This window comes from Streptomyces sp. DF42, assembly GCF_058267695.1.
The window spans coordinates 510,225-567,115 of sequence record NZ_CM177859.1 but is presented as its reverse complement, the minus strand read 5'-3'; the positions used below and the strand labels follow the sequence as shown (position 1 = coordinate 567,115).

Annotated in this window: 46 protein-coding genes and 12 pseudogenes (2 of these 58 cut by a window edge); 34 read left to right on the top strand and 24 right to left on the bottom strand. The window is 71.4% G+C overall.

The genetic code is table 11. The features are described from left to right. Positions 1-3: the final stretch of a hypothetical protein gene (locus ACYUED_RS02720; protein WP_491290711.1), read on the top strand. Its footprint begins 873 nt before the window's first position; the window shows 3 of its 876 coding nt (coding positions 874-876); the start codon falls outside the window, past its left edge; it ends in the stop codon at positions 1-3. Positions 4-107: 104 nt separating this feature from the next. Continuing rightward, a complete protein-coding gene (locus ACYUED_RS02715; protein WP_266676650.1) occupies positions 108-476 on the top strand; it encodes a hypothetical protein in 369 nt (122 codons plus the stop codon). On the opposite strand, the pseudogene ACYUED_RS02710 reads toward ACYUED_RS02715, so the two are convergent. Continuing rightward, positions 418-1,676 (bottom strand): annotated as a pseudogene (locus ACYUED_RS02710) (M20 family metallopeptidase). The gene ACYUED_RS02715 and the pseudogene ACYUED_RS02710 sit on opposite strands and share 59 nt — an antisense overlap. 116 nt (positions 1,677-1,792) lie before the next feature. Here ACYUED_RS02710 and ACYUED_RS02705 point away from each other — a divergent pair. Both ACYUED_RS02705 and ACYUED_RS02700 read left to right on the top strand, forming a co-directional pair. Continuing rightward, positions 1,793-3,808, top strand: a complete 2,016-nt coding sequence (locus ACYUED_RS02705) for an NADPH-dependent 2,4-dienoyl-CoA reductase (protein WP_491290710.1) — start codon at positions 1,793-1,795, stop codon at positions 3,806-3,808. Between the two features lie 325 nt (positions 3,809-4,133). Then, the gene (locus tag ACYUED_RS02700) at positions 4,134-4,685 is read left to right on the top strand and encodes a PadR family transcriptional regulator (protein WP_491290709.1); all 552 of its coding nucleotides are present in this window, start codon (positions 4,134-4,136) and stop codon (positions 4,683-4,685) included. A gap of 12 nt (positions 4,686-4,697) precedes the next feature. On the opposite strand, the gene ACYUED_RS02695 is transcribed toward ACYUED_RS02700, so the two are convergent. Further along, positions 4,698-5,258 (bottom strand): hypothetical protein, encoded by a 561-nt coding sequence (locus ACYUED_RS02695; RefSeq protein ID WP_491290708.1) that lies wholly within the window; start codon positions 5,256-5,258, stop codon positions 4,698-4,700. Positions 5,259-5,426: 168 nt separating this feature from the next. Continuing rightward, a complete protein-coding gene (locus ACYUED_RS02690) occupies positions 5,427-6,458 on the bottom strand; it encodes a fibronectin type III domain-containing protein (RefSeq protein WP_491290707.1) in 1,032 nt (343 codons plus the stop codon). A gap of 417 nt (positions 6,459-6,875) precedes the next feature. Between ACYUED_RS02690 and ACYUED_RS02685 the strand changes: the two genes are divergently transcribed. Beyond that, positions 6,876-7,571: a glycoside hydrolase family 75 protein gene (locus ACYUED_RS02685; RefSeq protein ID WP_491290706.1), complete on the top strand. Its 696-nt coding sequence runs from the start codon at positions 6,876-6,878 to the stop codon at positions 7,569-7,571. Between the two features lie 120 nt (positions 7,572-7,691). Here the strand turns inward: ACYUED_RS02685 and ACYUED_RS02680 are convergent, their stop codons facing one another. From ACYUED_RS02680 to dhaK, 3 genes are read right to left on the bottom strand one after another with little or no spacing between them, the layout of a single operon-like run. Then, the gene (locus ACYUED_RS02680; protein WP_491290705.1) at positions 7,692-8,102 is read right to left on the bottom strand and encodes a PTS-dependent dihydroxyacetone kinase phosphotransferase subunit DhaM; all 411 of its coding nucleotides are present in this window, start codon (positions 8,100-8,102) and stop codon (positions 7,692-7,694) included. Further along, the gene (gene dhaL, locus ACYUED_RS02675) at positions 8,095-8,697 is read right to left on the bottom strand and encodes a dihydroxyacetone kinase subunit DhaL (RefSeq protein WP_491290704.1); all 603 of its coding nucleotides are present in this window, start codon (positions 8,695-8,697) and stop codon (positions 8,095-8,097) included. Before dhaL ends, ACYUED_RS02680 begins: the two co-directional genes overlap by 8 nt. A 48-nt stretch (positions 8,698-8,745) precedes the next feature. Further along, entirely contained in the window at positions 8,746-9,738 is a 993-nt protein-coding gene (dhaK, locus tag ACYUED_RS02670) for a dihydroxyacetone kinase subunit DhaK (protein ID WP_491290703.1), read from the bottom strand. 180 nt (positions 9,739-9,918) lie between these two features. On the opposite strand from dhaK, the gene ACYUED_RS02665 reads away from it, so the two are divergent. After that, positions 9,919-10,506: an Rv1733c family protein gene (locus ACYUED_RS02665; protein ID WP_491290702.1), complete on the top strand. Its 588-nt coding sequence runs from the start codon at positions 9,919-9,921 to the stop codon at positions 10,504-10,506. Between the two features lie 144 nt (positions 10,507-10,650). Here the strand turns inward: ACYUED_RS02665 and ACYUED_RS02660 are convergent, their stop codons facing one another. Further along, positions 10,651-11,016, bottom strand: coding sequence for a DUF6479 family protein (locus ACYUED_RS02660; protein ID WP_491290701.1), 366 nt, complete (start codon positions 11,014-11,016; stop codon positions 10,651-10,653). A 122-nt stretch (positions 11,017-11,138) separates the two neighbouring features. Between ACYUED_RS02660 and ACYUED_RS02655 the strand changes: the two genes are divergently transcribed. Together ACYUED_RS02655 and ACYUED_RS02650 are read left to right on the top strand one after the other, a co-directional pair. Continuing rightward, the gene (locus ACYUED_RS02655) at positions 11,139-11,510 is read left to right on the top strand and encodes a four-helix bundle copper-binding protein (RefSeq protein WP_491290700.1); all 372 of its coding nucleotides are present in this window, start codon (positions 11,139-11,141) and stop codon (positions 11,508-11,510) included. Positions 11,511-11,753: 243 nt separating this feature from the next. Then, positions 11,754-12,932: an acyl-CoA dehydrogenase family protein gene (locus ACYUED_RS02650; RefSeq protein WP_491290699.1), complete on the top strand. Its 1,179-nt coding sequence runs from the start codon at positions 11,754-11,756 to the stop codon at positions 12,930-12,932. A 123-nt stretch (positions 12,933-13,055) separates the two neighbouring features. Here ACYUED_RS02650 and ACYUED_RS02645 read toward each other — a convergent pair whose 3' ends face one another. Beyond that, on the bottom strand, positions 13,056-13,436 hold the full coding sequence (locus ACYUED_RS02645; RefSeq protein ID WP_491290698.1) for a hypothetical protein: 381 nt from the start codon (positions 13,434-13,436) through the stop codon (positions 13,056-13,058). A gap of 330 nt (positions 13,437-13,766) precedes the next feature. Between ACYUED_RS02645 and ACYUED_RS02640 the strand changes: the two genes are divergently transcribed. The 4 genes from ACYUED_RS02640 to ACYUED_RS02625 all read left to right on the top strand — a co-directional run bounded on the left by ACYUED_RS02640 (position 13,767) and on the right by ACYUED_RS02625 (position 17,439). Next, positions 13,767-14,993, top strand: coding sequence for a PP2C family protein-serine/threonine phosphatase (locus ACYUED_RS02640; RefSeq protein ID WP_491290697.1), 1,227 nt, complete (start codon positions 13,767-13,769; stop codon positions 14,991-14,993). Between the two features lie 412 nt (positions 14,994-15,405). Further along, positions 15,406-16,026, top strand: a complete 621-nt coding sequence (locus ACYUED_RS02635) for a diacylglycerol kinase family protein (RefSeq protein ID WP_491290696.1) — start codon at positions 15,406-15,408, stop codon at positions 16,024-16,026. Positions 16,027-16,063: 37 nt separating this feature from the next. Further along, positions 16,064-16,546, top strand: a complete 483-nt coding sequence (locus tag ACYUED_RS02630; RefSeq protein WP_491290695.1) for a potassium channel family protein — start codon at positions 16,064-16,066, stop codon at positions 16,544-16,546. Between the two features lie 359 nt (positions 16,547-16,905). Then, positions 16,906-17,439, top strand: coding sequence for a class II glutamine amidotransferase (locus ACYUED_RS02625; RefSeq protein WP_491290694.1), 534 nt, complete (start codon positions 16,906-16,908; stop codon positions 17,437-17,439). A gap of 39 nt (positions 17,440-17,478) precedes the next feature. On the opposite strand, the gene gad is transcribed toward ACYUED_RS02625, so the two are convergent. The 5 genes and pseudogenes from gad to ACYUED_RS02600 all read right to left on the bottom strand — a co-directional run. Next, positions 17,479-18,843, bottom strand: coding sequence for a glutamate decarboxylase (gad, locus tag ACYUED_RS02620; RefSeq protein WP_491290693.1), 1,365 nt, complete (start codon positions 18,841-18,843; stop codon positions 17,479-17,481). Between the two features lie 407 nt (positions 18,844-19,250). Continuing rightward, positions 19,251-19,451, bottom strand: a pseudogene (locus ACYUED_RS02615) (hypothetical protein); the annotation flags it as partial. Next, positions 19,451-20,664 (bottom strand): annotated as a pseudogene (locus ACYUED_RS02610) (FAD-dependent oxidoreductase); the annotation flags it as partial. The pseudogenes ACYUED_RS02615 and ACYUED_RS02610, both read right to left, overlap by 1 nt. Positions 20,665-20,671: 7 nt before the next feature. After that, a pseudogene (locus ACYUED_RS02605) lies at positions 20,672-21,065 on the bottom strand (fumarylacetoacetate hydrolase family protein); the annotation flags it as partial. Beyond that, positions 21,064-21,386, bottom strand: a pseudogene (locus ACYUED_RS02600) (VOC family protein); the annotation flags it as partial. The pseudogenes ACYUED_RS02605 and ACYUED_RS02600, both read right to left, overlap by 2 nt. Before the next feature lie 136 nt (positions 21,387-21,522). Between ACYUED_RS02600 and ACYUED_RS02595 the strand changes: the two are divergent. The 8 genes and pseudogenes from ACYUED_RS02595 to ACYUED_RS02560 all read left to right on the top strand — a co-directional run bounded on the left by ACYUED_RS02595 (position 21,523) and on the right by ACYUED_RS02560 (position 28,610). After that, positions 21,523-22,156, top strand: a pseudogene (locus ACYUED_RS02595) (TetR/AcrR family transcriptional regulator). A 30-nt stretch (positions 22,157-22,186) separates the two neighbouring features. Then, positions 22,187-22,353, top strand: a pseudogene (locus ACYUED_RS02590) (TetR/AcrR family transcriptional regulator); the annotation flags it as partial. 336 nt (positions 22,354-22,689) lie between these two features. After that, a complete protein-coding gene (locus ACYUED_RS02585; protein WP_491294807.1) occupies positions 22,690-23,487 on the top strand; it encodes an oxygenase MpaB family protein in 798 nt (265 codons plus the stop codon). A gap of 62 nt (positions 23,488-23,549) precedes the next feature. Next, complete coding sequence (locus ACYUED_RS02580; protein ID WP_491290692.1) at positions 23,550-25,790, top strand: serine/threonine-protein kinase; 2,241 nt, start codon at positions 23,550-23,552, stop codon at positions 25,788-25,790. A gap of 25 nt (positions 25,791-25,815) precedes the next feature. Beyond that, a complete protein-coding gene (locus tag ACYUED_RS02575; protein ID WP_491290691.1) occupies positions 25,816-25,965 on the top strand; it encodes a hypothetical protein in 150 nt (49 codons plus the stop codon). Between the two features lie 71 nt (positions 25,966-26,036). After that, a complete protein-coding gene (locus ACYUED_RS02570; RefSeq protein ID WP_491290690.1) occupies positions 26,037-27,599 on the top strand; it encodes a phytoene desaturase family protein in 1,563 nt (520 codons plus the stop codon). A 5-nt stretch (positions 27,600-27,604) separates the two neighbouring features. Next, positions 27,605-28,338 (top strand): annotated as a pseudogene (locus tag ACYUED_RS02565) (class I SAM-dependent methyltransferase). Further along, entirely contained in the window at positions 28,221-28,610 is a 390-nt protein-coding gene (locus ACYUED_RS02560) for a hypothetical protein (RefSeq protein ID WP_491294859.1), read from the top strand. Before ACYUED_RS02565 ends, ACYUED_RS02560 begins: the two are co-directional and overlap by 118 nt. Positions 28,611-28,655: 45 nt before the next feature. Here the strand turns inward: ACYUED_RS02560 and ACYUED_RS02555 are convergent, their stop codons facing one another. Further along, positions 28,656-29,117 (bottom strand): hypothetical protein, encoded by a 462-nt coding sequence (locus ACYUED_RS02555; protein WP_491290689.1) that lies wholly within the window; start codon positions 29,115-29,117, stop codon positions 28,656-28,658. A gap of 261 nt (positions 29,118-29,378) precedes the next feature. Between ACYUED_RS02555 and ACYUED_RS02550 the strand changes: the two are divergent. Next, positions 29,379-29,711: pseudogene (locus tag ACYUED_RS02550) on the top strand (MFS transporter); the annotation flags it as partial. A gap of 109 nt (positions 29,712-29,820) precedes the next feature. On the opposite strand, the pseudogene ACYUED_RS02545 reads toward ACYUED_RS02550, so the two are convergent. Beyond that, positions 29,821-30,189 (bottom strand): annotated as a pseudogene (locus ACYUED_RS02545) (Tn3 family transposase); the annotation flags it as partial. Here ACYUED_RS02545 and ACYUED_RS02540 point away from each other — a divergent pair. Then, positions 30,188-31,297, top strand: a complete 1,110-nt coding sequence (locus ACYUED_RS02540) for a nitronate monooxygenase (protein WP_491290688.1) — start codon at positions 30,188-30,190, stop codon at positions 31,295-31,297. The pseudogene ACYUED_RS02545 and the gene ACYUED_RS02540 sit on opposite strands and share 2 nt — an antisense overlap. Beyond that, positions 31,294-32,847 (top strand): acyl-CoA synthetase, encoded by a 1,554-nt coding sequence (locus ACYUED_RS02535; protein ID WP_491290687.1) that lies wholly within the window; start codon positions 31,294-31,296, stop codon positions 32,845-32,847. The genes ACYUED_RS02540 and ACYUED_RS02535 overlap by 4 nt, the downstream gene beginning before the upstream one ends. 15 nt (positions 32,848-32,862) lie before the next feature. On the opposite strand, the gene ACYUED_RS02530 is transcribed toward ACYUED_RS02535, so the two are convergent. After that, positions 32,863-33,372, bottom strand: coding sequence for a DUF2867 domain-containing protein (locus ACYUED_RS02530; RefSeq protein ID WP_491290686.1), 510 nt, complete (start codon positions 33,370-33,372; stop codon positions 32,863-32,865). An 84-nt stretch (positions 33,373-33,456) separates the two neighbouring features. Between ACYUED_RS02530 and ACYUED_RS02525 the strand changes: the two genes are divergently transcribed. Beyond that, positions 33,457-34,953: an acyl-CoA synthetase gene (locus ACYUED_RS02525; RefSeq protein ID WP_491290685.1), complete on the top strand. Its 1,497-nt coding sequence runs from the start codon at positions 33,457-33,459 to the stop codon at positions 34,951-34,953. Here ACYUED_RS02525 and paaK read toward each other — a convergent pair. Then, entirely contained in the window at positions 34,950-36,245 is a 1,296-nt protein-coding gene (gene paaK / locus ACYUED_RS02520) for a phenylacetate--CoA ligase PaaK (RefSeq protein ID WP_491290684.1), read from the bottom strand. The two genes, ACYUED_RS02525 and paaK, sit on opposite strands and share 4 nt — an antisense overlap. A 40-nt stretch (positions 36,246-36,285) precedes the next feature. After that, positions 36,286-36,627: pseudogene (locus ACYUED_RS02515) on the bottom strand (NADPH-dependent F420 reductase); the annotation flags it as partial. 77 nt (positions 36,628-36,704) lie between these two features. Between ACYUED_RS02515 and ACYUED_RS02510 the strand changes: the two are divergent. Then, complete coding sequence (locus ACYUED_RS02510; RefSeq protein ID WP_491290683.1) at positions 36,705-37,052, top strand: winged helix-turn-helix transcriptional regulator; 348 nt, start codon at positions 36,705-36,707, stop codon at positions 37,050-37,052. Here ACYUED_RS02510 and ACYUED_RS02505 read toward each other — a convergent pair. From ACYUED_RS02505 to ACYUED_RS02495, 3 genes are all read right to left on the bottom strand, one after another. Then, positions 37,046-37,486: an excalibur calcium-binding domain-containing protein gene (locus ACYUED_RS02505; protein ID WP_491290682.1), complete on the bottom strand. Its 441-nt coding sequence runs from the start codon at positions 37,484-37,486 to the stop codon at positions 37,046-37,048. The two genes, ACYUED_RS02510 and ACYUED_RS02505, sit on opposite strands and share 7 nt — an antisense overlap. Before the next feature lie 149 nt (positions 37,487-37,635). Beyond that, the gene (locus ACYUED_RS02500) at positions 37,636-39,549 is read right to left on the bottom strand and encodes an alkaline phosphatase family protein (protein WP_491290681.1); all 1,914 of its coding nucleotides are present in this window, start codon (positions 39,547-39,549) and stop codon (positions 37,636-37,638) included. A gap of 194 nt (positions 39,550-39,743) precedes the next feature. After that, positions 39,744-41,399 carry an acyl-CoA synthetase gene (locus tag ACYUED_RS02495; protein ID WP_491290680.1) on the bottom strand — a complete coding sequence of 552 codons (1,656 nt, stop codon included), beginning with the start codon at positions 41,397-41,399 and terminating at the stop codon, positions 39,744-39,746. 187 nt (positions 41,400-41,586) lie between these two features. Here ACYUED_RS02495 and ACYUED_RS02490 point away from each other — a divergent pair, with 187 nt between their 5' ends. From ACYUED_RS02490 to ACYUED_RS02455, 8 genes and pseudogenes are all read left to right on the top strand, one after another. Then, on the top strand, positions 41,587-42,387 hold the full coding sequence (locus ACYUED_RS02490; RefSeq protein ID WP_491290679.1) for a crotonase/enoyl-CoA hydratase family protein: 801 nt from the start codon (positions 41,587-41,589) through the stop codon (positions 42,385-42,387). A gap of 138 nt (positions 42,388-42,525) precedes the next feature. Continuing rightward, positions 42,526-43,485 (top strand): Zn-ribbon domain-containing OB-fold protein, encoded by a 960-nt coding sequence (locus ACYUED_RS02485; protein WP_491290678.1) that lies wholly within the window; start codon positions 42,526-42,528, stop codon positions 43,483-43,485. Continuing rightward, complete coding sequence (locus ACYUED_RS02480; protein WP_491290677.1) at positions 43,485-44,531, top strand: thiolase family protein; 1,047 nt, start codon at positions 43,485-43,487, stop codon at positions 44,529-44,531. Before ACYUED_RS02485 ends, ACYUED_RS02480 begins: the two co-directional genes overlap by 1 nt. Beyond that, the gene (locus tag ACYUED_RS02475) at positions 44,528-45,694 is read left to right on the top strand and encodes a thiolase family protein (protein ID WP_491290676.1); all 1,167 of its coding nucleotides are present in this window, start codon (positions 44,528-44,530) and stop codon (positions 45,692-45,694) included. The genes ACYUED_RS02480 and ACYUED_RS02475 overlap by 4 nt, the downstream gene beginning before the upstream one ends. 93 nt (positions 45,695-45,787) lie before the next feature. Then, positions 45,788-46,030 carry a DUF397 domain-containing protein gene (locus ACYUED_RS02470; protein ID WP_266531442.1) on the top strand — a complete coding sequence of 81 codons (243 nt, stop codon included), beginning with the start codon at positions 45,788-45,790 and terminating at the stop codon, positions 46,028-46,030. Positions 46,031-46,211: 181 nt separating this feature from the next. After that, positions 46,212-46,690, top strand: a pseudogene (locus tag ACYUED_RS02465) (universal stress protein). Between the two features lie 213 nt (positions 46,691-46,903). After that, positions 46,904-49,786, top strand: coding sequence for an ATP-binding protein (locus ACYUED_RS02460; protein ID WP_491290675.1), 2,883 nt, complete (start codon positions 46,904-46,906; stop codon positions 49,784-49,786). 116 nt (positions 49,787-49,902) lie between these two features. After that, the gene (locus tag ACYUED_RS02455; protein ID WP_491290674.1) at positions 49,903-50,400 is read left to right on the top strand and encodes a hypothetical protein; all 498 of its coding nucleotides are present in this window, start codon (positions 49,903-49,905) and stop codon (positions 50,398-50,400) included. A 6-nt stretch (positions 50,401-50,406) separates the two neighbouring features. On the opposite strand, the gene ACYUED_RS02450 is transcribed toward ACYUED_RS02455, so the two are convergent. Further along, complete coding sequence (locus ACYUED_RS02450) at positions 50,407-52,377, bottom strand: N-acetylmuramoyl-L-alanine amidase (protein ID WP_491290673.1); 1,971 nt, start codon at positions 52,375-52,377, stop codon at positions 50,407-50,409. Between the two features lie 285 nt (positions 52,378-52,662). Beyond that, positions 52,663-53,805, bottom strand: a complete 1,143-nt coding sequence (locus tag ACYUED_RS02445; RefSeq protein WP_491290672.1) for an aminoglycoside phosphotransferase family protein — start codon at positions 53,803-53,805, stop codon at positions 52,663-52,665. Positions 53,806-54,040: 235 nt separating this feature from the next. Between ACYUED_RS02445 and ACYUED_RS02440 the strand changes: the two genes are divergently transcribed. Then, positions 54,041-55,531: a DNA-binding protein NsdB gene (locus tag ACYUED_RS02440; protein ID WP_491290671.1), complete on the top strand. Its 1,491-nt coding sequence runs from the start codon at positions 54,041-54,043 to the stop codon at positions 55,529-55,531. A 56-nt stretch (positions 55,532-55,587) separates the two neighbouring features. On the opposite strand, the gene ACYUED_RS02435 is transcribed toward ACYUED_RS02440, so the two are convergent. Further along, positions 55,588-56,891, bottom strand: the 3' portion of a protein-coding gene (locus ACYUED_RS02435) for a PP2C family protein-serine/threonine phosphatase (protein WP_491290670.1). Its footprint extends 121 nt past the window's final position; only the last 1,304 of its 1,425 coding nucleotides appear in the window; its start codon lies beyond the right edge, outside the window; it ends in the stop codon at positions 55,588-55,590.

The following is a 56,891-nucleotide window of genomic DNA, read 5'->3' as shown; positions in this document are numbered from 1 at the left end:
TGAGCCTCTCGCTGGTCTGCCCCGGACAGTGGTGCTTTTCTGGGGATGTGGCGCGGTTCGCGGGGAACCCGCACGGCCGCGCCACCGCCACGAGAGGAGCGATCACGATGGACCGTGTGCGACCGCACGAGGAGCCCGTAGCGCTCGAGATCAGCGGATGCAGCAAGGAGGACGCCCGGATCGTCTTCGACACGCTGTGCGCGTGCTTCGAGTCCGACCGTGGCCCCGACGAGGTGCCGCAGCAGCTCCACGAGACCCGTCCGATGGTGTGGCTCGGCACCTTCGAGGTCACCGACGCCCACGAGTGCCCGGCTCCCGCCCGGCTCTCGTCCTCGGTCGAGGTCGACGCCCAGGGCGGCTACTGGGCGATCGAGCGCCTGCGGACCACGCTGGACCCCCTGTTCTCGGTGCGTGACCTCACCTCGGCCTCGGGCGACCAGGAGCGGGAACTGCACGTACGCCTGGAAAGCCGCTGACCGGGCGACCTGACCCGGAAACGGGCTCCGGCGGCAGGGCCCGGCCGGTCAGCAGGTCGAGCACCGCACGCCGGTAGACGGCGTGGACCGCGGGCAGGTCCGCGAGACGGGCGCGTTCGTCCGCGCCGTGCAGGCCTTCGTAGGGGACGCCGAATCCCGCCGTGGCCGGGATGCCCTCGCTCGCCAGCAGGTTGCCGATGTTCGACGGGCCCGCGGTCTTCGCCCGCACCGTGAGCCCCTCGGCGGCGGCAGCCTCCAGCAGCGCGGCGGCCGGCTGCTCGTCCTCGGCGAGACGGAAAGGCGGCCACACCGCCACCTCGGTGATGCCGGTCGGCCGGGGAGCGGGCAGCCGCCGGTCCAGCTCGGCCGCCGCGGCGCGGACCAGCTCCTCGGCCGCGCGGGCGTCGAAGTCAGGGGTGGTGCGGACGTCGACGCCCAGCTCGCACAGGTCGGGGACCACCGAGAAGCCCTCGCCGCCGTGGCAGTAGGTCACCGTCAACCTCGGTGGAAGCGGGAACTCCCCCTCGGCGTCCGGGAGTTCGGTCTCCTCCAGTAGCTGCACGAGCCGCGCCGCACGGGAGACCGCTCCGACCGTCGTACGCCTCGATCCCGAGTGGCCGGAGGCCGCGTGCACCGCGATCGTGGCCCGCCACAGCCCCCGCCCGCCGACCACCACCTCCTGCGGCCCGGGATAGCCGATCATCACCCCGGCCGGGCGTACGGCGTCCGGGTCCGCGAGGTAGGCCCGCGCACCCCCGAAGCCACCGGTGTGCTCGTCGACGTCCAGCAGGACCGCGAGCCCGCCGCGCAGGTCCGCGGCCCGGCCACGCAGCTCCGCCGCGATCCGGCAGAACATCGCCGCCGCCAGCTTGGAGTCGGCCGCTCCCCGCCCACGCAGCCACCCGTCCACCACGTCACCGCGGTCCGGCGGGAACGACCAGGCGCCTTCGTCGCCGTACGGGGCGGTGTCCACGCAGGCGTCGAGTGCCACCAGGGCCCCGGCCGGCCGCCCGCGACCTCCACCAGCAGTGCGACCGGCCGGCCGGCGCCGTCGTGGAGGCGTCGACGCGGCAGGTCACGTGCTCCGAGCCAGTCCTCCAGGACGCCGAGGACCGGCTCGTAGTCGTCGATCCCGGCCCGGCTCGGGCGGCGGATCAACTCCTGGGCGAGCGCGACCACCTCGGCGTCTTCGGGGCTCATGAGGCCACTGTGCCCCCGGGTGGCCCGAGTCACCCCCTCCCGCTTGTGCAACTAGTTGCAAAACATGGTCGGGGTCCTCTACAACAGAGGCACCACACCGTGCACGGAGGACCCCGATGAGCCGTTACCCGCACCTGCTGAACCCGCTCGACCTGGGCTTCACCACGCTGCCCAACCGGGTCCTCATGGGCTCCATGCACGTCGGTCTCGAGGAGGCCGAGCGCGGCTTCGAGCGCATGGCGGAGTTCTACGCCGCCCGGGCACGCGGGGGAGTGGGCCTCATCGTCACCGGCGGCATCGCGCCCAACGACGCCGGGCGGCCGTACGAGGGCGGTGCGAAGCTCACCACCGACGCGGAGGCCGAGCAGCACCGGCAGATCACCGACGCCGTGCACCGCGAGGGCGGCCGGATCGCGATGCAGATCCTGCACTTCGGCCGGTACGCCTACCACCAGGACCTCGTCGCCCCGAGCCCCCTCCAGGCCCCGATCAGCCCCTTCCCGCCCCGCGAGCTCACCGACGCCGAGGTCGAGCAGACGATCGACGACTACGCCCGCGCCGCCCGCCTGGCCCGGCAGGCCGGCTACGACGGCGTCGAGATCATGGGCTCCGAGGGCTACCTCATCAACGAGTTCATCGCCGCGCAGACCAACCAGCGCTCCGACCGCTGGGGCGGCTCGTACGAGAACCGCATGCGCTTCCCCGTCGAGATCGTCCGCCGCGTCCGTGAGGCCGTCGGCGAGGACTTCATCATCGTCTACCGCCTGTCCATGCTGGACCTGGTCCCGGGCGGCTCCACCCTCGACGAGGTGGTCACGCTGGCCAAGGCCGTCGAGGCGTCCGGCGCGACGATCATCAACACCGGCATCGGCTGGCACGAGGCCCGCATCCCCACCATCGCGACCTCCGTGCCGCGCGGCGCCTACACCTGGGTCACGAAGAAGCTCATGGGCGCGGTATCGGTCCCGCTCGTCACCACCAACCGCATCAACACCCCCGAACTGGCCGAGGAGTTGCTCGCCGGCGGGTACGCGGACATGGTCTCCATGGCCCGCCCGATGCTCGCCGACCCGGACTTCGTCGCCAAGGCCGCGGACGGGAAGCCGGAGGCCATCAACACCTGCATCGGCTGCAACCAGGCCTGCCTCGACCACACCTTCAGCGGCAAGATCACCTCCTGCCTGGTCAACCCGCGCGCCTGCCACGAGACCGAGTTGGTCCTCTCCCCGACCCGGCTGCGCAAGCGCGTCGCCGTGGTCGGCGCGGGACCGGCCGGACTGGCCTGCGCGGTGTCGGCGGCCGAGCGCGGCCACGAGGTCACCCTGTACGACGCCGCGAGCGAGATCGGCGGCCAGCTCAACGTCGCGCGCAGGGTTCCCGGCAAGCAGGAGTTCGACGAGACCGTCCGCTACTTCCGCCACCAGCTCGACGCGCACGGAGTGGACGTACGCCTCAACACGCCTGTGACAGCAGGGGACTTGGCGGACCACGACGAAGTCGTCGTCGCCACCGGCGTCACCCCGCGCACCCCGGACATCCCGGGCGTCGACCACCCGAGCGTCGTCGGCTACCTCGACGTCCTGCGCGACAACGTACCGGTCGGCGACCGCGTCGCCATTCTCGGCGCGGGCGGCATCGGCTTCGACGTCGCCGAGTTCCTCACCGACGGCGGGGACAAGGCGAGCGAGGACCCCGAGACGTACTTCCGCCAGTGGGGCGTCGACATGGACTACAGCGCGCCCGGCGGACTCGCCGCTCCCGAGCGTCCCGCGCCGCCGCGCACCGTGCACCTCCTGCAGCGCAAGCCCACCAAGGTCGGCGCGGGCCTCGGCAAGACCACCGGCTGGATCCACCGCACCGAGCTCAAGCACCGCGGTGTGACCATGGTCCCGGGCGTCCGCTACGACCGTATCGACGACGCCGGACTGCACGTCACCGTCGGCGAGGAGAGCACGATCCTGGCCGTCGACACGATCGTGCTGTGCACCGGACAGGAGCCGCGCCGCGGCCTGTACGAGGAGCTGGTCGCCGCGGGCCGCAGCGTGCACCTCATCGGCGGCGCCGACGTGGCCGCCGAACTGGACGCCAAACGGGCCATCAAGCAGGGCACGGAGATCGCGGCCGCCCTTTAGGGCCTGTTGCGAACCTGGCGTCTGCCGCGCGACGCCCGGCGCGCTCCCCACTGCCTCAAGGGCGTGGGAGGTGCCCCACTCGCCGCACCGCCCGAGAGCCCGAGTACGCCCAGTACGAGGGCTTCCGGACGGGGCTCCCCCAGCCTCCGGACGGGGCTCCCCCCAGCTTCCGGACGGGGCTCCCCCCAGCCTCCGGCCGGGGGGAGCCCCGGAGCACGCACCGACGGTGACACCAGCCGCTGCCGCGGCGGGCGCGCTGCCGCCCTTCGGGCGACGGCGCCACTTTCGCAACAGGCCCTCTGGCCGCCGTCCCTAGGATGACTCCATGTCCCTCCCGCACGCGATCCTCACCGCCCTGCTCGAAAGGCCGTCCTCGGGGCTGGAGCTGACCCGCAGGTTCGACAGGTCGATCGGTTACTTCTGGTCGGCGACGCACCAGCAGATCTATCGCGAGCTGGGCAAACTGGAGGCCGAGGGCCACATCCGGGCCCTGCCGTCCAGCCAGCCGGCCCAGGGGCAGAAGAAGAGCTACGAGGTCCTGCCGGCGGGCCGTGCCGAACTGGCCCGCTGGACCGCCGCGTCCCAGGACCCCAAGCCGCACCGCGATGTGATGCTGCTGCGGCTGCGCGCGGCGGCCGTGGTGGGCACGGACGGTCTGGAGACCGACCTGCGCCGTCATCTGGAGCTGCACCGGCTGCAGTTGGCCGAGTACCAGGAGATCGAGAAGCGCGACTTCCCGCCCGGCAAGGACGCCGCCCAGGACCGGCTGCGGCATCTCGTGCTGCGGGCGGGCATCGACCTGGAGACCTTCTGGACGCAGTGGCTCACGCACGCCCTGGAGGAGTTCACCGAACTCCCCGGTTCCGGGACGGCGTGAGCGCGGCCGCCCTCAGAGGCGGTTCGGCTTGGCGCGGCGGCGCAGGTACCAGCCCGTCGCGATGACGCCCGTGCCCACCAGGGCGGCACCCACTCCGAGCGTGACCGGGCCGTAGTCCTTGACGGCGCCTCCCAGCCCGCCCATCACGCCGAGCGAGGGCGAGGGCGAGGGCTTGGCCGTAGCGGAGATGGTGGGGGTGGAGGCGGGGGCGACGATGACCGACTGGGTGCCCGCGGTGCTGTTGTTGAACGAGCACATGACCACCACCGTGTAGGTGCCCGGGCTCACGTTCGACCAGGCCGCCGACTGCAGCGCGGTGGTCCCGGACAGGGACACCTGCCGTCCCTGGGCGAAGTTCGTCTGACTGCTGTTGAGCAGCGAGGCGGTGCCCCAGCTGCCACTGCTGGTGGTCCGGGAGCAGGTGCTGGTCGTCACCGAGACCGTGGTCCCGCTGGTGCTCACCGAGATCCCCGCCCCCTGCGCCGCGGCCGGCACGGCGGCGAGGGCGACGGGGAGCGCGGCGGCGGCTGCCGCGGTCAGGGCGGAGCGGAGGAGTAGCTGGGAGTTGCGCATTGGTCTGCCCTCCGACGGCACGGTTGGCGGTACATCCCTTGCGCCGCCGAGGGTCGGGAATCGCCCGTGCTGCCTCAGGGGCAGCCAACGTCCCCACGGCCCGCTCCGCATGCGGACGGCCCCCGGGCAGGTGACGGATTCCTTCGTCCGGCCCATGCGGGAGCGCCGTCACGGCCGGGAGCCGCCGCCCGCCCCGGTCGTCACGCTCCGCTGCGCCGAGTAGCCGCCCCAGCTGCCGTCGGGCAGCCTCGCCCTGATCCGCAGACGGTGCGTCACGCCGGCTTCCCGGCCGACGTAGAACGAGTACGACGCCCGGTCGCGCGGTGCGTCCCCGCCATAGACCAAGGAGGTGGCCGTCCGGCCGTCGAGGCGGACCTGGTATTCCGTGACCACGCCGTCCGTGCGCGGCGGGATCCAGCGGAGGTCGAGGTAGTACGCCCCGTCGGCGCGGTGGCTCGTCGCACCGAAGGCGGTGGGCGCCGTGTTCCGCCCGTCATCGGAACCGGGGGTGCTGAGGCGGACGGTGCGGCTGGGAGACGAGACGTTGTCGGCCGCGTCGCGGGCCCGCACGGTGAAGGCGTACCGGGTGCCCGGCCGCAGCCCCGTGACCACGGTCGCCGTCTGCGCCCCGCCGACGCTGTGGATCTTGGAGGTGCCCTGCTGGATGTCGTACGACAGCACGGCCCGGTCGTCGGTCGACGCGGACCAGGACAGCTCGACGGCCCTGCTTCCGACCACCCGGCCCCGCGCCCTCCCCGGACGGGTGGGCGCCGTGTCGTCCGCCGCCGCGGCCGCGGGAGTCGTCGCCCGCACCGGACGGCCCGGCGGTCCGAGCCGGCCCTCGGTGTTCCGCGCCCGCACGGTGAAGACGTACACGGTGGAAGGTCTGAGCCGGACGACGTCCACCATGTGCTCGGAGCCGGGCACCTCCTCGACCTTCGTGGTGCCGCGATACACCTCGTAGAGGCTGACGCGAGGGTTCGCTGACACGGCGTTCCACATCACGTGCACACTCGACGAGCTGCCCGCCGCCGCGGTCACGCCCGAGGGCGCGCCCGGCGCCCGGCCGTCATCGCCGCCCGCGCTCCCGTTCGCGCTGTCGCTTCCATCGCAGGCGCCGACCAAGGCCAGGGCCGCACAGAGGACGAGGGACCGGTACACGAGAACGGAGCGGTACACGAGAACGGTGTCGCGACGCACGGCTCTGCCTCCCGGACGGCACTGCGGCAATGGTCCGTACCAATATGGGCTCCTGGCGTGGCCGCATCAAGAGGGTGGTGTTCGGTGCCGCCCCGCAGGCGGCTGCCGTGGAGGCCGCCCGCGGGAGTTACGTATGCTGAAGCTCCTCGCGGCTGAACTCTCCTTGAGGGCTTGTGAGTTCATGCCGGTGGCGCGGGCCGCTGTCGTCGCTGTTCCCGCGCCGGACGCGGGTGGCCGGGCAGCCGGAGCCGATGCAGGCTCAGGCGCCCGGCCCCTGCCGGACATTCCGGGGCGCGCCACGCCGTGACCTGCCTGAAGCCGTGCGCCGTCCGGCCCGCCTACGGTGTCCGCATGATCGTTACGGCACCAGATCGGGCCGAATGCCCGTCAGTTTCCCCGAGGAGAGGGTCCCTCATCGTGCGTGTCCAGACGCTGACCCTGGCCGTGGCAGGAGCCGCGCTGCTTGCCCCGGCGATGCTGCCCGACGCCGAGCCCGGCGTCCGGGCGGAGCCGGTGTCCTGGCGCGAGGGCGACGTCCCGGCCGCCGACCTGCTGGCCAAGGTGCGTGACTGCACCCAGGTCTCCCACGGCCGGTTCCGCAGCGACGCCGGCAAACCGGCCACCATCCCGGTGTGCGGCACCCGGCGCGCCGTCTTCTGGAAGGCCGACATGGACATCGACTGCGACGGACAGTCCGGCCCGCGCTGCAACCGCCGCAGCGATCCGCAGTTCTCCCGCGCCACCGCCTACCAGCAGTCCGACGGACGCCACCTGAGCTCCGAACGCCTCCCGTACATCGTGGTGCCCGCCGCCAGCCGCATCTGGGACCACCGCGACTACGGCGTCCGCGGCGGTTCGGTCGTCGCCGTCGTCTACCGGGACCGGGTGCAGTACGCGGTGGTGGGCGACATCGGCCCGAGCAACGTCATCGGCGAGGCGTCCTACGCCACCGCCAAGGGCCTCGGTATCGCCCCGGGTCCGCGCAATGGTGGCACGCCCTCCGGCGTCACCTACATCGTCTTCAAGTACTCGCAGGCCAAGCCGATCGAGAGCCATGCCGCCGCCGTCACGGCGGGTCGGCGGCTGGCGAGGCAGTTCGTGCAGGACCAGTGAGCCCCCGGGCGGCCGTCGGACGGCCCGCCCGCCCGTCGCCGACCGGCGGAGGCCGGGCTCTTGGAGGCCTTGTGCTCGGCCCTGACCGCTGCGGCGGAAGGGCTCGGCGGGACCGTCTGCTCAGACCTTCCGGTAGGTGTACGCGTCCGCGGCCGCCGCCTCCACCGCCGCTAGGTCGGCGCCCGTGGCCGCCGTGACCACCGCGGCCACCGCTCCCTCCACGAAGGGGGCATCCACCAGCCGGGTGTTGACGGGGAGTTCGTCGCCCTCGGCGAGCAGTGCCTTCACCGTGAGTACGGCGCTGCCGAGGTCGGTGAGCACGGCGACCCCGGCGCCCCGGTCCACGGACGCGGCCGCGGCGGCGATCAGCTCCGAGCTCGTGCCGATGCCGCCGCCCTCGGTGCCGCCCGCCGGGGCGACGGGCACCGAAGTCCCGCCGCCCGCAAGCCCCTTCGCCAGCTCGGCCACCGACGCGGCCACCTCGGCGCTGTGCGAGACCAGCACGATCCCGACCTGCTTGTCGTCACTCACCGCCGGCCTCCGTGAGGGCTCCAATGAGCAGCGCCGACGAGGTGGCGCCGGGATCCTGGTGCCCGATGCTGCGTTCCCCGAGATAACTGGCCCGGCCCTTGCGGGCCTGCAGCGGCGTGGTCGCGAGCGCGCCCTGCTCGGCGGCGGCCGCGGCCGCCGCGAAGCCGCCGTCGCCGAGCGCGTCCACGGCCGGCACCAGCGCGTCGATCATGGTCTTGTCGCCCGGCGCGGCGCCGCCGAGTGCCATGACCGCGTCCACCCCGGCCCGCAGCGCCTCGGCGAACTGCGCATCGCTGACCTCACCGGCGTCCCCGAGCGCCTTGCCCGTACGGCGCAGCAGCGTGCCGTACAGAGGCCCCGACGCGCCGCCGACGGTCGAGATCAGCTGCCGTCCGGCGAGTGTCAGGACCGCGCCGGGCGTCGGGGGTGCCTCCTTCTCCAGCGTCGCGGTCACGGCCCGGAACCCGCGTTGCAGATTGCTGCCGTGGTCGGCGTCCCCGATGGGGGAGTCGAGGGCGGTGAGCCGTTCCGCCTCGCGGTCCACGGACGCGGCGGTCGCCGTCAGCCAGCGGCGGAAGAAGTCGGCGTCAAGCACTGGATCTCCTTGCGTGGTAGGTACGTTGACCGTTGACACCCGGCCTGCCTACATTCCCCAGCGCAGCCCCGGCGTCTTCACCGGTGCGTCCCACAGCCGCAGCAGTTCCTCGTCGATCTGGCACAGCGTGACCGAGGCGCCCGCCATGTCGAGCGAGGTGACGTAGTTGCCCACCAGGGTGCGGGCGACGGCGACGCCACGCTCGGTGAGCACGCGCTGCACCTCGGCGTTGAACCCGTACAGCTCCAGCAGGGGCGTCGCGCCCATGCCGTTGACCAGCACGAGGACGGGGTTGCGCGGGGGCATGTCCTCAAGGATCGCGTTCACCGCGAACTCGGCGATCTCACCCGAGGTCATCATCGCCCGCCGCTCCCGGCCGGGCTCGCCGTGGATGCCGATGCCCAGTTCCAGCTCACCGGACGGCAGGTCGAAGGTCGGACTGCCCTTGGCCGGGGTGGTGCAGGCGCTGAGCGCGACGCCGAAGCTGCGGGAGTTCTCGTTGACCTGGCGGCCGATCGCCTGCACCCGCTCCAGCGGCTGTCCCTCGTCCGCCGCGGCACCCGCGATCTTCTCCACGAACAGCGTCGCCCCGGTGCCCCGGCGTCCGGCCGTGTAGAGGCTGTCGGTGACCGCCACGTCATCGTTGACCAGCACCTTGGCGACCTGGATGCCCTCGTCCTCGGCGAGCTCGGCCGCCATGTCGAAGTTGAGCACGTCACCCGTGTAGTTCTTCACGATGAACAGCACGCCCGCCCCGCTGTCCACGGCCGCCGCGGCGCGGGCCATCTGATCGGGAACCGGCGATGTGAACACCTCGCCGGGGCAGGCACCCGACAGCATGCCGGGGCCCACGAATCCGCCGTGCAGCGGCTCGTGCCCCGAGCCGCCCCCCGAGATCAGGGCGACCTTCCCCGCCACGGGGGCGTCCCGCCGTACGATCACCCGGTTCTCCACGTCGACGATCAGCTCGGGATGGGCCGCCGCCATGCCCCGCAGCGCATCCACGACCACGGACTCCGGGACGTTGATCAACATCTTCATGGTTCCTCCTGGTGAGCCTGGCACCTTTGGGCAGTATCGACCTTGCGACCGCCGCGGTCACGTGGACCGGCAGGGCGTTTGTACGACTGCTCCCCACAGGTCGACCCTCCCATTCGGGATCGTGGAGTGAGACCTTTTAGGTGTGTCCGTCCTCATTGCGCCCGTGAGGAGGTGTGGCCGATGCGAAAGGTCAGACGGGTGAGGGTCCTGGGGTGGCGCTGGCGGAGCAATCCGCTGCGGCGGCGCAGCGACCTGCTGGAGGCGTGGATCGTGCTGGCCGCCTGGGCCGTCGCGACGCTGGGGGCGGTCGCCGCCGGTGTCGTCGGCGCCCAGGCCGCACAGCGCACGGTGGAGCGGGACCGGGCGGAACGCCGGCCCGTGACGGCGGTACTGATCAAGACCGTGCCCGACAGCGGACGGGACGTGGTCACCGGCGCGCGCTACGACCGTGTACTGGCGAAGGTCCGCTGGACGGACGAGAGGGGCACCGTCCGCATGGGCTCGATGGAGGTGAAACCCGCGACCAGGTCCGGCAGCGCGGTGGCGGCGTGGACGGACGGGCGCGGCCACCTGGTGACGCCGCCCGTCAGCTCCACGGAGGCGACGACACGGGCGGTGCTGGCCGGTGCCGGCGTAGCCCTGGTCACCGGCGCCCTGGTCCTCGTCGGCGGCCGTTTGATGCGCATACGGGTGGAGCACCGGGCCACCGAACGGTGGGGAGCCGAGTGGGAGCGCGTCGGCCGACGGTGGGGGCATACGACGGGGTGACACGTCCGTCGAGTGGACGCGTTCGTCGGAGTGACGCGTCCACCGGGGCGACGGACGCGCGGCTGACCGAAGGGCGGCCCTGCTGCAAGCGCCAGTGCTTGCAGCAGGGCCGCCCGTCCGGTGTCGACGTGGACGGTGCCGACGTCAGCCGGCGCCGGGACCGCCGCTGTCGAAGGAACCGCTGCCGCCGTCGCGCCAGCGCGGCCGGTCCTGTGACGGACTGGTCCGGGTCGGCGAGTTGCCGTGGCCGGGAATCTCGTGCGGCGTCAGCCGATGGTCGCTGTGCGGCACCTCGTCGGGCTCGCGGTTCTCGAGTACCTCGCGGACCGGGCCTTCGTCCGGCAGCCGCGGCTGATCCTCGGGGCGCGGCGGACCGGGCTCGCGGCCCCGGATACGTGCGCCCAGCCAGAAGGCGCCGATCAGCAGCGCCACGACCACCACACCCACCACGACCAGGCCGATCCCCAGTGCGCCGCGGCCTGCGGCGATGTCCATCCCTGCGGAACTCATGGGCTGCGGGTACCCGAGCGGCCCGACGTGAACCGGACCTCCTCTGCGATCCGACCCGGCGAGGGCCGGAAAGCCCGCGCTTCCCGGTGTTTGGGGGGATCGACTCCGGCAACCCGGCCGACGTGACTTCGACGACCCAGCAGGAGCTCTTCCGGTTCCTGGAGGACCGCTTCGCCGTTGCTCAGGCGTGCACCGAGTGTGCCCGCGCCTGTGCTCTGCGCGCGAGCCTCGTGGACCCGGACGGCTCTCAGGAGCAGGAACTCGTACGACGCAAGGGCATCATGTGCGCGGAGGTGTGCGACGCGACCTGCCGGGTGCTGTCCGAGCAGAACCGGCTGGACGAGGCCGGCATCCGCATCCAGGTGGAGTGGTGCCGCACTGTGTGCCTGGAGTGCGCGCACGTCTTCGACCTGCTGCCGGGCGCGGAGGACGGTGCGAAGGCCGGCCGGGACTGCGCACGGGCATGCACGGACTTCCTCGCCACACTGAACTGACGACGCGGGGCGCAGCCCCGGGCGGTCCACCCGGGTGCTTGCGGACCGAGTCCTCACCGCCCCGAAGGCGGCGGGGCGCTCGGCGCCGAGCGGGCAACTTCCGTCGCGCACTGACCGGTTCGAGACGAAGAGGGCCCGGACGGTGACCGCGGGCCCCTTTCCGTACGCTTCGGCATTCCCAATTTCTGAAACACGTTCTACCGTGTGCGCGGTCAGGACCGGCCTGCGAAGCCTGGAGGCGCCGTGCACCTCGAATACACGCCCGAGCAGCTGCGACTGCGCAGCGAACTGCGCGCCTACTTCGCCGAGTTGGTGCCCGACAACGCGTACGCCCGGCACGGCGACCCCGCCACGCAGAAACGCTTCTACCGCGAGACGATCCGGCGCCTCGGCACGGACGGATGGCTCGGCGTGGGCTGGCCCAAGGAGTACGGCGGGCGCGGGCTGACGGCGATGGAGCAGTTCATCTTCTTCGACGAGGCCGCCCAGGCAGGCGTACCGCTGCCCCTGATGGCGCTGAACACGGTCGGACCGACGATCATGCAGTTCGGCACGGACGAGCAGAAGGCGTACTTCCTGCCCAAGGTCCTCTCCGGCGAGATCGACTTCGCGATCGGCTACAGCGAGCCCGACGCGGGCACCGACCTGGCCTCGCTGAAGACGCGCGCGGTGCGCGACGGCGACCAGTACGTCGTCAACGGGCAGAAGATCTGGACGACCAACGGCGACACCGCGGACTGGGTGTGGCTCGCCACGCGCACCGACCCGGACGCCCCGCCCCACAAGGGCATCACCATGCTGCTCGTCCCGACGACCGACCCCGGGTACTCCTGCACGCTCATCAACACCCTCGCCTCGCACGACACCACGGCCAGCTACTACGAGAACGTCCGCGTCCCCGTCTCCCGCCGCGTCGGCGCCGAGAACCAGGGCTGGCGGCTGATCACCAACCAGCTCAACCACGAACGCGTCACCCTCGCCGCCCACGGCACCATGGCCATTCGCGCCCTCCAGGACGTGCAGCGCTGGGCCATCGAGACCAAGCTCGCCGACGGCCGCCGCGTCGTCGACCTGCCCTGGGTGCGCCGCCACCTCGCCCGGACGCACACCAGGCTCGACGCGATGAAACTCCTCAACTGGCAGATGGTGAACGCCGTGCACCACGGCACCCTCACCCCGCAGGACGCCTCCGCCGTCAAGGTCTACGGCTCCGAGGCCCGCCGGGACGCCTACGCCTGGCTGATGGAGATCGTCGGCGCATCGGGCGTGCTGAAGGAGGGCTCGGCCGGCGCGGTGCTCCACGGTGAACTGGAGCGCGGCTACCGCTCCGCCGTGATCTTCACCTTCGGCGGCGGCAACAACGAGATCCAGCGGGAGATCATCTCGTGGATCGGTCTGGGGATGCCGAGGGTACGGCGTTAGCCCCTCTGTAGATGTGACGAGGCTCTCTAGTTGGCATGAAAGCGGGATGGTTGGCACTGAGCGGAGCGCTTGGCCTCACGCGCGATGGGCTTGGCTTGCTGGCGTCCCGGGCCCGCTGACCTGCTAATTCCTCAGGGCCGGCGCAACTGGGCGGTGCGGTGCTGAGGCGGCCGCCGAATTGAGGTCGCCGGCGTCCCCGGTGTTGAACGGCGCCGGCCCGATCCCCCGGGCGCCCTCGCCGCCCATCTGCGTCAGGCGGCGGTGGCCGACGTCGTGAACGTGGCCAACGCCGACGAGAACGCACGGACGCCAGTCGTACTGCACCTGGTCGGACTCGTCGCCGTCCTGTGGCCGGCCGAGCGGCACCCCGCCTGGCTCACCCCCCAACTGCGCACCGCCGTACCGGCGTTGTGCTCCCTGCTGCTCGGTGGGCACGCTGCTCGCCGGGCCGCAGGCCCTGTTCGGCCCGGGCGAGTTCGCGATCCTGCTGTCCCTGCTCTTCATCGCCGTACGGCACTGCGGGCCGCTGTGGGCCGTGGTGTGCGGCACGGTCCGCCCGCACACGCCCGGTGGCAACCAGCGCGGGTCCCGGCGCGCGAGGCAGGCTCCTCGCGCCCGCGCCGCACATCACCACCCAGCGACGCCACCGCATGCCGCAACGCCTTCCCTCGTCCCGGCGTCCCCCCTGCCCCGGGCGGCCTCGTCACTGCGCGTCGGACAGCGCGGGCCGACATGCTGCGCATGGCTTAATGAGCCGTTCCGGCGGCTTCCCGGGTCACGTTGTGCGCATGCGGTGACCGGTGCGGGCGGCGACAGCGAGGTGGCGAACAAGGTATGGGCGAGGAGATGGTGGACCGTTCGGAGGGGTCCGGTGAGCGGCTGCTCGGCCTGCTGCTGGACCGGGCGCGGCTGATGCCGCCGCAGCTGATCGCCCCGTTGATCGCGGAGGGGGTGGCCGGGATCGGTGGTCGTGACGTCTCCATCCTGCTTCAGGACTACGCGCAGGAGGTGCTGGTGCCGCTTGCGGGCAGCAAGCTGCACGTCGGCCAGCCCGAGCCGATGGCCGACTCCCCCGCTGGCCGGGCCTTCCTGAGCGCGGACCTCGTCGAGGTGCCGCAGGCCCACGACGGCGTACGGATGTATCTGCCGCTGCTGGACGGCAGTGACCAGGTGGGGGTGATGGCCTTGACCCTGGATGCCATCGGCGACGATGATCGGCGGCTGCTTCGCCGACTTGCCGGCCTGGTCGCCGACATGCTGGTCACCAAGAACTCCTACACCGACCTGTTCTTCCTGGCCCGGCGCCGGGAGCCCATGAGCGTGTCCGCGGAGATCCAGTGGAGCCTGCTGCCGCCGCTGACGATGACCGTGCCGCAGGTAGCGGTGGCCGGCATCCTGGAGCCCGCCTACCGCGTCGCCGGTGACAGCTTCGACTACGCCCTCAACGACAACATCCTGCACATGGCCGTGATCGACGCGATGGGCCACGGCCTGGACGCCGCCGTGATGGCGACCGTGGCCATCGGCGCCTACCGGCATGCCCGGCGCGTGTTCGTCAGCCTGGCCGAGAAGTACGCGTTCATGGACGACGCCATCTCCCGGCAGTTCGGCCCCGACCACTTCGTCACCGCCCAGCTGATGCACATCAACATCGCCACCGGTGAGCTGGAACTGGTCAACGCGGGCCACCCCGCGCCCCTGCTGATCCGCGAAGGCCAGGTCGTGCGACAGCTGGAGAGCGCGACGACACTGCCCGTCGGCTTCGGCGGCGAGGAACCCCGGATCCGAGAGCACCTGCTCAAGCCGGGCGACCGGGTGCTGTGCTACACCGACGGCATCATCGAGGAACACGCCACCGGCGGCGCGCCGTTCGGCGAGGAACGCCTCATCCACTGCGTCAACCGCCTCGGGGAAGAGCCGTCACAGGGGGTGCGGGCGGACCTGCGCCGGCTCTCCTACACGCTGAAGAGGGAACGAGGCGGGCGCACCAGCGACGACGCCACCCTCTTCATGATCGAATGGCGCGGAGGCGCCGCCGACCACCTCGCGGCCTTTGACTGAGCGCCTCCACGTCAACCGCTGTGGGGCGGGCGGGAAGGATGTCGCTGGGCCCAAGCCTTCCGTCGCCGGCGGCCGGGTTGACCATGAGCGTGACGAAGAGTCACCCCTTCGGCGGACCACCGGGAGCGAGACGGCGTCGTTGGAGACGTATGGCAGCGCAGCACGGTGATCCGCTTTGCCGGGGTGAGGGGGCTCGCCGCGAGCTGAGGGGTTCCGGCTGGAAGCCGCCGCTACCCAGCGTCTGTACGAGCCCGGCGACAGTGGGACGGCTCAGCCCCGCTTCACCGTCTCCTTGCCAAACGCCACCGATGTGATCGGCGTGTTGTGCAGTCTGCGGAACCTGCTGGTGGCCGGCTGGGGACTGGCCGGCACCGGGCAACATTCGGGGCGAGCTCGCCCGGCGGAGGTGTGTATGAGCGGTTCGGATGGACCGGCGTGGGCTCCAGAGGGGCGGGCCGGGCTCTGCCGGATGGTGGGTGACCGACTCGTCGAGACGATCAACGTCATCCGCTCGCAGGCGGCGGTTGTGCCCTCGGCCACCACCCTGCAGATGCTGCCCGATCTGCTGACACTCCAGTACGGCCCACGTCTCGCCGTGCGTGCCGGGGGCGCGACCGTCGAGCAGCCGCAGGCGGTACTGGTCGGCAACAACCCCTACCGGACGGATGATCCGGCCGGGCTGGGCCGCCGGGACCTGCTGGACTCCGGCAACCTCGGGGTTCTGGGCGTCAAGGTCGACAGCGCGGCGCAGGCGGCGGGAATGCTCCGCGGGCACCGGGCGCCCGGCCTCGCGCAGCTGACCGCCCACGGGGTGGTTGGCGACGCCGATGCCGACGCGATCCCGGTCGGCGTGGACGGCGAGGCCCTCACACTGCCGGCCCCGGTCCGCTGCCGGATCCGCCCGCCCGCCTGGCGCGTGCGGGCCCCCCGCGACCGTCCCGGCGTGCCGCACGGCAGATCCCCGACGGACTGGCGCCGGGTGCGGCGACTGGCCCTGACGACGATCCGGAGGGCCGCGGGACATGGGGGATGACCGCGCAGGACCCGGCTCTCGCGCGACCCTCCGGGCCGTGGCTAGGGCCATCGCTGTGTCGGCCGGACTGGTCGTCGCCTACTACCTGTTGCCCATGGACAAGCCATTCGGCGTGGGCGCGGTGGCCGGCCTCGTCCTCGGCCTGATCGCGGTGACGGCACTGTTCCTCTGGCAGGTGCGTGCGATCGTCCGTTCCCCCCAACCCGAACTGCGGGCCGTGGAGTCGCTCGCCGCCGTCGTCCCCCTGTTCGTCCTGCTCTTCGCCACCTCGTACTTCCTGCTGGCGCGGGCCACACCCGGCAGCTTCACCGAGCCCCTCACCCGTACCGACGCCCTGTACTTCGCGCTCACCGTGTTCAGCACCGTGGGCTTCGGCGACATCACCGCCCACACCGAAACGGCGCGCGTCATGACGATGATCCAGATGGTCGGCGGAATCCTGCTCGTCGGGATCGCGGCCCGGGTGGTGGTCAAGGCCGTCGATACCGGCCGGCGGCGACGGGACCCGAAGAACATGTGACTGTGCTCCGAGCTTCTCGCAGTCGCCGACCGTCCTGGCAGGTCTGTGGGTGGGCCAAGGGCATCGGAGCAGTGATCTCCGGGCTGACGGTCCGAGCCTTCTGCAACCGCATCGGCGCGACGGCCGACGGAGCCGTGCGTTCACGCGGAGCCGCCGGAGCCATCGAGGCGAACAACACGCGTACACGGCGTACGACCTGCAAGGACCCGGTCCCGGCTTCGTCACTCACCCGTCCCGGGTGAAGCGGAACCGCACTCAACGGGCCCACAGTGCAGATCACCCTGTGGAGCAGCAGCTGGGCCCCGGTGGGGGGATGACCCCCTGCGGCGTGGTTCCGAACACCCTGAAGGTGGTAGCCGATGTGCCGGTGGCTCGCCTACACAGGAACGCCTGTCCTGCTCGACACCGTGCTCTACAAACCGGTCCACTCGCTGATCGACCAGAGCCTGCACTCCCGGATGGGCGTCGAAACGACCAACGGCGACGGGTTCGGCATCGGCTGGTACGAACCGGACAACGTCACCCCCGCGGTAGTCCGGGACACCGGCCCGGCATGGAGCAATCGCAATCTGCGGGAGATCGCGGACCACGTCCGGTCCCCGCTGTTCTTCGCTCACATCCGGGCCACGACCGGCACTCCGGTGCAGCAGACCAACTGCCACCCGTTCCGCCACGGCCGCTGGATGTGGATGCACAACGGCGGAATCACCGACTTCCGAGCACTCCACCCCGACGTGGCGTTCCTGCAGGAGGTGTCCGACGAGACCCGTCTCATCGTGTCCGAGCCGCTGGGCGATCTGCCCGGCGTCTGGAACGAGGTCCCCGAGAGCAGCTACGGCGTGGTGGGGCCCGGAGCGGACGACCTGCTCCCCTTCGCCCCACAACCCGTGTAGTGATGCAGCGACTTCGTCGCCCGCCCCTGGGAGCGTGCGTCAGTAGCCGGTACCGCGCTTGACCTGGGCCCGCTCGATCCCGTGGGTCGCACCCTTGTCGTCCAGAGTGCGACACGCGGCAGCGATGTCCTGGCTCAGACGATCGATCTGCTCGCGGCTCAGGGTTTCCTTGACCAGGGCACGCAGGATCTTCACCCGCTCCGCGTTCGGCGGGAGGGTGTATGCCGGCACCATCCAGCCCCGCTCGGCCGAGAGCTGCCAGGCGATGTCGGACTCGTCGTAGGCGTGCTTGCCGGCGAGGCGGAAAGCGACCAGCGGCAGTTGCTCGAGGTCGCTGCCGATCACTTCGAAGCGGCCGCTGCCGCGCAGGTTGTCCGCCAACGCGCCGGCGTTCTCCTGCATCATCTTCATGACGTAGGTGTAGCCCTGGCGACCGAGCCGCACGAAGTTGTAGTACTGCGCGAGCACCATCGAAGCGCCGGTGGAGAAGTTCAGGGTGAACGTCGCGTCGGTCTTGCCCAAGTAGTTCTCGTAGAACACGAGGTCCTGGGCCAGGTCGGACTCCTCGCGGAAGACCAGCCATCCGATGCCGGGGTAGACCAGGCCGTACTTGTGTCCCGAGACGTTGATCGAACGGACCTGCTCGAGCCGGAAGTCCCATTTCGAGTCCGGGTAGAGGAAGGGCCACACGAATGCGCCGCTGGCGCCGTCGACGTGGATCGGGATGTCGAGGTCCCGCTTTTTGCGGACGTCCCGCAGGAGCTTGTCGATCCCGACGACATCGTCCTTGTGGCCGGTGAAGGTGGTGCCGAGGACGGCGACGACGCCGATCGTGTTCTCGTCGAGGTGGGGCTCCACGTCTTCGGGGCCGATCGTGTACTTGTCCTCGGCGAGCGGCACGATTCGCGGCTCGACGTCGAAGTAGCGGCAGAACTTCTCCCACACGACGTGGACGTCTCCGCCGAAGATCAAGTTGGGGCGGTCGATGGACAGGTTCGCCGCCTGGCGGCGCTCGCGCCACTTCCACTTCAACGACAGCGCGCCGAGCATGATCGCCTCGGACGAGCCCTGGGTCCGACATCCGGTCGTCCTGCCCGGCGCGTGGAAGAGGTCGGCGAGCATCCGCACACAACGCTGCTCGATCTCGGCGGCGATGGGGTACTCCGCATGGTCGATGAAATTGCGGTGGAGGTTCTCGGCGATCAGCCGTTGCGCCTCCGGCTCCATCCACGTGGTGACAAACGTGGCGAGATTGCGCTGCGGGTCGCCCTCCATGGCGAGGTCCTCACCCACCAGCCTCATTGCGTCCGTCGCGGCCATGCCTTCCTCGGGGAAGGTCTCCGAGGGAGCGGGCACGGTCAGGAATCGGTTGCCGAAGAGAGCCGCGTCGTCGCGCTTGGTCATGACGGTGATTCAAACAGTGACGGATCCATCCTCGGGTGAAGGACACACCGAGACGGAACGCGAGCCGCCGATCACGAAGGAGACCGCGGCCGCCAGGGCGAGCCGCGACACGTGACAGGCACTGCCGACCGCGCGTTCGCGGACTCCACGAGCACGCTGATCGTCTGGCGTGCCGTCATGGGCGTCGGCGCCGCGGATCATGCCGGGAACGTGGGGGGAGTCGGGGAGTGACGACAACGCCGCTGGGGGGCACCCACGCCTTTGAAGCAGTGGGGGAATGCGTGCCAGGCCCCGCCACGCCGGGATGATCCAGACGACAGGGCCTTGGCCTACTGGGCCGCCGTCCGCTCTGCACGTCCTTGCCGATACCCCGGGCCGGCAAAGGAGACGTTGCCTGGCGCAGGACGCTAGTTGAGCCTCTGAGCACGCCGTTCGGCACCGAGGCGGGCGTAGTGGTCGATGAGGTCGGGGTTGTCCACGGTGGCCGGGTCGACGACCTGCTCGACCGGAGCGCCCTGGAGCAGGCGTTTGACCGGGACCTCCAGCTTCTTGCCGGTGCGGGTGTGCGGGATGCCCGGCACCTCGAGGATCTCGTAGGGGACGTGGCGCCGAGGACGTCGTCGAGACGGCCCCGTCGTCCGCTCTCGGTGGTCACCAGGGGCTGTGGGCAGAAGGTGCCGCCGAGCCGGCTGCGGCGTACGAGCGAACCGACGCGCAGCGGGCGGCCGAGGTCCCGGCTCGCCCTACCCGTCACCCCGGGGATGCGGCAGGCCGCGGCGACGGCGCTGCGCCGCAGGGCGGCCGCGCGGTCCTGGCCGCCGGTCATGGCCCAGCCGGTGGCGACCGCGAGGCGGATCACATGGCGGGCGTGCGGTCTGCGTTCCCGCTCGTAGGTGTCCAGCAGCCGTTCGTCGGCGCCCTGCTTCAGGACGCGGGCGAGCTTCCAGGTCAGGTTGTGGGCGTCGCGCAGCCCCGAGCACAGGCCCTGTCCGACGAACGGCGGGGTGAGATGGGCGGCGTCGCCGAGGAGGAAGACGCGGGAGAGGTCCACCCAGGGGGCGACCAGCTCGCGCAGTCGCTCCCGCCCGTCGGGGCCGTCGAGGTCCTCCCCCGCGCAGAGCCGGAACTCCCAGCGGTAGCGGTCCTCGCCGACGCGCATGAAGGTGGCCGGGCGGTGCGGGTCGCAGACCTGGTCGACGCCTTCCCAGCAGCGGACGGCGGCTTTCGTCGTCACGTCGATGACGGTCCAGCGTTCCTCGAAGCGCAGGTCCTCCCACCCCGCGCCGATCGCGTCGCGGGCGAGGCTGCCCGCGCCGTCGCAGCCGAGGACGGCGTCCGCGAGCAGCAGGTGCTCGCCGTCGTCATCGCGGTAGGTGACGCGGACCGGTCCGTCGGCCGGCTGCTCGACCGCCGTCACCTCGGCCCCGCCCCGCAGCTCGCACTCCGGGCGGCGGGCGAGTGCCTCGCGCAGCAGCCGCTCCAGCTCGGGCTGGTCGAACATGCTGGTCTGCGGGAAGCCGTGGTGGCCTTGCGGGGACCGCCGGAACTCGGCGATCACGCGATGCCGGGCGTCCAGCAGCCGCAGCCCGCGCGCGGGACGGGCGATGGCGGCGAACTCGTCGGCGATTCCGGCGGCCTGGAGGATCCTGCGGACCTCGTCGTCGGTGGCGACGGCACGGGGCAGGGGGTAGACGTCCTGGTGGCGTTCGAGGACGACGGTACGCACCCGCGCCGGGCGAGCAGCAGGGCGGCGGTCACGCCCACCGGTCCGGCGCCGACGATCACCACGGGTACGTCTGCCGAGTTGTGCTCGACGGTCATGTGCGGCTCACTTCTGTTCTCCGTGCGCGTCGGCCACGGGCGTGCGCTGCTCGCCCAGGTCGATCCGGCCGTCCGGCGTGGCGATGGAGGCGGTGACGACGTCGCCGTGCCGCAGGTAGTGGGGGTTCTTGGCCTGGGACTTGAAGAACGCCTTCCACTTCACCGAGGGCGGCAGCAGGGCGCCGATCTTCTCGACCGGCTTCGGCGGGGCCTTGAGCGCCGTACCGCCGGGGGGTGCCGGTGAGCAGCAGGTCGCCGGGGTCGAGCGTCTGGAAGCGGGCCAGCAGGGTGAGGGCCTGCGCCGGGCGGACGATCATGTCGGCGAGGGTGCGGTCCTGGCGCAGGTCGCCGTTGACGGACAGCTTCAGCCGCAGGTCGAGGAGGTGGGCGAAGTCCTCCGGCCCGCTCGGCCGCCCGGAACGCCGGGCCGATGAAACGGGACGTACGACCGCGCCGGATCACCATGCAGGGCGGGCCGGCGAAGGCACCCCGCAGCCACAGCTCACTCTCCGTGCGGGCGGCGATACCGAAGCCGAAGTCCCGGGCGAAGACTTCCGTCCGGTCCAGGTCGGCTTCTCGAACTCCAGCCACGCCAGGTCCGCCACCTTGATCAGGGGGTTCCGGGAGCGACCGGGATGTTCGCCGCGCAGGGCGCCCTGCTCACTGTGGAGATCCTGGTGGGGCGTCGCGACGGCGGCTTGGGCCACGCGTGATTCAGACATGGTGCCCTCCGAGCAACATTGCCGTAATGAGGAAATCATCATCGCTGACAGAATCCTCGTCAATAGATAGGCCATCACAAGATGAGGATTTCATCAGAACTGTGGCAATGGCGGATCCCGCAGCTACACTCGGCGCATGCCCACGTCAGCTCCGCCCAGCAACCGGTTCGAGCGGCGCCGCGCCGAGACCCGCAGGGCGCTCGTCCGCGCCGCCCGGCAGATACTCGCCGAATCCGGGGACACCGGCGCCAGCATCCAGGCGATCGCCGAGCGCGCGGACGTCGGCTTCGGCTCCTTCTACAACCACTGCGAGTCCAAGGCGGAGCTGTTCGAGGCGGCGGTGACGGACGCCCTGGAGGAGTTCGGCCAGACCTTCGACGAGCGCCTGACCGGGATCGACGACCCCGCGGAACTCGTCGCGGCCGGCTTCCGGCTCAGCGCCCGTATGGCCGAGTCCCACCCGGAGCTCATGCAGGTCCTGCGCCGCCGCGGCCTGGGGCACATCCACTCGGACAGCGGACTGTCCCGCCGGGCGCTGCGCGATCTCCAGATCGGCATCGCCTCCGGGCGTTTCACCACCCTCGACCCGACGGTCGCCCTCCGCGCTGGGCGGAACCCTGCTGTCCCTGGTCGAGCTGAGGTTCGCCCGCCCCGACCTGGACGGGGACGAGGCCGCCGAGAACCTCGCCGAGATGGTCCTGCGCATGCTGGGCGTCCCATCGGATGACGCCCACGACGTCGCCCGGCGCCCGCTGCCCGATCTGGTCTGACGAGCCGGCACCGCAGCAAGGGCACCTCCCATGAGCGAGCCGCGGGCCATGCGAAGAAGGCGTGCCAACGCAGTGGAGTCGCGACAGCGCATCCTCGACCCAGCGGCGGAGGTCCCGCGCGAGCGCGGGGACGAGGGCACGTCCATCGCGGCGGTCAGCGCCGAGTGCGGACTGCCGCCGGCTCGATCTACTGGCACGTCGAGGGCGACACCGGCGCGAGCGGTACGGCCTGCCGTCCAGCGCGGCTTCTCGCCTCGTAGGGGCACGGCGATGTGGCTGCCGCGTTCATTCCGGGCTGTCGCCGCCGAAGGTCTCTGGCCCTGCTATGCCGACACACGCCCCATGACCTGCGCTGTACGAAAGTGCCGCCTGTTTCGCTGATTCTGCGGCTCCGGTCGCTGAAACTACGTGGCATCAGTGCAGGTCGTGAACATGGCCTGGTGCCAACTGGCGAGCCCGGTCACACTGCAGGGGTGACGGGCCTCAAGGCAGGTGATCCCGGGCTGTTCGGACCGGCCTCGGTGACCTGGCAGATGCACGGCGACCCCATGATGTGGGTCGCCGGCGTACGTGCGCTCTACCTCCAGGCGCTGCATCCGCGCGCGGTGCGCGGAGTCATGCAGAACTCCGACTTCCGGCGCGATGCCTGGGGCCGCCTCATGCGGACCGCGAACTTCGTCGGCACCACGACGTACGGCACCACTCAGGCCGCCGAACGTGCGGGCGCCCGCGTGCGGAAGATCCACAGCATGCTGTCGGCGACAGACCCGGACACGGGGGAGCGGTACGGCGTCGACGAACCCGACCTGCTGCTGTGGGTGCACTGCGCCGAGATCGACTCCTATGTGCAGGTCGCCCGCCGCTCCGGATTCCGCCTCACCGACGCGCAGGTGGACCGTTACATCGGCGAACACCGCGTCAGCGCCCGCCTGGTGGGCCTCGACCCCGACGCCGTACCCGCGAACCAGGCGGAGATGGACGCCTACTTCGAGAAGGCGCGGCCCGAACTCGCCGCCGGAGCCGAGGCGCGCGAAGTGGACGACTTCCTGCTCCGCCCCCCGACACACCGCCTCCTCGTCCCGGCGCGGGCGGTGCTGTGGCGGCGGGTGGCACACCTGGCGTACGCCGCCCTGCCGCCGTACGCCCACGAGCTGTACGGCCGGCCCGCACCCGGACCCGACACCGTCACCCGGCAGTTGCGTGCCACGGGCACCCTGCTGCGCTGTGTTCCCGCACGTGTGCGATGGCAACTCCCGCCCAAGCACATCCTGCGGGCCATGTCACGGCTGGGCCCCGGCTCCCGCCCGGCACCGTACAAACTCGGACGATAGGTCGCCATACTGGACGGGCCAGGGGTGGCCGGGGCGAACAGTTACGGGGGCGATCGCAGCAGATGGGGGACAGCAGGCTGATCCAGGGCCGGTACCGGCTGCTCGACCTGATCGGGCGGGGCGGTATGGGCGAGGTGTGGCGTGCGCGCGACGAGTCGCTGGGCCGTCATGTCGCCGTGAAGTGCCTCAAGCCCCTCGGCCCGCACCACGACCAGTCCTTCACCCGGGTCCTCAGGGAACGCTTTCGCCGTGAGGCCCGGGTGGCCGCCGCCCTCCAGCACCGCGGGATCACCGTCGTCCACGACTTCGGCGAGTCCGACGGGATCCTCTACCTGGTCATGGAGCTTCTGGAGGGCCGCAACCTCTCCCAGCTCCTCGAGGACAACAAGCAGCACCCGCTGCCGGTCGGCGACGTCGTGGAGATCGCCGACCAGGTCTCCGCCGCCCTCGCCTACACCCACCAGCAGAGCATCGTGCACCGCGACCTGAAACCCGCCAACATCATGCGGCTCGGCGACGGCACGGTGAAGATCTGCGACTTCGGCATCGCCCGCCTCGGCGCCGACATCGGCTTCACCTCGCGGCTGACCGGCACGGGCATCGCCATGGGCACCCCGCACTACATGTCGCCTGAGCAGATCGGCGGATCCGAGGTCGACCAGCGCAGCGACCTGTACTCGCTGGGGTGCGTGCTGTACGAGATCGCCACGGGGGCACCGCCGTTCGACCTCGACGACGCCTGGGCGATCCTCGTCGGCCACCGCGACACCCCGCCCCAGCCGCCACGCAGCCGGCGGGCCGAACTGCCCGAGTACCTCGAGAAGATCATCCTGGACCTGCTGGCCAAGCTCCCCGAGCAACGTCCGCACGACGCCCGCGAGTTGAGCCGCCGCATCAGCATGGGGCGTACGACACCGGCGTACGTGCCGACCATCGTGACCCCGCAGCCGACGATCCGGCCACCCGAGCCGGAGACCTCGCGAGAGGTCCGGCTGCCGTCCTGGACCCGCGGCATGACCACCGGCCACAAGGCCACCGGCGCAGGCCTCAGCATCACACCACCGGACGCCGGGGCCGGCCTCACCGGCGAGTGGATCCCGCGATCCGCGGGCGGCCGGGCGGAGGAGCCCCCCTCGGACCAGCTGTCCGCGCCCTCGCCGGAGGAGATCGCCGCGCTGTCCGGGCGGCACAACGCCGGGCTCAGTCTGGGCCGGCTGGGCCGCTGGGCGGAGGCGGGCGAGGTGCACCGCGCGGTGGCCGCCGAGCGCACCCACCTTCTGGGCCCCGACCACCCCGACACCCTCGCCAGCCGCTACGAGGTCGCCTTCACCCTCAGCCGCACCGGGCGCGCCGCCGACGCGCTGCAGGAGTACAAGCACGTGGCTGCCGCCCGAACCCGGGCGCTGGGCGCCGACCACCCCGACACGCTCGCCGCCCGGCAGGAAATGGCCTACGTGCTGGGCCAGTTGGGCCGCCACTTCGACGCGCACCAGGTGTACACGTCCGTCCTCGCCGCCCGTGAGCGCGGCATGGGCCCCGACCACCCCGACACCCTGCGCTGCCGCCACAACCTCGCCTTCAACCTCAGCAGGCTGGGCCGTCCGGAGGACTCGTACCGCATGGCCTGCGACGTCGCCGCGGCCCGCACCCGCGTGCTGGGCGCAGACCATCCGGACACCCTGGTCACCCGCTACGAAGTCGCCTATGCGCTGGGCCAGTTGGGCCGCTGGCAGGAGGCCCTGCAGACCTACCACGAGGTCGCCGAGGCCCGCGCCCAGGCCCTCGGCCCCGACCACGCCGACACCCTCGCCGCCCGCTACGAGGTCGGCATCAGCCTCGGCCGTCTCGGCCGCAGCGCGGAGGCGCTCACCCTCTACCGCGACCTGATCGACGACCGCGCCCGCGTCCAGGGCCCCACTCACCCCGAGACCCTGCGCGCCCGGCACGGCCTCGGCGTCAACCTCGGCCGCCTGGGCCGCTGGGAGGAGGCCCTCGCCGAATCCCGTGACGTCTGCGCGATCCGCGAACGCGTCCTTGGCCCCGACCACCCCGACACCCTGGTCAGCCGCCGCGAGGTCGCCGTCGGCCTCGGCTGGCTGGGCCGCTGGCCCGACGCCCTCACCGAGTACCGCCGCGTCGCCGCCGCCCGCGAGCACGTCCTGGGCCCCGACCACCCCGACACCCTCGCCAGCCGCAACGACGAGGCCCACTGCCTGGAGCAACTCGGGCGTGGTGCCGAGGCGGTCGAGTTGTATCGCCGGGTGGCGGTGCTGCGGCAGCGGCGGGCGTCGGGTGGGGGATGACGCCGGGTGAGTGCTGGTGGTTGTCGTGGGTCGGTCTCGGCCGTTAGGGGTGATCTTCGTCGGCGGCAACGTCGAGGCCCACTGCCTGGAGCAACTCGGGCGTGGTGCCGAGGCGGTCGAGTTGTATCGCCGGGTGGCGGTGCTGCGGCAGCGGCGGGCGTCGGGTGGGGGCTGACGCCGTCGTCGTGACCCCCGGGGCGTCGTGCACCCCTGGCCGCTGACGATCATCGCGTGCTACCAAGAAGCATGGCTGCACACGAGGGACACCGGACATACGACGCCGTGATCGTCGGCGGGGGCCACAACGGGCTGGTCGCCGCCGCCTACCTGGCCCGGGCCGGGCGGTCCGTGCTGGTTCTGGAGCGGTTGGACCACACGGGGGGCGCCGCGGTCTCCACGCGGCCGTTCGCCGGGGTGGACGCGCGGCTGTCGCGTTACTCCTACCTGGTCAGCCTGCTGCCGAAGAAGGTCGTGCGGGACCTCGGGCTCGACTTCCGGATCCGGGCCCGCACCATCTCGTCGTACACCCCCGTGGAGCGGGACGGCCGGCCGACCGGACTTCTGGTCGGCGGGGGCGAGCGGCGCACCCGGGAGGCCTTCGCCCGGCTCACCGGTTCCGACCGCGAGTACGAGGCCTGGCAGCGCTTCTACGGCATGACCGGCCGCGTCGCCGAGCGCGTCTTCCCGACCCTCACCGAACCGCTGCCCACCCGCGACGAACTCCGCCGCCGCGTCGACGACGAGGAGGCCTGGCGGGTTCTGTTCGAGGACCCGATCGGCGTCGCAGTCGAGGACCGTTTCGCCGACGACCTCGTGCGGGGTGTCGTCCTCACCGACGCCCTCATCGGCACCTTCGCCGACGCCCACGACCCCTCACTGCGGCAGAACCGCTGCTTCCTCTACCACGTGATCGGCGGCGGCACCGGCGCCTGGGACGTCCCCGTCGGCGGCATGGGCGCCCTGACCGACGCCCTGGCCACCGCCGCCCGGCGCGCGGGCGCCGTCCTCGCCACCGGGCACGAGGCCGTGCGCATCGACACGGACGGCCGAACCGCCGAGATCACCTACCGGACCCCCGACGGCGAGGGCGTCGCCGCAGCCCGGCACGTCCTCGTCAACGCCTCCCCGCAGGCCCTGGCCGAGCTGACCGGCGACGCACTCCCCGCCCCCGCCGAGGGCGCCCAGCTCAAGGTGAACATGCTGCTCAAGCGGCTGCCGAAGCTGCGCGACCGTTCCGTCGACCCGCGCGAGGCGTTCTCCGGCACCTTCCACATCGCCGAGGGCTACCGGCAACTCGCCGCCGCCCACGCCCAGGCCGCCTCCGGCGAACTCCCCGCGGCGCCGCCCTCCGAGATCTACTGTCACTCCCTCACCGACCCGTCGATCCTCGGCTCCGACCTTGTCGAAAAGGGCTACCAGACCCTCACCCTCTTCGGCCTGCACACACCCGCCCGGCTCTTCGCACGGGACAACGACTCCGTACGCGAGGAACTCCTGAAGTCGACCCTGGCTCAACTCGACGCCCATCTCGCCGAACCACTCGTGGACTGCCTGGCGACCGACGCGGACGGCCGCCCGTGCATCGAGGCCAGGACCCCGCTCGACCTGGAGCGCGACCTGCGCCTGCCCGGCGGCAACATCTTCCATCGCGAGCTGACCTGGCCGTACACCCAGGACGGGACCGGCCGTTGGGGCGTGGAGACCCGGCACGCGAACGTGCTGCTGTGCGGGGCGGGCGCGGTACGGGGCGGCGGTGTGAGCGGAGTTCCGGGACACAACGCGGCGATGGCGGTGCTGGAAGCGAAGTGACTGACGTGAGCGCGTCCTCCGCACGGGACTTCTACGACTCACTCGCCGCCGACTACCACCGCATCTTCCCGGACTGGGACGCGAGCATCGCCCGCCAGGCCGCGGCACTGACGGTCTCGTCCGCCGGGGACTGGGTCCCGGACCGCACAGGTTGCTGGACTGCGCCTGCGGCATCGGCACCCAGGCGATCGGGCTCGCTCGCGCCGGACACCGGCTCGTCGGCAGCGACTTGAGCCCCGTGGCCGTCACCCGCGCCGCCGCCGAAGCCGCGGCCCGTGGCGTCGTACTTCCGACGGCGGCGGCGGACATGCGCCGACTCCCGTTCGGGCCGGACACGTTCGACGCCGTCGTATGCGCCGACAACTCCCTCGCACACCTGCTGTCCGCGCAGGACCTGGGGGCGGCTCTGCGCGGCATGCGACGGGTCCTGAGAGACGGCGGGCTGCTCCTGCTCACGCTCCGGGACTACGACGACATCCGCCGGACCCGCCCCGCCGCGTCCCCTCCCCAGGTGTCGCACGGCTCCGACGGCCGGTCGATCACCTTCCAGCTGTGGCACTGGCACGACGACGGCGAACGCTACGACCAGGAGTACTTCCAGCTCGTGCCCGACGGAGAGGGGTGGGAGGTGCGCGTCCGCCGGGCCACCTCCTGGGCGCTGCCCCGGCGCGCGGTGACGGAGGCCGCGAGCTCGACTCCTTTGAGTACCACCCGGACAACCCGGACCTGCTGGAGCTGACCAACCACGTCACCTCCGGCTCCGACTACTACACCGACTCCGGTGCGATAGCGCCCGGCCAGTGGGTCACCATAGGCACGCGCTACGGAGCCGACTCCGTGGACTGGTACGTCAACGGCAAGAAGGTCTACTCCGACGGCCACGGCGTCGGCAACGACTTCTCGGCTTACTTGATCCTCAACCTGTCGCTCAGCGCCGGCGAGTACCACCCCGCGCCCAGCGGCTCGACGCCGATCACCATGCAGGCCGACTACGTGAAGGTGTACCGCTGATCATCAGCCGACCGGTCCGTAGCCGACTCGTCAGCAGGTGCCTGGTCAGCTGTCGACGGACAGGGTGAACGGCGTTCGGTCGTTGCGCGGATCGCGGTCGTCGACGCTGATCACCTGGATGTGCCCCTCAGCCTCCGTGCCGGAGGGCACATCCGCGTCCACCCGGACCGGAACCAGCGCGGTGGCCGTCCGGAACCGCGCCAGCCCCGCCCCGAAGGTGCAACGCACCAGGCGGCCACGGGCCTCGGCGCGGCAGTCCCCGGGGAAGTAGGGGCCCTCCGCCGTGAAGCCGGACGGCAGCCGTACGACCACCGTGAACGGCGAGGCGGTCTGATCCGGCCCGCCGTTGGCCACGAAGGCGTGCACCACGGTGCTGCCACCGGGCGGCGCGGCGGTCGGGTCGAGCCGGACCACCTCCAGGTCCGAGTCCGAGGGCGCGGCGGTCAGGCCGGTCGCGCACATCACCGCCACGCCCGTCGCGAGCAGGGTCGTCAGCCTTCCGGCCATCCAGCGTCTCCCATCCTCCGCACACTGATCGCTACTCACGGTAGCGGGAGGGTGCCGGATCGCAGCGGAGCGCGCCTGGTCGGCCGACGCGGCCCACACCGTCGCCACGATCCGCGCCGCGTCCGCCGTGTGTGACTCGTCGAAGAGGACACCGTGTGCCGCCTCGACGCGGAGGCCGTCGACATACGTGCCGCGGCCCACGTACTGCTTGTCGGTCGTGTACCGCCGGCGCAGGGCCGGCCGGGCGTGTGCCGGGAGGGCGGCCGTTCCCCGGGCGCCACGATGGTACTCGGGCCCTCCCTCCGGCAGGCGATCGTCCCGGCCCACCTCATGGGCCGGGACGCCTCCACCTCCCGCATGCTGGCCATGTGCGCCGCCCCCATCGGGGCCTTCCTCGGCGGCTGGCTGGCCACCACCTACGACATCCGCACCCCGCTCTACGCCGCCGCTGTCCTCCTCCTGGCGATGACGGCCGTCACGGCATCCATGACCAGCAACCGCCGGGTCGAAGCGGCGCTGCGTGCCGCCGCCCCGGCCGTCGGTCCAGATCACCCGGCATCCAAGGATCCCGCCCAGGAGAGTGCACCCGACTGACTTGTTGTGACGCCTGCCGCGCAGGCGTCACAACAAGTCGGGTGCCAGGTCCCCGCGGGGCGCAAGCAGTGGCCAGGTCGCTCGGGTGTGCCGGCCGTCAATCCTCGTCGTCTTGCACAGTGAGCTGCCGACTCATCAGCCGTCGGCAGGTGTCATCGACCGGGTCGACCAGGGCGAGCAGATGCATGGTCTTGTCGATGCACCCGTACTCGGCGAACGCGGCCCCCAGCGGGGTCGGGTGCCCTTCGCGGCCGAACATCCGCAGCAGGTCGTAGGCCCGGACCTGGCTGGTGATGAGCGACCCGGCCACCCGGAGCATGTCCGGCCGGTGCGTGGCGATCTTCTTCAGGTTGACCTTGTCGCAGGCTACGTCCTCCAGCGGCCCGTACCCGTCGGCCTTCGCCGGACGGCCAGAAATCTGACGGAGCATCAGAAAAAGCCTTCCGTCGTCCGGAGGACTGCGGCATTCTGCGCCCATGCAGACGGAGCTGAGCAAGAAACTGGGAGTCGAGCACGCCATTTTCGGCTTCACGCCGTTCCCCGCCGTCGCCGCGGCCATCAGCCGGGCCGGCGGCTTCGGAGTGCTCGGCGCGGTCCGCTACACAGCCCCCGACGACCTCAAACGCGACCTGGACTGGATCGAGGCGCATGTCGAGGGGAAGCCGTACGGCCTGGATGTCGTGATGCCCGCGAAGAAGGTGGAGGGCGTCTCGGAGGCCGACGTCGAGGCGATGATCCCCGAGGGGCACCGGCAGTTCGTCACGGACACCCTCGCCAAGTACGGCGTGCCCGAGCTGGCCGAGGGCGAGGTGTCCGGCTGGCGCATCACCGGCTGGATGGAGCAGGTCGCCCGGAGTCAGCTCGACGTCGCCTTCGACTATCCGATCCGGCTGCTCGCCAACGCCCTCGGCTCCCCGCCCGCCGACGTCGTGGCCCGCGCCCACGAGCAGGACGTACTGGTCGCCGCGCTCGCGGGCAGCGCCCGGCACGCCGGCAAGCACAAGGAGGGCGGCATCGACATCGTGGTCGCCCAGGGGTACGAGGCCGGTGGCCACACCGGCGAGATCGCCTCCATGGTGCTCACCCCCGAGGTCGTCGACGCCGTGGATCCGCTGCCCGTGCTGGCCGCCGGCGGCATCGGCAGCGGACAGCAGGTGGCGGCCGCCCTCGCCCTCGGCGCCCAGGGCGTGTGGCTGGGCTCCCTGTGGCTGACCTGCACCGAGGCCGATGTCTCCTCGCCCGCCGTGACGCGGAAACTGCTCGCCGCCGGCTCCGGCGACACCGTCCGCTCCCGCGCCCTGACCGGGAAACCGGCACGTCAGCTCCGTACCGAATGGACCGACGCCTGGGACGACCAGGCCGGACCCGGCACGCTCCCCATGCCCCTGCAGGGACTGCTCGTGGCCGAGGCCCTCACCCGCATCCAGAAGTACGAGGTCGAGCCGCTGCTCGGCACCCCCGTCGGCCAGATCGTCGGCCGGATGAACGGCGAACGCAGTGTCCAGGCCGTCTTCGACGACCTCACCCGTGGCTTCGACAACGCCATCGACCGCATGATCCGCATCGCCGGAAGGAGCGGCAAGTGACGAGTACGCCCCCCGCCGGATTCTGGGTCCAGGCCGCCGCCGATCCGGACCGCACGGTCCTCGTCGCACCGGACGGCGAGCAGTGGACCGCCGGCCGACTGCACGCCGCCGCGAACCGTCTGGTGCACGGCCTGCGTGCCGCCGGACTGGAACGCGGGGACGCCTTCGCGGTCGTCCTGCCCAACGGCATCGAGTTCTTCACCGCCTACCTGGCCGCCAGCCAGGCCGGGTTCTACCTCGTCCCCGTCAACCACCACTTCGTCGGCCCGGAGATCGGCTGGATCGTCGCCGACTCCGGCGCCAAGGTGCTCATCTCCCACGAACGGTTCGCCGAACCCGCCCGCCACGCCGCCGACGAGGCGGGCCTCCCGGCCACCCACCGGTACGCGGTCGGCGAGGTCGAGGGCTTCAGGCCGTACGCCGAACTCCTCGACGGGCAACCGGAGTCGGCGCCCACGGACCGGGAGCTGGGCTGGGTCATGAACTACACCTCCGGCACCACCGGCCGCCCGCGCGGCATCCGCCGTCCGCTGCCCGGCAAGACCCCCGAAGAGGCCTATCTCGGCGGCTTTCTCGGCATCTTCGGGATCAAGCCGTACGACGACAACGTCCACCTCGTCTGCTCGCCGCTCTACCACACCGCCGTACTCCAGTTCGCGGGCGCGTCCCTGCACATCGGCCACCGTCTCGTCCTGATGGACAGATGGACGCCCGAGGAGATGCTCCGGCTCATCGACACCCACGCGTGCACGCACACCCACATGGTCCCGACCCAGTTCCACCGGCTGCTCGCCCTGCCGGAGGCGGTGCGGCGCTCGTACGACGTCTCGTCCATGCGGCACGCCATCCACGGCGCCGCGCCCTGCCCCGACCACGTGAAGCGGGCGATGATCGACTGGTGGGGCAACTCGGTGGAGGAGTACTACGCGGCCAGCGAGGGCGGAGGGGCCTTCGCCACCGCCGAGGACTGGCTGAAGAAGCCCGGCACCGTCGGCAAGGCCTGGCCCATCAGCGAACTCGCGGTCTTCGACGACGACGGCAACCGGCTGCCTCCCGGTGAACTGGGCACCGTCTACATGAAGATGAACACCGGCGGCTTCGCCTACCACAAGGACGAGGCCAAGACGAAGAAGAACCGCATCGGTGACTTCTTCACGGTCGGTGACCTCGGCTGCCTCGATGAGGACGGCTATCTGTTCCTCCGCGACCGCAAGATCGACATGATCATCTCGGGTGGGGTCAACATCTACCCGGCCGAGATCGAGTCCGTCCTGCTCGCCCACCCCGCCGTCGCGGACGCCGCCGTCTTCGGCATCCCGCACGACGACTGGGGCGAGGAGGTCAAGGCCGTCGTCGAGGCGGCCCCCGGCCAGGAGCCCGGCTCGGCCCTCGCCGCCGCGATCCTGGACCACTGCGCCGGGCAACTCGCCGGATACAAACGGCCCAGGAGCGTCGACTTCATCGCCGAGATGCCCCGCGACCCCAACGGCAAGCTGTACAAGCGGCGGCTGCGTGACCCGTACTGGGAGGGCCGCACGCGCCCCTTGTGACCTGACAGCCCTTCCTCACGTGCGCACGGCCCTGCCGACGACATGGGGAACGATCAGGTGGTGGAAGGGCTGGATGGCCCTGAAGTACAGGCGGCCGGCGGGGCGGTGGAAGCGCACCGCCGTCGTGCAGACGCCCTCCAGCCGGGTGCCCGCGGAGACCGGACGGACCGCGAACGAGGTACGGAAGTCCAGGTGCTTGTCGTCCTCCCCGCACAGCACTTCTGCCGCGGTCACCTTCAGCAGGCGAAACGGCCCCATCCTCAGGCCCGGTTCCACCCGGATGTCCGCCGCGGGCACGCGCTGCTGCGTCTGCAGGCCGAAGGGTGCCATGACCTTGTCGCGCAGGGTGAGGAGCCGGTGCACCCACTCCGGGGTGCCGGTGAACACCAGCCTCGTGAACTCGGCCGCGTCGGTGCCGGCCGGCAGATCCACGGCCACCGCGTCGGCGTGGTCGCAGCCGCCGAGGTCGGCCACCGCCCCGTCGAGCACCGGCTCGGCGTGTCTGCGGACTCGTGTGCTGGTCATGCCCCCTCCCTCCCAGTGACCGGGGTGTCCCCGAACGTGCCACCTGCTTGACCTGACCCGACGACGGGCCGAGGATCATCAGTCATGACGCAGGGACAGGGCAGCACGGTTGACGGGGTGCTGCGGCGCAGCGCCCGGCGCACCCCCGCACGCGTCGCGGTCGAGTACCGCGACCGCTCCTGGACATACGAGGAACTCGACGAGGCGGTCTCCCGGGCGGCGAGCGTACTGCTCGCCCAGGATCTCGCCCCCGGCGACCGGGTCGGCTCCTACGGCCACAACTCGGACGCCTATCTGATCGGCTTCCTCGCCTGCGCCCGCGCCGGCCTCGTCCACGTCCCGGTCAACCAGAACCTGACGGGCGACGACCTCGCCTACATCGTCGGCCAGTCCGGCAGCTCCCTGGTCCTGACCGACCCCGACCTGACCGGCCGACTCGCCGACGACGTCCGTACGCTGCCCCTGCGCGACGCCGAGGACTCACTGCTGGCCCGCCTCGCTGCGGCTCCGGCGTACGACGGGCCCGAGCCGCGCACCGAGGACCTGGTGCAGCTGCTGTACACGTCCGGCACCACGGCCCTGCCCAAGGGCGCGATGATGACGCACCGTGCCCTGGTCCACGAGTACCTGAGCGCGATCACCGCCCTCGACCTCAGCGCCGGCGACCGCCCCGTGCACTCACTGCCGCTCTACCACTCGGCGCAGATGCATGTGTTCCTGCTGCCGTACCTCGCGGTCGGCGCCACGAACATCATCCTGGACGCCCCGGACGGCGACCGGCTCTTCGACCTCGTCGAATCCGGCCGCGTGGACAGCCTGTTCGCCCCGCCCACGGTGTGGATCGGGCTGTCCAACCGCCCCGACTTCACCACCCGCGACCTCGGCGGACTGCGCAAGGCGTACTACGGCGCCTCGATCATGCCCGTGCCGGTCCTGGAGCGGCTGCGCGAACGGCTGCCGAAGCTCGGTTTCTACAACTGCTTCGGCCAGAGCGAGATCGGCCCCCTGGCCACCGTCCTGGCACCCGGCGAGCACAAGGGCCGCATGGACTCCTGCGGCCGCCCCGTCCTCTTCGTCGACGCCCGTGTGGTCGACGAGGACGGCAAGGACGTTCCCGACGGTACGCCGGGCGAAGTCGTCTACCGTTCCCCGCAGTTGTGCGAGGGCTACTGGGACAAGCCCGAGGAGACGGCCGCCGCCTTCCGCGACGGCTGGTTCCACTCCGGTGACCTCGCGGTCCGGGACGCCCACGGCTACTACACGATCGTCGACCGCGTGAAGGACGTCATCAACTCCGGTGGCGTACTGGTCGCTTCACGCCAGGTCGAGGACGCCCTCTACACCCATGACTCGGTCGCCGAGGTCGCCGTGATCGGCCTGCCCGACGAACGCTGGATCGAGGCGGTCACCGCGGTCGTCGTCCCGCGCGGCGAGGTGACCGAGGACCAGCTCATCGCCCACGCCCGCGAGAAGCTCGCCCACTTCAAGGCACCCAAGCGGGTGGAGTTCGTGGACGAGCTGCCGCGCAACGCGAGCGGGAAGATCCTCAAGAGGGAACTGCGGGACCGGTTCGCGGGTTAGCGCGAGCGCAGGTCCACGATCCTGCGGAGCTTTCCCACCGACCGCTCCAGTGACTCCGGTTCGACGATCTCCACCGTGACGGAGACGCCGATGCCGTCCTTCACCGCCGCCGTGATCGTCCGAGCGGCGGCCTCCCGGACCTCCCGGCCGGCGTCCGGCCGGGCCTCCGCGCGGACCGTGAGGGCGTCCAGCCGGCCCTCGCGGGTGAGGCGGAGCTGGAAGTGGGGCGCCACGCCCGGTGTCCGCAGCACGATCTCCTCGATCTGCGTGGGAAAGAGGTTCACCCCGCGAAGGATCACCATGTCGTCGCTGCGCCCGGTGACCTTCTCCATCCGCCTGAAGACACGCGCCGTGCCGGGCAGCAGCCGCGTCAGGTCCCGGGTCCGGTACCGGACGACGGGCATCGCCTCCTTGGTCAGCGAGGTGAAGACCAGCTCGCCCTCCACACCGTCCGGCAGCACCTCGCCGGTGATCGGATCGACGACCTCCGGGTAGAAGTGGTCCTCCCAGATGTGCAGCCCGTCCTTCGTCTCCACGCACTCCTGGGCCACGCCCGGGCCGATCACCTCGGACAGCCCGTATATGTCGACCGCGTCGATCACGAACCGCCCCTCGATCTCCTGCCGCATCTGCTCGGTCCACGGCTCGGCACCGAAGACGCCCACGCGCAGCGAGGTGCCGCGCGGATCGACACCCTGGCGTTCGAACTCGTCCAGCAGTGTGAGCATGTACGACGGCGTCACCATGATGATCTGCGGTTCGAGGTCCTGGATCAGCTGCACTTGACGGGCCGTCATGCCGCCGGACGCGGGGATGACCGTACAGCCGAGCCGTTCGGCGCCGTAGTGCGCGCCGAGGCCGCCGGTGAACAGGCCGTACCCGTACGCCACATGTACCTTGTCTCCGGGCCGGCCGCCCGCCGCCCGGATCGAGCGGGCCACCATGTCGGCCCAGAGGGAGAGGTCGTTGTCGGTGTAGCCGACGACCGTGGGACGTCCGGTGGTGCCGCTGGAGGCGTGGATCCGGCGAATGCGGTCCTGCGGAACGGCGAACATTCCGTACGGGTAGTTCTCTCGCAGGTCCGCCTTCGTGGTGAACGGGAAACGGGCCAGGTCGGCAAGTGACCGGCAGTCGTCCGGGTGGACGCCGGCCTTGTCGAAGGACTCCCGGTAGAAGGGCACACGCTCGTACACGTGCCGCAGCGAGGCGCGCAGCCGCTCCAGCTGCAGCTCCCGCAGAGCACCGGCGTCGAGCCGCTCCCCGGCATCCAGCAGTTCCGTCGCGTCCGTCATGGGGCCATCTCCCTCGCCAACCACATCAGCCGACCCATCATGCCGCGGCGGCCAGCTGCTGCGCGGACGAGGGGCCGCCTTCCGTCAGCAGCCGAAAGCCCGGCCCGACCGGATTGGAACAGTCGAGCAGCACCTTGCCGTCCAAAGCCGTCCGCAGCTCCCGGGCCACGCTCACGCCCGCGCCGAAGGGCAGTGCCGCCAGCACCACCTGCCCGGACTCGGCTGCCGCGCGCAGACCGGCAGGCTGAGCGCCGACGCGGGTCGCGAGCCGCTCCGCCCTGACCGCGTCCCGTCCGCCGATGGTCACCTCGTGCCCGGCCCGCACCCGGTGGGTGGCGAGTGCGTCCGCCATGTTGCCCGTCCCCAACACGCCGATTCTCATTGTGTGTTCCCTCCCAGTGCCGCCTGTTTCGACCGTTCAGGACGACGCTAGAGGGCGTGTCGGGCACCATTTGGTACGTGACGACCGATGACTTCCTCGCCGACTGCCGCGCCCGCCTGGCCTTCGACCTGCTCTCCCACACATGGAACGCCGTGGTGCTCTGGGCGCTGCGCGACGGACCCGGGCGTCCGGTCGAACTGCGGGCGCGGATCGGAGGCATCAGCGCCAAGGTCCTCACCGAGACGCTGCGGCGCCTGCAGTTCAACGGACTGGTGACCCGGCACGCACGTCCCGGCGCGCCACCCCGAGTCGAGTACCAACTCACGGCACTGGGACGGACCTTGCTGGCTCCCATCGACGCCGTCGGAGCATGGGCCTTCGAGCACGGCGACGAGGTCATGGCCGCTCAGGGCCGGTTTCAATGACCTCGCGGTGCGGCGGCACGGCGACGTCGCCGTAGGAGCACGTGGCCGGTGGCCAGGCCCAGGGCGACGACGGTGAGGCCGGCACCGGCCACCGCCTCGAAGCCGGCAGGCCCGGTGCCGCCGCCGACACCCGCGTTCACTCCGCGTTGGGGAACCGCGGTCGGGGTGACAGCGGCCGCGGTTCTGTGCGGGAGTTCTTCGCAGGCGATGCCGTCGTTGTCCGCGTCCAGGCGGAAGGGATCGCTGGGATCGCGGTTGAATTCCGCCTGCGCGTCCTCCTGGAAAGCGAAGTCGCTGCAGTCCAGGTCGGCCTGTGCCTGTGCCTGTGCCTGTGCGTGTGCCTGTGCGTGTGCCTGTGCGACGGCAGTCGCCGGCCCGGCGGTCAGGAGGATCGTGAGCGCGGCTGCGCTCAGCGCGCGTATCGGTAGGTTCATGGGGGAGTCCCCTTCAGGTCCGGTGACATGGGATCACCGTTACTGCGACCCTAGGGACGCCATCCGTCCCCGGCGAGTCTTGCTACGCCGTCCGAAGACTCCCCGCCCACTTCAGCCCCTCACCTCACCAGGACCCCCGGAGCCCGGGATCACCCGGAGTGCGGTCCGTACGCCGTCATGAACCGGTCGCGGAACGTGTTCATGCTCCACTCGGGTCCGTTCTTGGCGGGCTTGAGGCCTTCCGTCCAGCCCCAGTCGGAGACCCTGTCCAGCACCTTCGGGTCGCGGGCGACGATCGTGACCGGCACGTCCCGGTTCGCGGTGCCGCCGGTGACCGTCGGGACGGGCTGGTGGTCGCCGAGGAAGACGAGGACGGTGTTGTCGTCGCCGTAGCGCTGCATCCACTGGGTCAGGCTGTCCAGGGAGTACTGGATGGCCTTGCGGTACTCGGTCCGCACGCGCTTCGCGCTCTTCCAGACCTCCGTGGGGTTCGTGCCCTCCTTCTTGATCTTGTAGAACACCGAACCGTCGCCGAGGTCGTTCCAGTCGATCGTGTGGGCGATGGGGGACCAGGGATTGTGGCTGGAGGCCAGGATGATCTCCGCCATGATCGGGTCGCGGTGCTTCTTGCCGTGCTCCAGCTTCTGGAAGGCCTCCAGGCTGAACTGGTCCGGCACCGGCGTCCAGCTGAAGTACGGACCCTGGTAGCCGAGGTGTGTGGAGTCGTAGATGTGGTCGAGGCCGAAGTACTTGCCCTCCGGCCAGGCCTTGCGCACGCCCGGGACGATGCCGACCGTGCGCCAGTCGCCGGTCTTCTTGAAGTAGCTGGTGAGGGTGGCGCGGTCGCTGGTGGTCACGGTCCGGTACCGCTGCTGGTTCTTGATCCACAGGCCGGACAGGAACGTCGAGTGGGCCAGCCAGCTGCCTGCGCCGGTCACGGGCGACCTGAGCCAGCCGCTGCGCGCCGCGAAGCCGGCCGACGTGAGCCTGGCGTTGCCCTCCTGGAGCGTCGCGTCGATCTCCGGTGCCATGGACGGATCGTCGATGGCCACCCGGCCGTAGCTCTCGATGAAGGTGAACATCACGTCCTTGCCGTGCAGCCCGGTCAGCAGCTGGTCGGGCGGGGTCTTGGCGTAGGCGTCGACGGCCAGCTGCTTCTTGAAGACGTCGGCGTCACCGAGGCCGTCACGGACGTACTGGACACGGTTGGCGAGGTACTGGGCGTAGCCCTTGGTGGCGAGCGTGACACCGCCGAACTGCGCCCCCAGGGTGAAGCAGATGATCCACGCGACGCCGAGGACCAGCGTGGTGCGTACGGCCATGGGGCGGTGCCGGGCCATCACGTTCGCCAGCCGCACCACGGCGAGCGCGCTCACCGCGAGCACGGCGACGACCAGGACGATCACGCCGATCACCGCGAGCACCTCACCCGAGCGACCGAGCGAGTCCTTCAGGAAGTCCGCCGCGTCGCTCAGCAGGACCCAGTCGAAGACCAGGTCGAACGGGCGGGCCAGGGTCTGGCGGAAACCCATGTCGAGGCACTTCAGGATGGTGGTCAGCCCGAGGAGCACCCCCAGCGCTCCGGCCGTGATCCGCCGTGCCTTCGACGGCAGCACGAGCAGAAGCGCCGCCAGGAAGATCGCCTCGACGGGGAGGCGGAGGAAGGACTGGACAGTGATCCGGTCGAGGCGGTTGGGCACGAGAAGCACGGCGAGCACCAGGGCTCCGGCCAGGACACTCGTGCCCACCCGCACGGCGCGGGCGGCACGGGGGTAACGACGGCGCCAGCCGAACCAGCCGGGGCGGGAAGGCGGGGTGGCCTCGGCGGAGTCGGGATCGGCCGCCGCTTGCTCGGCGTCCGGCCCAGCCGCAGGCTTCGCGCCCGGCTCCGGTGGGTCCGTCGACTCGGCCGCGGGCTGTCCGCCCGTGGACACGGCGCCCTCGTCGGCGCCCGGTTCCTCGTCCGTGGACGCGACTGCCTCGTCGGCGCTCTGTGGCTCGTCCGGCACCACCGGTTTCGCCGCGGCCGTATTGCCCGATGTCGCGGCAGCATCAGATGTCACAGGCGAATCAGGGTCGACGCCCGCTTCGATGTCCGGCAGTTGACGAGGGGGCGTGAGGTGCGACACCCGTAGGTCCTTCCGTGCGAAGCCCGGTGATGGCACGGCGGACCGGGCCCGCAGGGCCGGGCCGCCAACCTCCGTACGGCCCGGCTTCACTCTCCGTTCAATAAGCCCGGGTCAACCGCGCGCAAAGACTACGCCGGGCCGGATCCGGCGGCCCCGCCGGGCGCCCGCGCGGGTGCGATGTCCGCCGCGACCGCCACCTCCCGTGCCCAGCGGTAGTCCGCCTTTCCGCTGGGCGACCGCCGTATGGCCTCCGTGACCACCAGCTGCCGCGGGATCTTGTACCCGGCGAGGTGCGTACGGCAGTAGGACTGGACGTCCTCCAGCGAGGGCCGTGGTACGCCTTCACGCATCTGTACGACCGCCGCCACGTGGTTGCCCCACTTCGCGTCCGGCACTCCGGCGACCAGGGCGTCGTACACGTCCGGATGGGACTTGAGGGCCTGCTCGACCTCCTCCGGGTACACCTTCTCGCCCCCGGTGTTGATGCACTGCGAGCCCCGGCCGAGGACGGTGACCACACCCTCCTCGTCCACCGTCGCCATGTCGCCCAGCAGCACCCACCGTTCGCCGTCCTTCTCGAAGAAGGTCTCGGCGGTCTTCTTCGGGTCGTTGTAGTAGCCGAGCGGCACGTGACCGCACTGCGCGACCCGTCCCACCTCACCCACGGCGACGGTCGCGCCCGTGGCCGGATCGACCACCTGGGTGCGGGAGTTGACGCGGATGCGGAAGCTCTGTCCGGCCCCGGAGTCGGCCGTCGCCGTGCCGTTGAAGCCGGACTCGGAGGAGCCGTAGTTGTTGAGCAGCATCACGTTCGGCAGCAGTTCCTGGAACTGCCGGCGCACCGTCTCCGACATGACCGCCCCCGACGACGACACGCTGAACACCGACGAGCAGTCCGTGCCCCTCATGGGGCCGCCCAGCGCGTCGATCAGCGGCCGCAGCATCGCGTCGCCGACCAGCGACATGCTGGTGACCTTCTCCTTCTCGACGGTCCGCAGCACCTCCTCGGGCACGAACTTGCGGTGGATCACGACCCGTTGCCCGAAGTTGAAGCCGATGAACGAGGTGAGCGTCGAGGTGCCGTGCATCAGCGGGGGAGTGGGGAAGAAGGTGATCCCCGAGCCGCCCGCGGCGACCCGCTCGGCAAGCTCCTGCGGCCGCTTCACCGGTTCACCGGTCGGCGCGCCCCCACCGAGCCCCGAGAAGAACAGGTCCTCCTGGCGCCACATGACGCCCTTGGGCATCCCGGTGGTGCCGCCGGTGTAGATGATGAACTGGTCGTCGCCGGAGCGGGCCGGGAATCCCCGGTCCGGCGAACTTCCCGCCTCCGCCTCGGCGAAGGGTACGGCGCCGGTTCCCTCGCCGTCGCCGCCGACCCGCACGAGGTGCCGCAGCTGCGGGCACTGCGGCAGGGCGGCCGCCACCCGGCCGTCGAACTCCGTGTCGAAGACCAGGGCCACCAGGTCTGCGTCCCGGTAGAGGTACACCAACTCGTCCTCTACGTAACGGTAGTTGACGTTGACCGGCACGATCCGCGCCTTGAGGCAGCCGAACACCGTCTGCAGGTACTCGATCCCGTTGTACAGGTGCAGCCCGAGGTGCTCGCCGGGGCGGATCCCGGCGTCGATCAGATGGTGGCCGATACGGTTCGCCGCCGCGTCCAGCTCCGCGTAGGTCAGGCGGCGTTCCGCGCCCGTGCCCGGGTGGTCGACGTAGACCAGGGCCTCGCGCTCCGGCACCACGTCGACGACCGACTCGAACAGGTCGGCAAGGTTGTACTCCACCGCTCCTCCTGACCCCGGCAGACATGACGAAGAAAGGCGCATCCGTCGGTTCGCCGGTCATCAGAGCAAAGGGCGCGGCAACTGTGAAGGGTCCGAGCGAAGAAATCTGACTGACTGTCAGAAAACCCTTGAAGTGCCCACTCGCCTACTGCAACCTGTTCTCGTTCCAGATGAGGGGAGATGGGCAATGGGTGGGACCGAACACCTCACCATGCGGCGCGAAGGCGCCACACTGGTGCTCACGCTCAACAGGCCCGAGGCCAAGAACGCGCTCTCGCTGTCCATGCTCGTCGGCCTGTACGACGGCTGGATCGAGGCCGACCAGGACGATGCCGTCCGCTCGGTCGTGCTGACCGGCGCGGGCGGTGCGTTCTGCGCGGGCATGGACCTCAAAGCCCTCGCGGGCAGGGGCATGGAGGGCGAGCAGTACCGGGACCGCCTCAAGGCCGACCCCGACCTCCACTGGAAGGCGATGCTGCGCCACCATCGCCCGCGCAAACCGGTCGTCGCCGCCGTCGAGGGGCACTGTGTCGCCGGAGGCACGGAGATCCTCCAGGGCACCGACATCCGCGTCGCGGGCGAGTCGGCCACCTTCGGGCTCTTCGAGGTCAGGCGTGGGCTGTTCCCGATCGGCGGGTCCACGGTCCGCCTGCAGCGCCAGATCCCGCGTACTCACGCGCTCGAAATGCTCCTCACCGGCCGTGCGTACACCGCTCGCGAGGCGGCCGACGTCGGGCTGGTCGGCCATGTCGTGCCCGACGGCGCCGCCCTCGCCAAGGCCCTGGAGATCGCCGAACGGATCAACGCCTGCGGCCCGTTGGCGGTGGAGGCCGTCAAGGCGTCCGTGTACGAGACCGCCGAGATGACGGAGACGGACGGCCTCGCCTCCGAACTCAAGCGCGGCTGGCCGATCTTCGACACCGCCGACGCGAAGGAGGGTGCCCGCGCTTTCGCGGAGAAGCGGCCGCCGCTCTACAGGCGCGCCTGACGCTCCGCCGAAGGCGCGGTCCGGACACGCGGGCCGTGCGTGGCGGGTCGCGCCCCGCGACGGAGCCGCACATGCCACCGCCCCCGCGCCCCCTTGGACGCGATCCGCCGACCCTGCTCCGAAGGAGAGACGTTCCCGATGCCCGAAGTCCTCAAAGCCCCTCTCGCCGTCGAGTTCCCCTTCACCCGCTCCCTCGGTCCCGTCCAGAGCGCCTTCCTGACCGGACTGCGCGAGCGCGTCGTCCTCGGCGTACGGACCGGCGACGGCCAGATCCTCGTCCCGCCCGTCGAGTACGACCCCGTCACCGCCGAGGAGATACGCGACCTCGTCGAGGTCGCCCCCACCGGCACGGTCACCACCTGGGCCTGGAACCACGAACCCCGCCGCGGCCAACCCCTCGACACCCCCTTCGCCTGGGTCCTGGTCCGCCTCGACGGCGCCGACACCGCCCTCCTGCACGCCCTCGACGCCTCCGGCCCCGACGCCGTGCACTCCGGTATGCGCGTCCGCGTCCGCTGGGCCGAGGCGCGCAAGGGCGCCATCACCGACATCGCCTGTTTCGAGCCGGACGAAGGACAGCCGGCCGAACCCGCCCAACCGGCGGACCACACCGGCCAGTTCGCGGACCCCGTCACCGGCATCGTCGCCGCCGCCCGCCTCGACTACACCTACTCGCCGGGCCGCGCCCAGTCCGCCTACATCCACGCCCTGTCCGACCGGCGGACGGTCGGCGAACGCTGCCCCTCCTGCCGGAAGGTGTACGTCCCGCCGAGGGGCGCGTGCCCCACCTGCGGTGTCGCCACGGCGGAACGGGTCGAGGTGGGCCCGCGCGGCACGGTCACGACGTACTGCATCGTCAACATCAAGGCTGCGCATACGGCGAATCTCGGCATCGAAGTCCCGTACGTCTACGCCCACATCGCCCTCGACGGCGCCGGCCTCGCCCTGCACGGCCGTATCGGCGGCATCCCCTACGACCAGGTGCGCATGGGGCTGCGCGTCGAACCGGTGTGGACGGAAGGGGCCCGCTACCCCGACCACTACCGGCCCACCGGTGAGCCCGACGCGGACTACGACGTCTACAAGGAGCTGCTGTGATGCGTGACATTGCACTGGTCGCCTTCGCCCAGACCGACCACCGGCGCAGCAGCGAGGAACTCTCCGAGGTCGAGATGCTGATGCCGGTGCTGCACGAGGTCCTCGCGCAGACCGGTCTGCAGACCTCGGACATCGGCTTCACCTGCTCCGGCTCCAGCGACTACCTGGCCGGCCGCGCCTTCTCCTTCACCCTCGCCCTCGACGGCGTCGGCGCGTGGCCGCCGATCTCCGAGTCGCACGTCGAGATGGACGGCGCATGGGCCCTGTACGAGGCGTGGACCAAGCTCCTCACCGGGGAGGCGGACACCGCCCTCGTCTATGCGTACGGCAAGTCCTCACCCGGTTCCGTACGCGACGTCCTGACCCGCCAGCTCGACCCGTACTACGTGGCACCCCTGTGGCCCGACTCCGTCGCGCTGGCCGCACTGCAGGCGCAGGCCCTCATCGACGCGGGTGACACCGACGAGCCCGCGCTCGCCTCCGTCGCCGCCCGCAGCCGCGCGGACGCCACCGCCAACTCCCATGCCCAGCTGAGGGGTTCGGTGCCGCAAGGGGACTACCTCGTACGGCCCCTCCGTACCGGCGACTGCCCGCCCATCGGGGACGGAGCCGCGGCCGTGATCCTCGCGGCGGGGGAGCGGGCGCGGGAACTGGGGGCGCGGCCCGCCTGGATCCGTGGCATCGACCACCGGATCGAGGCCCATGGCCTGGGTATCCGCGACCTGACCGACTCGCCCTCCGCACGGCTGGCCGCAGAGAAGGCCGGCGCCTTCGAACGACCCGTCGACACCGCCGAGTTGCACGCACCCTTCAGCTCGCAGGAGGTCGTGCTGCGCAAGGCGCTGAGGCTCGGCGACGACGTACGGGTGAATCCGTCCGGCGGCGCGCTCGCCGCCAATCCGATCATGGCCGCCGGGCTCATCCGGATCGGAGAGGCCGCCGCCGCAATCCATCGCGGCGAGTCCGACCGGGCCCTCGCCCACGCCACCTCCGGCCCCTGTCTGCAACAGAACCTGGTCGCCGTACTCGAAGGGGATCCGCGATGAGCAAGGAACCCGTGGCCGTCGTAGGCATCGGCCAGACCAAGCACGTGGCGGCGCGGCGGGACGTGTCGATCGCGGGACTCGTCCGGGAGGCGGCCCGACGTGCCCTGGACGACGCCGAGTTGACCTGGGCCGACATCGACGCCGTCGTCATCGGCAAGGCGCCCGACTTCTTCGAGGGCGTGATGATGCCCGAGCTGTACCTCGCCGACGCGCTCGGCGCGGTGGGCAAGCCGATGCTGCGCGTGCACACCGCCGGTTCGGTCGGCGGCTCCACCGCGCTGGTCGCCGCGAACCTGGTCGCGGCCCGCGTGCACGGCACCGTCCTGACGCTCGCCTTCGAGAAGCAGTCCGAGTCGAACGCCATGTGGGGCCTGTCCCTGCCGATCCCGTTCCAGCAGCCCCTGCTCGCCGGGGCGGGCGGCTTCTTCGCCCCGCACGTGCGCGCGTACATGCGGCGCACCGGCGCGCCCGACACCGTCGGCTCGCTGGTGGCGTACAAGGACCGGCGAAACGCCCTGAAGAACCCCTACGCCCACCTCCATGAACATGACATCACCCTGGAGAAGGTCCAGGCCTCGCCCATGCTGTGGGACCCGATCCGCTACTCGGAGACCTGCCCGTCCTCCGACGGTGCCTGCGCGATGGTGCTGACCGACCGGGCGGGGGCCGCACGTGCGCCGCGGCCGCCCGCCTGGATGCTGGGCGGCGCCATGCGCAGCGAGCCGACCCTCTTCGCCGGCAAGGACTTCGTCTCGCCCCAGGCCGGCAAGGACTGCGCGGCCGACGTGTACCGGCAGGCCGGGATCGCCGACCCGCGCCGGGACATCGACGCGGTGGAGATGTACGTGCCGTTCTCCTGGTACGAGCCCATGTGGCTGGAGAATCTCGGCTTCGCCGAGGAGGGCGAGGGCTGGAAGCTCACCGAATCCGGGGTGACCGAGCTGGACGGTGACCTGCCCGTCAACATGTCGGGCGGTGTTCTGTCGACCAATCCCATCGGCGCCTCCGGCATGATCCGTTTCGCGGAGGCGGCGCTCCAGGCGCGCGGACAGGCCGGAGAACACCAGGTGGAGGGGGCCAGACGCGTCCTCGGGCACGCCTACGGGGGCGGATCGCAGTTCTTCTCGATGTGGCTCGTGGGCAGCGAACTCCCGGACTCGTAGAAGACTCCGTAAAGGTCCCCCTCACGTGGCCTGTCGGCATCAGAAACCGATCGCTAGGCTGGCCGCGGACGACGAGTCGGGAGGAGCACGGACGTGGCCGAGAGCACCATCCAGCAGCACCCGCTTGCGGGCTGGGACAAGCCGGAGCTGGACCTCAGCAACGCCGATTGGCACTCGAGCAGCCGTGGCATGGGGGATGTCCAGATCGCTTTTGTCGAGGGCTTCATCGCGATGCGCAACAGCGGTAGCCCGGAAAGCCCGTCCCTGATCTTCACGCCCGCGGAATGGGGCGCGTTCGTGTCGGGGGCGCGGGAAGGGGAGTTCGACCTGACGTGACCTGGGGCTCTGTGCCTGATCCGGTAGCCGGTGGTTGATGGCCGGCGGCTGAGCCGACCGGCCGATCCGGGGTGTTCCTTCCGCTTTTCCGGACACGCGGCCTTGAGCGCTCTCCCGGGGCGGTGTCCGAGCGACGCTGACCCCTGGAGGGGAAGGCCGTCTTCCGGAGGTGCGGAACCCCATGAGCAGCAGCCTGCCGGTCATCGCGGCCGTTGACGGGTCGGACGACAGTCCGCGTGCCCCGGACGGGGCCGTCGACGACGCCCGCAGACGCGGGGCGCCGCCGCTGCGGGTGGTCCACGTGCAGCAGTACGCCGCCTGGGCGCAGCCGGACGTCCTCGCGGCCGGTCCGACCACCCCGGACGACGATCCGGTGCTCGACCAGGTACGGGACACCTGCACGGGCGGGCCGGCCTGCCGGACGTGGAGTACCAGGCGCTGGTGGGCGCGCCGGGAGCCGTGCGGGCCGACGCGGGTGCGATGCCGGGCGACGCGGCCGGCCTGCTGGTCGCCGCCTCCAAGGACGCCGGGCTGGTTGTCGTGGGCCGTCGCCGCCGGCTGCCCGCACCCGCCCGCATGATGGGCTCGGTCGCCCAGGCCGTCCTGCTGCACGCGGCGGCCCCGGTGGCGGTGGTGCCGCCGACGCCGGGGGAGAAGTGAGGAGCGGCAGACAGCGGGCGCCGGTGACATCGGCGTCGGGCCGCGTCGCCGGGCGACACGAACGGCGCTGCGAGAGCGTCCTGAACAGGTACGGCCGGTAACGGGCCGAAACGGGTCGCGCGACCCTCGCGAGGCGTACGCTGAGGTGCCTGTAGGTCACGGTGCGCGCCCGCTCCCCGCGCGGGCGTACCAGCGTGGCAGGGGGTATACACCATGGGGCAGCGCATCGTGCGCAGCAGTAGGACCATCTTCGAACGCGAGAGCGAACTCGCCGCTGTGGACGAGGCGTTGGGCGAACTCACCGGCCTGCGCAGGGACGGCGCCGAACCCTCCGACCGCCCCCGCGGCGCCCTCCTCGCCGTCGCCGGGCGCGCCGGCATCGGCAAGACCACCCTCCTCGCCGAGGTGCGCCGGCGCGCCGCCGCCAGGGGCTGCACCGTACTGTCCGCCCGCGGCGGCGACCAGGAGCAGCGCGTCGCCTTCCACGTCGCCCGACAGTTGCTGCAGCCCCAGCTGGCCGGTACCGCGGAGACCGATCTGCGTGCCTCGCTGGGCAGTTGGTACGACATCGTGGGTCCCGCCCTCGGCCTGTGCGCGCCGACCGGCGGTGCCCCGCCCGACCAGCAGGGGCTGCGCGACGGCCTCGACTGGGTGCTCACCCATCTCGCCGTGCTGCGCGCCCCGATGGTCCTCGTGCTCGACGACGCCCACTGGGCCGATCCCGAATCCCTGGGCTGGCTCGCCGCGTTCGCACCCCGCGCCGAACAGCTCCCGCTGCTGGTCGTGGTGGCCTATCGGCCCGACGAACTCCCGGACCACGCCGAGTCGTTCAAGGGGCTGCCGGGGCGCGCGGGCGGACGCCCACTCGACCTGGAACCGCTCAGCGCCGTCGCCGTCGCACGCCTCGTGCGGGAAGCCGTCGGTGCGCACGCCGACGACGCGTTCTGCCGCGAGTGCTGGGCCGTCACCGCCGGCAACCCGTTCGAGACGGTCGAGCTCACCGCCAAGGTGCGCGACCGCGGTGTCACCCCGACCGAGTCCGGCGCCCATCTGCTGCGCGACCTCGCCGCGGCGGTGAAGGGCAGCGGGCTCGTCGTCCGCCTCGAACGACTCGGCACCTCGACCGTCCGCTTCGCCTGGGCCTGTGCCGTCCTCGGCACCGAGATCCAGCCGCTGCTCGCCGCCGCCGTCGCCGGACTCGGCCACGAGGAGGCCGCCGACGCCGCCGACGCCCTGCGCGGCGCCCGCATCCTCACCGGCGCCGAGACCCTGGAGTTCGTCCACCCGCTGATCGCCACCGCCGTCTACCGGGCCATCCCGCCCGGCATCCGCGTCGCTCTCCACGGCCAGGCCGCCTGGTGCGTGATCAATGAAGGACAGGGCGCCTCCGCCGCCGCCCGCCACCTCCTGGAGACCCACCCCGACGGTGACAACTGGGTCGTCCAGCGACTGCGCGCCGCGGCCGAGGAGACCCTCCGGGCCGGCGCCCCGGACGCCGCCCGCAGCTACCTCGCCCGCGCCCTGCGCGAACCCCCGCCCTTCGCGGACCGTGCCGCCGTCCTGTACGAACTGGGCTCGGCCTCCCTGCTCACCGAACCCGCCACCACCGTCAACCATCTGCGGGCCGCCCTGGAGGAGCCCATCGCCGAGGCCGACCTGCGCCACCACATCGTCTACCGGCTCTCCCAGGTCCTCGCCCACAGCGACCGTCTCGCCGAGGCCTCCGACACCCTCGCCCGCGAGATCCGCGTCACCGACGACGCCCGGGTCAAGCTGCGCATGCTCGCCGAACAGTTCATGTGGGACGCCTTCCGGGCCGACGAACCCGACCACCCCTCCCGTTCCCGCCGCCTCACCAAGCTCGCCGACCGGCTGAGCGGCCGTGACCTCACCGAGCGCTACGTGATCGGCCTGCGCACCTGGGACGCGGTCCTGCGCGGCGAACCCGCCCACGTCGCCCTCCACCACGCCGAACGCGCCCTGGCCGGCGGCCTCGGCTGGGCCGAGCCCGACCGCGGCTTCGAGGTGCCCGTCCTGGTCGCGCTGGCCTTCATGTACGCCGACCGCCCCGGCCGCACCGAGGAACTCTTCACGGCGGGCACCGCCGACTTCGAACGCCAGGGCTGGCGAGGCGCCCACCTCTCGTTCGCGTACACACTCCTCGGTTACGTCCGCTACCGCCGCGGCCGGCTCGCCGAGGCCGAGGACTTCGTCCGCGCCGGACTCAGGCTCGCCGAGCGGGTCGGCCCCGGCACTCCGGCCCACTGGTACGCGGTGGGCATCCTCATCGAGGTCCTCCTCGCTCGCGGCCGGGTCACGGAGGCCGCGCAGACCGGCGACCACTACTCCTTCTGCGCGCCCTTCCCGGCCGCCGTCGTCTTCCCCGACGCCCAGACCGTGCACGGCGAACTCCTGCTCGCCTGCGGTCGCACCAAGGAAGCGGCCGAGGAACTGGCCGCCGCCGGCCGCCGTCTGGACCCGCGCGGCATCCGGAACCCCGCCTGGTGCCCCTGGCAGCTCCACCTGGCCCGCGCCGAGGCCTGTGAAACCCCCGAACGCGCCGTCGCCACCGCCCTCGAAGCGGTCGCCCGCGCCCGCCAGTTCGGCACCCCGTCCGCCATCGGCCAGGCCCTGCGGACAGCCGCCGAGGTCTCCTCGGGCTCGGCCCGCATCAAGTACCTGGAGGAGGCCGTCACCCACTTGGAGCGCTCCCCGGCCGCCTACGAGCTGGCCTGCGCACTCGTCGCCCTGGGCACCGAACTGCGCCGCACCGGCCGCCCCGGGGACGCCGCCGAACTCCTGTACCGCGGCCTCGACGCGGCCGTCCAGTGCGGCGCCGACGGTCTCGTCGAAACGGCCCGTGACGAACTCGCCGCGGCCGGTCTGCGCCCGCGCCGCCTGCACAGCACCGAGACGGACACCCTGACCAGCCGCGAACGCTCCGCGGCGAACCTGGCCGCCGCTGGCCGCACCGAGGCGGAGATCGCGAAGGAGCTGCACACGGAGGAGCCGGCGGTCGTGCGCCTGCTCTCGGCGGTCTACCGCAAGATGGGCACGGAGATCACCGGGCTGACATCGGCACTGAAACCGACCTGAAGTCCGGCGCCCCAGGGTGCGGGGCCGACGATTCGCGACTCCGTCGCGTCGGCCCGATCGCCGTCCACCGGCCCGCACGCGCACAACGACCTGCGCGCCCCATTACCATTGGCGACATGTCGTTCCTCCGCCGCCGCAGCGCCACTCCCGCCGGGCCCGACTTCGACGTCCTGGCCATGGACCCGGGCGACTGGCCCGGCAATCTGGGCGCCGGCCTGCTGCCCGCCCCCGACGGCACCTGTCAGGGCGTCTTCCTGCGCTACGACCTCTTCGGTGGCCGAGGCCCCGCGATGGTCATCGGCAATCTGCCCGAGGGCTCCCCGGCCCGCGAGACGGGCGAGGGCGAGATCCCCTTCGAGGTGGCCCAGCTGCTGCTCGCGCTGGAGAACGAGGAGGAGGTGAGCGTCGTCGGCGTCGAGGACATGCCCGTCATGCAGGGCGACAACCTCCTGATCGTGCGCCGCCTCAAGCTGTCCGAGAGCCGGATCTCCTGCGTCCAGTTCGACCGCAGCGACAACGTCCTGGTGACCATCGCCGCCTGGGACCGACCCATCACGGACGACCTGTACGCCCTGCTGAAGCCACTCCCGGCGGAGCTTTTCCAGCAGGGCTGACAGCGGCTACGGGCGCGATGGCGCCACCGTCACGTCGGCCGCCCGTACGAACGCCACCCGGTGTCCGAACTGGATCTCGTAGTACAGGTCCTTTCCCACCACCACCCGGTGCGAGCCGGTGGCGAAGGTGACCGCGTAGTAGTACTCGCCGGGCACCCTGTCACCGACCACGTACCGCTGCCCCGCGGGCAGGGAGTACGACAGCGGGGACACCGCCTGCGCGGGCACTCCCGCCGGGTAGGCCGAGGCCTCGGGGTAGGCACGCCCGTACACCGGGACGCTGTCCAGGCCCGGCTTGGGGGTGACCACGAAGCCGGACGCGTTCACCGCGGCCGGGTTCTTCCTCGGGTTCTTGAACCACGCCTTCTGGCCGAGGTACCAGATCGCCGTCCAGTCCCGGTAGTGGCCCGCCACCGCGTACTGCTGGCCGGTGGACACCCGCGAGCCGACATCATTGACGTCGATCGTCGAGGCGGCGTTTCCATGCAGACCGACGTCCTTGATCAGGGCGGAGTCCTCGTCGTGGTCGGAGTACAGCCGCACCTCGCTGGAGCCGTGCGCCGCGCAGGGCTGGTCCCTGGTGACGCAGCCCGTGTACACGGGCTGGTTGGCCGCGAAGCCCGGGAGGATCGTCACCAGTCCGCCGGCCTTGCCCGCGGTGCGCTCGAAGGGCCGGCCCAGCAGTGCGAAGTAGTGCCGCCAGTCCCAGTACGGGCCGGGGTCGGTGTGCATTCCGGAGATGGACGACGTGGTCGGACCCGGCACGTTGTCGTGGCCGAGGATGTGCTGCCGGTCCAGCGGAATGCGGTACTTCGCGGCCAGGTATCCGACCAGCCGCGCCGACGAGCGGTACATGGCCTCCGTGTACCAGGCGTCGGGCGCGGCAAGGAAGCCCTCGTGCTCCAGGCCGATCGACTTGGCGTTGATGTACCAGTTGCCCGCGTGCCAGGCCACGTCCTTGGCCTTCACATGCTGGGCGATGAACCCGTCCGTGGAGCGCAGCGTGTAGTCCCACGACACATAGGTGGGGTCCTGGACCAGCTTCAGTACGCTGTCCCAGGCACCCTCCGTGTCATGGATGACGATGTACTTGATGCTCTGCGATGCCGGGCGGTCGCCCAGGTCGTGGTTGCCGTAGTCGTTGTCGCCGAACTCCTCGTACGGGGCCGGGATCCACTCGCAGGACACGGACCTCGGGCACTCGGTGCCCTCGTCCGAGACCGTGCGCAGGCCGGTCCTCCCGATCTGCGCGGTGTCGGGGGCAAGGTCCGGGCGGGCCGCCAGGGCGACCAGTTGCCCGCTGTCCGTGGTGCGCTCCTCGCCGGTGCGGATCACGTCGTACACGTCGTTGGCGTACGCGGCCGCCGTCGCGGTGTCGTCCGCGCCCGAGAAACGCGCCACCGCGCCGTACCAGTCCGCCGGATCTGCGCTGAGCGGCTCGCCCAGATCCCTCTGTGCGGCGGCCAGCAGCGCGGCACCGCCCGCCACGTTGGCGGCAGGGTCCGAACGCAGCTGCCCGGCGCTCAGCCCGGTCAGGTCGGCCGCCTTCGGCAAGGTCCTGAGCCGGGCGGGGAGTTCGGAGTTCTCCGGCACCCTGGGGTCCGGGTGCAGGGCGGCGCGGGCGCTGTCGCCGCGGGCATCCTCCCTGCCCTCGCTGTGGTGCGAGGCGGTGGCGAGCGCGGTGCGGGCGTCGGTGAGGTGCATCGGGCCGTACCCGCCGCTCACGCTCGGCGCGCCCTTGTGCGTGTCCCAGCGGGACTGCAGATAGGAGACGCCCAGCAGCACGCTCTGCGGTACGCGGTACTTGGCGGAAGCCGAGGCGAACGCCCCTTGGAGCCCGTCCGCGGAGGACTGGGCGCCGGAAGGCGCCGCGCCCAGCAGCGGCAGCATCAGCGCTGCCGTGGCAAGGGCGCCGGCGGTTGCGCGGGCGCGTCTGTGGCCGGGTGTGGACGTGGGGTCGGTGACGGATCCTCGCAATGCAGCCTCCTGGGACGTACGAGCGTGGCGGGGCGTGCAGGGCCGAGCGGTGGGTCTGTGTTACCGGCTGGCCGACGATCCGTCAATCATGCCCAGAGGCGGGGGATTTCCCATGTCAACACGAGGATGGAGGAGTTTCGTGGCGGCGCCCTGCGGGTCTGCGGGGCGTCACTGGCGTACACCAATGGCCCGCCGCGAAGGTAATTTCCGGGCGGGCCGTGTGGACCCGGACATACGAAGGTCCGCGGAGCGCCGCTGTCCAGGGCGCCGCGGACCTTCGTCCCCTCAGCGAGTGCCGACCGCCGCGCGCACGGCCCGTCGGGCCAGCTGGCAGTCGTCGTGCAGCCGCCTCAGCAGCAGCCGCTGTTCCTCGCCGGACGGCGCAGCACCCGGGTGGGCCGCTCCCGGTGCCGCCGGGGTCGAGTCGTGCATCGAACGCTGCACGGCCGTTTCGTAGGTACGGATCTCACGGGTCAGTACGAGCATCAGGTTCACCAGGAACGCGTCTCGCGAGGCGGGGCCCGCCGTCTGCGCGATCTGGCTGATCTGACGGCGGGCCACCGGAGCGTCCCCGAGGACCGACCACAGCGTCGCCAGGTCGTACCCCGGCAGGTACCAGCCCGCGTGCTCCCAGTCCACCAGCACTGGACCGGCCGGTGAGAGCAGGATGTTCGACAGCAGGGCGTCGCCGTGGCAGAACTGGCCCATGCCGTGCCGGCCCGAGGCGTGCGCGATGCCGTGCAGCAGCTTCTGCAGGTCGCCCATGTCGCGGTCGGTGAGCAGGCCGAGCTCGTGGTAGCGGGAAATACGGGCCGCGTAGTCGAGCGGGGCGTCGAAGGTGCCGGCCGGGGGCCGCCACGCGTTCAGCCGGCAGATGGCGCCGAGCGCCGCCCTGACGTCCGCGCGCGGTGGGGCCTCGGCCGGGTGCCGCTGCAGGGCAGCCACCCTTCCTGGCATCCGCTCGATGACCAGTGTGCAGTTGTCCGGGTCCGCCGCGATCAGCCGGGGCACCCGCACGGGCGGGCGATGCCGGACGAACGAGCGGTACGCCGCTATTTCGTGGCGGATCCGCTCGGCCCACGCGGGGGAGTGGTCCAGTAAGCACTTGGCGACGGCCGTGCTGCGTCCGGTCGTACCGACCAGGAGCACGGATCGTCCGCTGCGGCGCAGCACCTGGACCGGAGCGAACTCCGGGCAGATCCGGTGCACCGACGCGATCGCCGTACGCAACTGGGCGCCCTGAGGGCCTGACAAGTCGAGTCTCCCGCTGAGCGGTTGGGTGCCGAGCCCCGGCAGGCGCCGGGCCCTGCCCGCGCCGAGCGCGGGAGCCGCCGGACGGGGCGCGGGGTCGAGATAGGGACCGCTGCCCGCCGGGCGAGGCTGCAGCGGCCGGGGCGGGGCGGACACGGAGGACGATGCTGTGTACATGGGCGAAACAGATCCCTTCGTGTGCCTGCGACGTCAATGCGCTGCCCGGCCCGGCACCTCAGGTGCACCCTGGGGAGTGTTTCCCTCGGCAACCGGGTCGGGGTGGCGCTTTCCTACCCGACACCCGATGCCCAGTGGCACACCATCTGGCGCACCCTGGCGAACCCTGGCGAATAGTCGCCCGGCAACTTGCACCGGGCTACTGTCAACTCAGCCGAGAACCTGGGGGCTTGACGTGAGCGGACAACCCAACACCCGCCTGGCGGACCTGTTCGGCCTGGCCGGCTGGTCCAAGGGCGAACTCGCGAGGCTGGTCAACCGGCAGGCGGCGGCCATGGGCCACCCCCAGCTGTCGACCGACACCTCCCGGGTTCGGCGTTGGATCGACACGGGAGAGATCCCGCGCGATCCGGTGCCGAGGGTGCTGGCGGCGCTGTTCACCGAGCGTCTCGGCCGTGTCGTGACCATCGAGGACCTCGGTCTGGTCCGGCACGGGCGTGTGGGGAAACGGCAGGACGCCGGGAGCGTGGAACATCCCGACGGCGTGCCGTGGGCGCCCGAGCGGACTGCGGCGGTCCTCACCGAATTCACGGGAATGGACCTCATGCTCAACCGACGCGGTGTGGTGGGTGCGGGTGTCGCGCTCACCGCAGGATCCGCACTCAGCAGCGCCATGTACGACTGGCTGCACACCGATCCGACTCTCTCCGCCGACGCCCCCGACTACGACAATCCCCTGCATGCCGACCCCGCTGGGTTCGACCGCTACGAGGCCGCCCCCATCGGGTCGCAGGAGATCGAGGAACTGGAACGCTCGGTCGAGGTGTTCCGGGCCTGGGACGCCGCCCGCGGCGGCGGGCTGCAGCGCAAGGCAGTCGTGGGCCAGCTCAACGAGGTGGGCGGCATGCTCGCCTACCGCCACCCCGACCATCTCCAGCGTCGACTGTGGGGCGTCGCCGCCAACCTCGCCGTCCTCGCGGGCTGGATGTCGCACGACGTCGGCCTGGAGCCCACGGCCCAGAAGTACTTCGTCATCGCCGCACACGCGGCCCGTGAGGGCGGCGACCGGCCCCGTGCCGGGGAGGCGCTCTCCCGAGCGGCTCGCCAGATGGTGCACCTGGGCCGGCCCGACGACGCACTCGACCTGATGAAGCTCGCCCAGTCCGGTTCCGGCGAAGAGGTGCTGCCGCGCACCCGGGCGATGCTCTACACCATCGAGGCCTGGGCTCAGGCCTCCATGGGCAAGGGCCAGGCGATGCGCCGCACCCTCGGCCGGGCGGAGGACCTCTTCGTCTCCGACAAGGGCGACGTGCCGCCGCCGAGCTGGATGCAGATGTTCAAGGAGGAGGACCTGTACGGCATGCAGGCCCTGGCCTACCGCACACTGGCCGAGCACGAGCCCGGAGCCGCCGCGCACGCCCAGCACTACGCGGAGAAGGCCCTGGCGCTCAGGGTCGACGACCGGCAGCGGTCGAAGATCTTCGACTTCCTGTCCATGGCCTCCGCCTGCTTCATCGCCGACGACCCGGAGCAAGCCGACCGGTACGCACGGCTGGCCCTGATGTCGATGGGAACCAACTCCTCCCACCGCACCTGGGACAGGCTGCGCCAGATGTACCGGCTCACCGCCGAGTACTCCAGCTACCCGAAGATCCACGAGCTGCGGGAGGAGATCAAACTGTCGTTGCCGAGGACGGCGAAGAGCGGCAACAGCGCACGGGCGTAGGGGGTCCGTGCAACTGCCGCCGATTCATCTCACCGCGGGTTCACATCACCGCTGGTTCACATCACCTTGGCGACGAGTACGCACGCGTCGTCCTCACGTTCGGCCTCGCCGAACTCCTCCATGACCATCCGTACGCAGTCCTGCGCGGTCCGTGCCTCGCCGAAGCGGGGGGCCAGGTCGAGGAGCCGGTCCGCGGTCTCCGTGCCGTTGCGCCCGGGCACCAGCCCGTCGGTGTGCAGCAGGAGCAGGTCGCCTGTCTCGAGGGTCTCTTCGACCTGCTCGTAGGAGGCACCCGAGGTCGCGCCGAGCAGGACGCCGTCCGGTGCGTGCAGCCTGCGCCCCGTCCCGTTGCGGAACAGTAGCGGGGCGGGGTGTCCGGCTTGTGCCCAGGTCAGTGTGCGGGTGGCGGGGCGGTACCGGCAGCAGACGGCGCTGCCGAGGGCAGGTTGCACGGTGGCGTCGAGTAACTGGTTGAGCCAGGACATCAGTTGGCCGGGTTCGGTGCCGGCCATCGCCATGCCGCGTACGGCGCCCAGCAGCGTCGCCATGCCCGAGGTGACGGCGACGCCGTGTCCGGTGAGGTCGCCGACGCTGAGCAGCGTCTGACCGTCGGGCAGTTCCAGCGCGTCGTACCAGTCGCCGCCGATCAGTGCGCTCGTCGACGACGGCAGATAGCGGGCCGCCAGATCCAGTGTCTCGGGGCCGTGGTGCGGGAGCCGCAGGGAGCCACGCCACGGCGGCAGCACGGCCTCCTGCAGCTCTACCGCGAGCCGGTGCTCGGTCTGCGCGCGGTGCTGGTGGCTCTGCAGCGAGTCACGGGTCTCGCTCACCACCTTCTGGCTGCGGCGCAGTTCACTGACGTCACGCAGCACGGCCCACATCGAGGCGGTGCTGCCGTCGGTGTCGAGCACGGGCTCGCCCATCATGTGCACCGCGCGCACCTCGCCGTCCGGGCGCACGACGCGGAACTCACCGTCGATGGGCTTGGCGTCGACCAGGCAGTCCGTGACCATCGCCGTCAGCTTCGCGCGGTCCTCGTCCAGTACCAGGGACGGCAGTTCGTCGAGGGTGAGCGGGGGAGCGGCGGGGTCGCGGCCCAGGATCTGGTAGAGCTCGCCGGACCAACTCGCCTCGTCCGTCAGCAGGTTCCACTCGGCGCTGCCGACCCGGCTGAGCAGTGAGCCGCGCCGGGGAGCGTGCGGCACGGCACGGGCAGGTGCCGGCTCCGCGATCGGGGGCACGGGGGCCGGGCCGTCCCGCAGCTGCCCCAAGTGGGCGGTGAGGTCGGTGAGTTGGTGCAGGGCAAGATCGCACAGCGCGCGCTGCCACCGCTCCTGGGGGTCCGAACCGTCACTGTCCG

What these genes read in the sequence shown, in the direction of transcription:
- ACYUED_RS02715 (WP_266676650.1), top strand. Translation starts at nt 108, where the DNA reads ATGGACCGTGTGCGACCGCACGAGGAGCCCGTAGCGCTCGAGATCAGC.
- ACYUED_RS02705 (WP_491290710.1), top strand. Translation starts at nt 1,793, where the DNA reads ATGAGCCGTTACCCGCACCTGCTGAACCCGCTCGACCTGGGCTTCACC.
- ACYUED_RS02700 (WP_491290709.1), top strand. Translation starts at nt 4,134, where the DNA reads ATGTCCCTCCCGCACGCGATCCTCACCGCCCTGCTCGAAAGGCCGTCC.
- ACYUED_RS02695 (WP_491290708.1), bottom strand. Translation starts at nt 5,258, where the DNA reads ATGCGCAACTCCCAGCTACTCCTCCGCTCCGCCCTGACCGCGGCAGCC.
- dhaK (WP_491290703.1), bottom strand. Translation starts at nt 9,738, where the DNA reads ATGAAGATGTTGATCAACGTCCCGGAGTCCGTGGTCGTGGATGCGCTG.
- ACYUED_RS02665 (WP_491290702.1), top strand. Translation starts at nt 9,919, where the DNA reads ATGCGAAAGGTCAGACGGGTGAGGGTCCTGGGGTGGCGCTGGCGGAGC.
- ACYUED_RS02660 (WP_491290701.1), bottom strand. Translation starts at nt 11,016, where the DNA reads ATGAGTTCCGCAGGGATGGACATCGCCGCAGGCCGCGGCGCACTGGGG.
- ACYUED_RS02645 (WP_491290698.1), bottom strand. Translation starts at nt 13,436, where the DNA reads ATGAAGAGCAGGGACAGCAGGATCGCGAACTCGCCCGGGCCGAACAGG.
- ACYUED_RS02640 (WP_491290697.1), top strand. Translation starts at nt 13,767, where the DNA reads ATGGGCGAGGAGATGGTGGACCGTTCGGAGGGGTCCGGTGAGCGGCTG.
- ACYUED_RS02635 (WP_491290696.1), top strand. Translation starts at nt 15,406, where the DNA reads ATGAGCGGTTCGGATGGACCGGCGTGGGCTCCAGAGGGGCGGGCCGGG.
- ACYUED_RS02625 (WP_491290694.1), top strand. Translation starts at nt 16,906, where the DNA reads ATGTGCCGGTGGCTCGCCTACACAGGAACGCCTGTCCTGCTCGACACC.
- gad (WP_491290693.1), bottom strand. Translation starts at nt 18,843, where the DNA reads ATGACCAAGCGCGACGACGCGGCTCTCTTCGGCAACCGATTCCTGACC.
- ACYUED_RS02585 (WP_491294807.1), top strand. Translation starts at nt 22,690, where the DNA reads ATGCACGGCGACCCCATGATGTGGGTCGCCGGCGTACGTGCGCTCTAC.
- ACYUED_RS02580 (WP_491290692.1), top strand. Translation starts at nt 23,550, where the DNA reads ATGGGGGACAGCAGGCTGATCCAGGGCCGGTACCGGCTGCTCGACCTG.
- ACYUED_RS02570 (WP_491290690.1), top strand. Translation starts at nt 26,037, where the DNA reads ATGGCTGCACACGAGGGACACCGGACATACGACGCCGTGATCGTCGGC.
- ACYUED_RS02555 (WP_491290689.1), bottom strand. Translation starts at nt 29,117, where the DNA reads ATGGCCGGAAGGCTGACGACCCTGCTCGCGACGGGCGTGGCGGTGATG.
- ACYUED_RS02540 (WP_491290688.1), top strand. Translation starts at nt 30,188, where the DNA reads ATGCAGACGGAGCTGAGCAAGAAACTGGGAGTCGAGCACGCCATTTTC.
- ACYUED_RS02530 (WP_491290686.1), bottom strand. Translation starts at nt 33,372, where the DNA reads ATGACCAGCACACGAGTCCGCAGACACGCCGAGCCGGTGCTCGACGGG.
- ACYUED_RS02525 (WP_491290685.1), top strand. Translation starts at nt 33,457, where the DNA reads ATGACGCAGGGACAGGGCAGCACGGTTGACGGGGTGCTGCGGCGCAGC.
- paaK (WP_491290684.1), bottom strand. Translation starts at nt 36,245, where the DNA reads ATGACGGACGCGACGGAACTGCTGGATGCCGGGGAGCGGCTCGACGCC.
- ACYUED_RS02505 (WP_491290682.1), bottom strand. Translation starts at nt 37,486, where the DNA reads ATGAACCTACCGATACGCGCGCTGAGCGCAGCCGCGCTCACGATCCTC.
- ACYUED_RS02490 (WP_491290679.1), top strand. Translation starts at nt 41,587, where the DNA reads ATGGGTGGGACCGAACACCTCACCATGCGGCGCGAAGGCGCCACACTG.
- ACYUED_RS02485 (WP_491290678.1), top strand. Translation starts at nt 42,526, where the DNA reads ATGCCCGAAGTCCTCAAAGCCCCTCTCGCCGTCGAGTTCCCCTTCACC.
- ACYUED_RS02480 (WP_491290677.1), top strand. Translation starts at nt 43,485, where the DNA reads ATGCGTGACATTGCACTGGTCGCCTTCGCCCAGACCGACCACCGGCGC.
- ACYUED_RS02475 (WP_491290676.1), top strand. Translation starts at nt 44,528, where the DNA reads ATGAGCAAGGAACCCGTGGCCGTCGTAGGCATCGGCCAGACCAAGCAC.
- ACYUED_RS02460 (WP_491290675.1), top strand. Translation starts at nt 46,904, where the DNA reads ATGGGGCAGCGCATCGTGCGCAGCAGTAGGACCATCTTCGAACGCGAG.
- ACYUED_RS02455 (WP_491290674.1), top strand. Translation starts at nt 49,903, where the DNA reads ATGTCGTTCCTCCGCCGCCGCAGCGCCACTCCCGCCGGGCCCGACTTC.
- ACYUED_RS02445 (WP_491290672.1), bottom strand. Translation starts at nt 53,805, where the DNA reads ATGTACACAGCATCGTCCTCCGTGTCCGCCCCGCCCCGGCCGCTGCAG.